48 protein-coding genes, 1 tRNA gene and 1 riboswitch (2 of these 50 cut by a window edge) are annotated in these 57,671 nt (G+C 72.5%); of the genes, 29 read left to right on the plus strand and 20 right to left on the minus strand.

Annotated features, from left to right (window positions below):
* From CK505_RS08785 to CK505_RS08795, 3 genes are all read left to right on the plus strand, one after another.
* A protein-coding gene (locus tag CK505_RS08785; protein ID WP_017832742.1) for a cold-shock protein crosses the window boundary here: on the plus strand, positions 1-230 show its 3' portion. The gene continues 154 nt to the left of window position 1, outside the view; only the last 230 of its 384 coding nucleotides appear in the window; its start codon lies off the left edge, out of view; it ends in the stop codon at positions 228-230.
* A gap of 81 nt (positions 231-311) precedes the next feature.
* Complete coding sequence (locus CK505_RS08790) at positions 312-869, plus strand: DUF3027 domain-containing protein (RefSeq protein ID WP_017832741.1); 558 nt, start codon at positions 312-314, stop codon at positions 867-869.
* Between the two features lie 53 nt (positions 870-922).
* Positions 923-2,143 (plus strand): MFS transporter, encoded by a 1,221-nt coding sequence (locus CK505_RS08795; protein ID WP_017832740.1) that lies wholly within the window; start codon positions 923-925, stop codon positions 2,141-2,143.
* Here CK505_RS08795 and serC read toward each other — a convergent pair.
* Entirely contained in the window at positions 2,140-3,279 is a 1,140-nt protein-coding gene (serC, locus tag CK505_RS08800) for a phosphoserine transaminase (protein ID WP_017832739.1), read from the minus strand. The genes CK505_RS08795 and serC overlap by 4 nt on opposite strands.
* Positions 3,280-3,513: 234 nt before the next feature.
* On the opposite strand from serC, the gene CK505_RS08805 reads away from it, so the two are divergent.
* From CK505_RS08805 to CK505_RS08820, 4 genes are all read left to right on the plus strand, one after another.
* A complete protein-coding gene (locus tag CK505_RS08805) occupies positions 3,514-4,200 on the plus strand; it encodes a metal-dependent transcriptional regulator (RefSeq protein WP_095650836.1) in 687 nt (228 codons plus the stop codon).
* Positions 4,201-4,518: 318 nt separating this feature from the next.
* A riboswitch (cyclic di-AMP (ydaO/yuaA leader) is annotated at positions 4,519-4,708 on the plus strand.
* A 5-nt stretch (positions 4,709-4,713) separates the two neighbouring features.
* Positions 4,714-5,379, plus strand: a complete 666-nt coding sequence (locus CK505_RS08810) for a C40 family peptidase (RefSeq protein ID WP_095650837.1) — start codon at positions 4,714-4,716, stop codon at positions 5,377-5,379.
* Between the two features lie 281 nt (positions 5,380-5,660).
* Positions 5,661-6,566, plus strand: coding sequence for a C40 family peptidase (locus tag CK505_RS08815; protein WP_095650838.1), 906 nt, complete (start codon positions 5,661-5,663; stop codon positions 6,564-6,566).
* A gap of 131 nt (positions 6,567-6,697) precedes the next feature.
* Complete coding sequence (locus CK505_RS08820; protein ID WP_095650839.1) at positions 6,698-6,964, plus strand: hypothetical protein; 267 nt, start codon at positions 6,698-6,700, stop codon at positions 6,962-6,964.
* Here CK505_RS08820 and CK505_RS19055 read toward each other — a convergent pair.
* Complete coding sequence (locus tag CK505_RS19055) at positions 6,882-8,273, minus strand: DUF4031 domain-containing protein (RefSeq protein ID WP_095650840.1); 1,392 nt, start codon at positions 8,271-8,273, stop codon at positions 6,882-6,884. The genes CK505_RS08820 and CK505_RS19055 overlap by 83 nt on opposite strands.
* A gap of 62 nt (positions 8,274-8,335) precedes the next feature.
* Between CK505_RS19055 and CK505_RS08830 the strand changes: the two genes are divergently transcribed.
* Positions 8,336-8,408: transfer RNA gene (locus tag CK505_RS08830), tRNA-Arg, on the plus strand.
* 95 nt (positions 8,409-8,503) lie between these two features.
* On the opposite strand, the gene CK505_RS08835 is transcribed toward CK505_RS08830, so the two are convergent.
* Positions 8,504-9,178 (minus strand): hypothetical protein, encoded by a 675-nt coding sequence (locus CK505_RS08835; protein ID WP_017832733.1) that lies wholly within the window; start codon positions 9,176-9,178, stop codon positions 8,504-8,506.
* A 151-nt stretch (positions 9,179-9,329) separates the two neighbouring features.
* Here CK505_RS08835 and CK505_RS08840 point away from each other — a divergent pair, with 151 nt between their 5' ends.
* Positions 9,330-10,058: an integrase gene (locus CK505_RS08840; RefSeq protein ID WP_109222567.1), complete on the plus strand. Its 729-nt coding sequence runs from the start codon at positions 9,330-9,332 to the stop codon at positions 10,056-10,058.
* 55 nt (positions 10,059-10,113) lie between these two features.
* The gene (gene pcrA, locus CK505_RS08845; RefSeq protein ID WP_095650841.1) at positions 10,114-12,582 is read left to right on the plus strand and encodes a DNA helicase PcrA; all 2,469 of its coding nucleotides are present in this window, start codon (positions 10,114-10,116) and stop codon (positions 12,580-12,582) included.
* Between the two features lie 180 nt (positions 12,583-12,762).
* Here pcrA and CK505_RS08850 read toward each other — a convergent pair whose 3' ends face one another.
* Positions 12,763-14,211, minus strand: coding sequence for a sugar porter family MFS transporter (locus CK505_RS08850; RefSeq protein WP_017832730.1), 1,449 nt, complete (start codon positions 14,209-14,211; stop codon positions 12,763-12,765).
* Positions 14,212-14,450: 239 nt separating this feature from the next.
* Positions 14,451-15,200: a hypothetical protein gene (locus tag CK505_RS08855; protein WP_095650842.1), complete on the minus strand. Its 750-nt coding sequence runs from the start codon at positions 15,198-15,200 to the stop codon at positions 14,451-14,453.
* A gap of 262 nt (positions 15,201-15,462) precedes the next feature.
* On the opposite strand from CK505_RS08855, the gene sucC reads away from it, so the two are divergent.
* Together sucC and sucD are read left to right on the plus strand one after the other, a co-directional pair.
* Complete coding sequence (sucC, locus tag CK505_RS08860; protein WP_017832728.1) at positions 15,463-16,632, plus strand: ADP-forming succinate--CoA ligase subunit beta; 1,170 nt, start codon at positions 15,463-15,465, stop codon at positions 16,630-16,632.
* Positions 16,633-16,671: 39 nt separating this feature from the next.
* Complete coding sequence (sucD, locus tag CK505_RS08865) at positions 16,672-17,589, plus strand: succinate--CoA ligase subunit alpha (RefSeq protein ID WP_095650843.1); 918 nt, start codon at positions 16,672-16,674, stop codon at positions 17,587-17,589.
* Between the two features lie 98 nt (positions 17,590-17,687).
* On the opposite strand, the gene CK505_RS08870 is transcribed toward sucD, so the two are convergent.
* On the minus strand, positions 17,688-18,080 hold the full coding sequence (locus CK505_RS08870) for a tautomerase family protein (RefSeq protein ID WP_017832726.1): 393 nt from the start codon (positions 18,078-18,080) through the stop codon (positions 17,688-17,690).
* A 277-nt stretch (positions 18,081-18,357) separates the two neighbouring features.
* On the opposite strand from CK505_RS08870, the gene CK505_RS08875 reads away from it, so the two are divergent.
* From CK505_RS08875 to CK505_RS08905, 7 genes are all read left to right on the plus strand, one after another.
* Entirely contained in the window at positions 18,358-19,317 is a 960-nt protein-coding gene (locus tag CK505_RS08875) for a sugar phosphate isomerase/epimerase (protein WP_052132931.1), read from the plus strand.
* A gap of 34 nt (positions 19,318-19,351) precedes the next feature.
* On the plus strand, positions 19,352-20,278 hold the full coding sequence (locus tag CK505_RS08880; protein WP_095650844.1) for a sugar phosphate isomerase/epimerase: 927 nt from the start codon (positions 19,352-19,354) through the stop codon (positions 20,276-20,278).
* Complete coding sequence (gene iolC, locus CK505_RS08885; RefSeq protein WP_035926933.1) at positions 20,275-21,261, plus strand: 5-dehydro-2-deoxygluconokinase; 987 nt, start codon at positions 20,275-20,277, stop codon at positions 21,259-21,261. The genes CK505_RS08880 and iolC overlap by 4 nt, the downstream gene beginning before the upstream one ends.
* Positions 21,258-22,196, plus strand: coding sequence for a deoxyribose-phosphate aldolase (locus CK505_RS08890; protein ID WP_095650845.1), 939 nt, complete (start codon positions 21,258-21,260; stop codon positions 22,194-22,196). The genes iolC and CK505_RS08890 overlap by 4 nt, the downstream gene beginning before the upstream one ends.
* Positions 22,193-24,148: a 3D-(3,5/4)-trihydroxycyclohexane-1,2-dione acylhydrolase (decyclizing) gene (iolD, locus tag CK505_RS08895; protein WP_095650846.1), complete on the plus strand. Its 1,956-nt coding sequence runs from the start codon at positions 22,193-22,195 to the stop codon at positions 24,146-24,148. Before CK505_RS08890 ends, iolD begins: the two co-directional genes overlap by 4 nt.
* 12 nt (positions 24,149-24,160) lie before the next feature.
* Positions 24,161-25,696, plus strand: a complete 1,536-nt coding sequence (locus tag CK505_RS08900) for a CoA-acylating methylmalonate-semialdehyde dehydrogenase (RefSeq protein WP_095650847.1) — start codon at positions 24,161-24,163, stop codon at positions 25,694-25,696.
* Between the two features lie 89 nt (positions 25,697-25,785).
* The gene (locus CK505_RS08905) at positions 25,786-26,823 is read left to right on the plus strand and encodes a Gfo/Idh/MocA family protein (RefSeq protein WP_017832130.1); all 1,038 of its coding nucleotides are present in this window, start codon (positions 25,786-25,788) and stop codon (positions 26,821-26,823) included.
* A gap of 102 nt (positions 26,824-26,925) precedes the next feature.
* On the opposite strand, the gene CK505_RS08910 is transcribed toward CK505_RS08905, so the two are convergent.
* Positions 26,926-27,930, minus strand: coding sequence for a LacI family DNA-binding transcriptional regulator (locus tag CK505_RS08910; RefSeq protein WP_109222568.1), 1,005 nt, complete (start codon positions 27,928-27,930; stop codon positions 26,926-26,928).
* A 195-nt stretch (positions 27,931-28,125) separates the two neighbouring features.
* Between CK505_RS08910 and CK505_RS08915 the strand changes: the two genes are divergently transcribed.
* A complete protein-coding gene (locus CK505_RS08915) occupies positions 28,126-29,304 on the plus strand; it encodes a Gfo/Idh/MocA family protein (protein ID WP_095650848.1) in 1,179 nt (392 codons plus the stop codon).
* Positions 29,301-30,308, plus strand: a complete 1,008-nt coding sequence (locus CK505_RS08920) for a sugar phosphate isomerase/epimerase (protein ID WP_095650849.1) — start codon at positions 29,301-29,303, stop codon at positions 30,306-30,308. The genes CK505_RS08915 and CK505_RS08920 overlap by 4 nt, the downstream gene beginning before the upstream one ends.
* Positions 30,309-30,386: 78 nt before the next feature.
* On the opposite strand, the gene CK505_RS08925 is transcribed toward CK505_RS08920, so the two are convergent.
* From CK505_RS08925 to CK505_RS08940, 5 genes are all read right to left on the minus strand, one after another.
* Complete coding sequence (locus CK505_RS08925; protein WP_217987542.1) at positions 30,387-30,752, minus strand: aldo/keto reductase; 366 nt, start codon at positions 30,750-30,752, stop codon at positions 30,387-30,389.
* Positions 30,753-30,764: 12 nt separating this feature from the next.
* Complete coding sequence (locus CK505_RS18675) at positions 30,765-30,917, minus strand: hypothetical protein (protein ID WP_217987543.1); 153 nt, start codon at positions 30,915-30,917, stop codon at positions 30,765-30,767.
* Positions 30,914-32,401, minus strand: coding sequence for an MFS transporter (locus CK505_RS08930; protein WP_095650850.1), 1,488 nt, complete (start codon positions 32,399-32,401; stop codon positions 30,914-30,916). The genes CK505_RS18675 and CK505_RS08930 overlap by 4 nt, the downstream gene beginning before the upstream one ends.
* An 8-nt stretch (positions 32,402-32,409) precedes the next feature.
* The gene (gene iolB / locus CK505_RS08935) at positions 32,410-33,327 is read right to left on the minus strand and encodes a 5-deoxy-glucuronate isomerase (protein ID WP_095650851.1); all 918 of its coding nucleotides are present in this window, start codon (positions 33,325-33,327) and stop codon (positions 32,410-32,412) included.
* Positions 33,328-33,392: 65 nt separating this feature from the next.
* Positions 33,393-34,133: a GntR family transcriptional regulator gene (locus CK505_RS08940; protein WP_017832138.1), complete on the minus strand. Its 741-nt coding sequence runs from the start codon at positions 34,131-34,133 to the stop codon at positions 33,393-33,395.
* 278 nt (positions 34,134-34,411) lie between these two features.
* On the opposite strand from CK505_RS08940, the gene CK505_RS08945 reads away from it, so the two are divergent.
* The 4 genes from CK505_RS08945 (at position 34,412) to CK505_RS08960 (ending at position 38,527) form a co-directional block, all read left to right on the plus strand.
* Entirely contained in the window at positions 34,412-35,353 is a 942-nt protein-coding gene (locus tag CK505_RS08945) for a substrate-binding domain-containing protein (protein WP_017832139.1), read from the plus strand.
* 29 nt (positions 35,354-35,382) lie between these two features.
* Positions 35,383-36,483, plus strand: a complete 1,101-nt coding sequence (locus tag CK505_RS08950) for an ABC transporter permease (protein ID WP_017832140.1) — start codon at positions 35,383-35,385, stop codon at positions 36,481-36,483.
* Between the two features lie 60 nt (positions 36,484-36,543).
* Positions 36,544-37,377: an ATP-binding cassette domain-containing protein gene (locus tag CK505_RS08955; protein ID WP_217905830.1), complete on the plus strand. Its 834-nt coding sequence runs from the start codon at positions 36,544-36,546 to the stop codon at positions 37,375-37,377.
* Between the two features lie 85 nt (positions 37,378-37,462).
* Complete coding sequence (locus CK505_RS08960; RefSeq protein ID WP_095650852.1) at positions 37,463-38,527, plus strand: Gfo/Idh/MocA family oxidoreductase; 1,065 nt, start codon at positions 37,463-37,465, stop codon at positions 38,525-38,527.
* 34 nt (positions 38,528-38,561) lie between these two features.
* On the opposite strand, the gene purU is transcribed toward CK505_RS08960, so the two are convergent.
* The 5 genes from purU to CK505_RS08985 form a co-directional block, all read right to left on the minus strand.
* Positions 38,562-39,428 carry a formyltetrahydrofolate deformylase gene (purU, locus tag CK505_RS08965; protein WP_095650853.1) on the minus strand — a complete coding sequence of 289 codons (867 nt, stop codon included), beginning with the start codon at positions 39,426-39,428 and terminating at the stop codon, positions 38,562-38,564.
* 619 nt (positions 39,429-40,047) lie between these two features.
* Positions 40,048-41,193, minus strand: a complete 1,146-nt coding sequence (locus CK505_RS08970; RefSeq protein ID WP_095650854.1) for a VIT1/CCC1 family protein — start codon at positions 41,191-41,193, stop codon at positions 40,048-40,050.
* 252 nt (positions 41,194-41,445) lie between these two features.
* The gene (locus CK505_RS08975) at positions 41,446-42,684 is read right to left on the minus strand and encodes a benzoate/H(+) symporter BenE family transporter (protein ID WP_095650855.1); all 1,239 of its coding nucleotides are present in this window, start codon (positions 42,682-42,684) and stop codon (positions 41,446-41,448) included.
* A gap of 188 nt (positions 42,685-42,872) precedes the next feature.
* Entirely contained in the window at positions 42,873-44,285 is a 1,413-nt protein-coding gene (locus CK505_RS08980) for a hypothetical protein (protein WP_095650856.1), read from the minus strand.
* A gap of 208 nt (positions 44,286-44,493) precedes the next feature.
* Positions 44,494-47,856: an SNF2-related protein gene (locus CK505_RS08985; protein WP_095650857.1), complete on the minus strand. Its 3,363-nt coding sequence runs from the start codon at positions 47,854-47,856 to the stop codon at positions 44,494-44,496.
* Between the two features lie 127 nt (positions 47,857-47,983).
* Between CK505_RS08985 and CK505_RS08990 the strand changes: the two genes are divergently transcribed.
* A complete protein-coding gene (locus CK505_RS08990) occupies positions 47,984-51,109 on the plus strand; it encodes a hypothetical protein (protein ID WP_035926970.1) in 3,126 nt (1,041 codons plus the stop codon).
* A 102-nt stretch (positions 51,110-51,211) separates the two neighbouring features.
* On the opposite strand, the gene CK505_RS08995 is transcribed toward CK505_RS08990, so the two are convergent.
* The 3 genes from CK505_RS08995 to betT form a co-directional block, all read right to left on the minus strand.
* On the minus strand, positions 51,212-52,798 hold the full coding sequence (locus CK505_RS08995) for a GMC family oxidoreductase (protein WP_095650858.1): 1,587 nt from the start codon (positions 52,796-52,798) through the stop codon (positions 51,212-51,214).
* A gap of 104 nt (positions 52,799-52,902) precedes the next feature.
* Entirely contained in the window at positions 52,903-54,396 is a 1,494-nt protein-coding gene (locus CK505_RS09000; RefSeq protein WP_095650859.1) for an aldehyde dehydrogenase family protein, read from the minus strand.
* Positions 54,393-56,534: a choline BCCT transporter BetT gene (gene betT / locus CK505_RS09005; protein ID WP_017832151.1), complete on the minus strand. Its 2,142-nt coding sequence runs from the start codon at positions 56,532-56,534 to the stop codon at positions 54,393-54,395. Before betT ends, CK505_RS09000 begins: the two co-directional genes overlap by 4 nt.
* 176 nt (positions 56,535-56,710) lie before the next feature.
* Here betT and CK505_RS09010 point away from each other — a divergent pair, with 176 nt between their 5' ends.
* The 3 genes in view from CK505_RS09010 to CK505_RS09020 are tightly spaced (at most 3 nt apart) and all read left to right on the plus strand, a layout consistent with a single transcriptional unit that may run on beyond the window.
* Positions 56,711-57,241: a TetR/AcrR family transcriptional regulator gene (locus CK505_RS09010; protein WP_035926976.1), complete on the plus strand. Its 531-nt coding sequence runs from the start codon at positions 56,711-56,713 to the stop codon at positions 57,239-57,241.
* A gap of 3 nt (positions 57,242-57,244) precedes the next feature.
* On the plus strand, positions 57,245-57,592 hold the full coding sequence (locus CK505_RS09015) for a multidrug efflux SMR transporter (protein ID WP_095650860.1): 348 nt from the start codon (positions 57,245-57,247) through the stop codon (positions 57,590-57,592).
* Positions 57,592-57,671, plus strand: partial view of a multidrug efflux SMR transporter gene (locus CK505_RS09020; RefSeq protein WP_017832154.1) — the start only. 244 nt of this gene lie beyond the right edge of the window; 80 of the gene's 324 nt are visible here — the first part of the coding sequence; it begins with the start codon at positions 57,592-57,594; its stop codon lies beyond the right edge, outside the window. The genes CK505_RS09015 and CK505_RS09020 overlap by 1 nt, the downstream gene beginning before the upstream one ends.

Here is a 57,671-nt window from a genome sequence, read left to right on the forward strand (position 1 = left end):
AGGGTCGGCGCGGCGCGCAGGCGCTCTCCGTCCGGATCCTCGACCGGACCCCGTCGGTCGCGAAGAACGTCCGCAAGCCCGCCGACGAGATGGCGGTCATCACCGAGGACCTCATCAAGCTCCTGGACGAGATGTCCAACGGGCTGCACCGGGGCCGCTACCCGGACTCCGCGCACGGGAAGAAGATCGCCGCCATCCTGCGCACGGTGGCCGACAACCTGGACGTCTGAGGCCGCCGCGCCGTTGCCGTCCACCGATCCCGAGCAACCACCCGCCGGCCCCCGCCGGCACCCACCCGAGGGAGACCAGCAGTGACCGAGGAGACCGTCCAGGACGCGCCCGCCGAGGCCGTGCCGCCGGCGCCCGAGCAGGCGGCACCGGTGGCGGCGGCGCCCCGCCGTCGCCGGGCCCCGAAGCAGGACCCCCTGCTCGTGGCCGACGTCGCCACGGCTCGCGCCGGGGTGGAGCAGATCGCGGAGCCCTCGCAGATCGGCGGCGGTCACCGGGTGACGGTGGAGGAGGACCGGCTGGTCGTCCACCACTTCGAGTGCACCCTGCCCGGGTACCGGGGCTGGAACTGGTTCGCGAGCCTGGCCCGCGCCCCGCGCAGCAAGGCGGTGACGGTCTGCGAGGTCGGCCTGCTGCCGGGGGAGGATGCCCTGCTGGCGCCCGAGTGGGTCCCGTGGTCCGCCCGCGTCAGCGCCGAGGAGAAGGCCCAGGAGGAGCAGGACCGGGCCGAGGACGAGGCCGGGGAGACCGCGGCGGCCGGCGGGCCCGAGGGCTCCGGCGGCGCCCCCGACGGCGAGCCGGCGTCCGGTGACCGGGCCGAGGACACGCCGGTCCCGCCGCAGGAGGGCGAGGAGCTCTGACCGTCCCGCCGGGGACCGCGAGGACGGACGAGGCCCCGGAGCCCGCGCGCGGGATGTTCCGGTCCTTCCGGTTCCGCAACTACCGGCTGTGGTTCCTGGGCGCGCTCGTGTCCAACATCGGCACGTGGATGCAGCGCACGGCCCAGTCGTGGCTGGTCTTCGACGAGCTCTCGGACCACGACGCCACCGCCATGGGCGTGGTGACGGCCCTGCAGTTCCTGCCCCAGCTCTTCCTCGCGCCCTGGGCCGGCGTGCTCGCGGACCGGCTCGACCGGCGGCGCCTGCTGCTGTGGACCCAGACGGCCATGGCGGTGCTGGCGGCCGGCCTGGGGGCGCTGGTCCTGGCCGACGCGGCCACCCTGTGGCACGTCTACGGCTTCGCCCTCGCCCTGGGCGTCGTCTCCACCCTCGACGCCCCCGTGCGCCAGACCTTCGTCTCGGAGATGGTCGACGACGCATACCTCTCCAACGCCGTGGCCCTGAACGCGACCTCGTTCAACGCCGCACGGATGATCGGGCCCGCCGTGGCCGGCGTGCTCGTGGCCGCCATCGGCTCGGGCTGGGTGTTCCTCCTCAACACGCTGACCTTCGGCGCGATGCTCGCCGCCGTCCTGGCGATCCGCGCCGACGAGCTGCGCGGGATGCCGCGCTCCGGCCGGGGGCGGGGCCAGATCCGGGAGGGGCTGGCCTATGTGGCCGGCCGCCCCGACATCGTGGCGGTGCTGGTCACCATCTTCCTCATCGGCACCTTCGGGCTGAACTTCGCGGTCTTCCTGGCCGCCATGGCCGGACCCGAGTTCGGCCGGGGCTCGGAGACCTTCGGGCTGCTCAACTCGGTGCTCGCGGTCGGCACGGTGGCCGGGGCCCTGCTCTCGGCCCGGCGCCGCAGCGCCCGGCTGCGCTACGTCTACGGGGGCAGCGCCGTCTTCGCCCTCAGTTGCCTGGGCGCGGCGACGGCGCCCACCCTGCCGCTGTTCGCGCTGTGGCTGGTCCCCTGCGGGCTGTCCTCCCTGACCATCATGACCACCGCCAACGCGTACGTGCAGTCCACCACCTCGCCGGTGATGCGCGGACGCGTCATGAGCCTCTACATGGCCATCTTCATGGGCGGCACCCCGATCGGGGCGCCGGTCGTCGGCTGGATCACCGACGCCCTCGGGGCGCGCTGGGGCATGGGGGTCGCCGTGGCGGCGGGACTCGGCGGGGCCCTGGTGGGCTTCGTCGTCTGGCTGCGGCTGCGCGCGGAGCGCTCCGCGCCCGAGAACTCCGGCTAGCGCCCGGCTCCTCCGCGGAGCTGCTCGACGACGTGGTCCACGCAGGCCAGCAGCCGGGCGACGTCGTCGGGCTCGATGGAGACGAACGTGGCGATCCGCAGCTGGTTGCGCCCCAGCTTGCGGTAGGGCTCGACGTCGACCACGCCGTGGGCGCGCAGGACCGCCGCGACGGCGGCCGCGTCCACGGCGGCGTCGAAGTCCACGGTGGTGATCACGGTGGAGCGGTCCTCGGGGCGGGCCACGAACGGGGACGCGAAGGACGAGGCCTCGGCCCACCCGTAGACCAGGTCCGAGGAGGCCTTCGTGCGGGCCGCGGCCCAGGTCATGCCGCCCTGGTCGTTGAGCCAGCGGACCTGCTCGTCGAGCATCACCAGCGTGGCCAGGGCCGGGGTGTTGTAGGTCTGGTTCTTCCGGGAGTTCTCCAGCGCCGTGGTCAGCTGCAGGAAGTCGGGGATCCACCGCCCGGAGGCGCCGATCCGCTCGATCCGCTCGATCGCCGCGGGGGAGAACGCGCCCAGCCACAGTCCGCCGTCCGAGCCGAAGTTCTTCTGCGGGGAGAAGTAGTAGACGTCCGCCGCGGCCACCTCCGCGGCCATCCCCCCGGCGGCCGAGGTCGCGTCCACCAGCACCAGCGCGTCGTCCGCGATCCCGGAGGGCCGGTGCACGGGCGCGGCGACACCGGTGGAGGTCTCGTTCTGGGGCCACGCGTAGACGTCCACGCCCTCCTCCGCCCGGGCGTCCGGGCGGGTGCCGGGGGCGGACTCCACGATCGAGGAGGGCTCCAGGAACGGTGCGCCGTCGGTGGCCTGGGCGAACTTCGCGCCGAACTCCCCGAACACCAGGTGCTGGGCCCTCCGCTCGACCAGCCCGAACGCGGCGGCGTCCCAGAACGCGGTGGCCCCGCCCAGGCCCAGGAGCACCTCGTGGCCGGAGGGCAGGCCGAGGAACTGCGCGAGGCCCTCCCGCACCGAGCCCACGAGCTCCTGCACCGGCGCCTGGCGGTGGGAAGTGCCGAGCAGGCCGGCCCCGGCGCGCGACACGGCCTCGACCTGTGCCGGACGGATCTTGGAGGGGCCGGCGCCGAAGCGGCCGTCGGCGGGCAGCAGGTGCTGGGGGATGGTGACGTGTGCGGGCAACGGGCGCTCCCTCGTGGGTGACGTGCGGCGGGTGGTGCGCGACGGGCACGGCCGCCGCGGAGGCCGCTCGCGCCGTTCGCGACTCGGCCCATTCTGCCCCACCCGCGGACGGCGGGCCCCGCGGGCGCCTCCTCCCTCCGGGCGGCCGGAGGGCTCGCGCACTAAGCTCGTGCGGGAAGACCGGACCGGGCGGGATCCCCGGGCCGGGACGGCCGGACGAAGGATGACTGAGGCATGAGCGACCTGATCGACACCACGGAGATGTACCTGCGGACCGTCCTCGAGCTCGAGGAGGAGGGGATCACGCCGATGCGGGCACGGATCGTCGAGCGCCTCGACCACTCCGGGCCCACGGTCTCGCAGACGGTGTCCAGGATGGAGCGGGACGGGCTGCTGACGGTGGGCCAGGACCGGTCGCTGCTGCTCACCCCTGCCGGCCGTGAGCGTGCGGTGCAGGTGATGCGCAAGCACCGGCTGGCGGAGCGGCTGCTCGCCGACGTCATCGGCCTGGACCTCGCCCAGGTGCACGACGAGGCGTGCCGGTGGGAGCACGTGATGAGCGAGCAGGTCGAGCGGCGGCTCGTGGACCTGCTGCACAGCCCCCGGTACTCGCCGTACGGCACGCCGATCCCCGGTCTGGCCGCCCTCGGGGTCGAGGAGAGCCCCGCAGCGGCGCACCCCTCCCTGCTCGACGCCGCCCGCCACGACCCGGACGGGGCGCACACCGTGGCGCTGCTGCCGGAGGTGGTCCAGGCGGACGCGGACCTCCTGGGCGTGCTGAGCGACGTGGGAGTGCTCACCGGGGCGGAGGTCACGGCCCGGGTGGACGGTCAGATCGTGCGCATCGAGGTGGCGGCCACGGGGCGGTCCGCGGAGATCGACCTGCGCACCGCCGCGGCCATCCGCGTCCTCGCTCCCTGAGGCGCCGCCGTCTCCCGGAGCGGGGCGGCGAACGGTTCTTCCCGGGTGTGGGGACGTTCACAAGCCACTTTCGGCCAGTCCGGCCCGAGCCGGACCCCGGAGGCGCGGCTTCCCTGGTGACAGGCGGATTCCCAGGGCGCTCGAAGACACTGCACAGCTCGTCACAGGTGCGAATTGATTCGACTTTTCCTCTCAATAGCTACTCATTGAGACCCGCAGCGTTGTCCGGCTGTTATCTGTCGTGATCAAAACGTGACACTTCCGTAATCTGTCATGTACTGTTCAACGCGTGCCGATCACTGGTCGGATCGGCGCCCTCGGAGCACATCGCCGAATTCTGCCGGTGCCCGTGGCCTCTACACAGAAACTGCTTGGCAGAAGCGGGGGAACCACTTTCGGTCCCGGTGATCCGGGTCCTTGGGGTTAAGTCGTCAGAGCGCGTGCGTTCTGCGGCCGGGTGTCTCCCACCCGAATCCGACAGCTCACCTCGTAGGCAAAGGGAGGAACTCAACCATGTCGCTTTTCACGCTGAACGCTGCCCGCCACCGTGCCGAGACCACCTCGCACGTCGTGCGCAACACCACCATCGCCGCCGCTGCCGGCGCCGCGATGATCGGCTCCGTCGCCCCGGCCCAGGCCTTCGCCCAGGCTCCCGTCGAGACCGGCGCGGCCTACTCGGCCCCGGCCTCCGCCTCGCTGGCCGAGTACTCCTCGTACACCTACCAGGCCCCGGTCGCCGCGCAGCCCGCCGCTCCCGCCTACGAGGCCCCGGCCCCGGCCCCGCAGCAGACCGCCGCCACCTCGAGCGTCACCCCGCAGTCCACCGCCACCACCGAGATCGCCCCGGCCGCCGGCGGCGTCGTGGGCACCGCGATGTCCGCGCAGGGTGCGGGCTACGTCTACGGCGGCACCGCCTACGGCGCCTGGGACTGCTCCGGCTTCACCCAGTGGGTCTTCGCCCAGAACGGCATCGACCTGCCCCGGACCACCTGGTCCCAGTTCGCGGCGGGCACCCCCACCGCCACCCCGCAGCCCGGTGACCTCGTCTCGCAGAACGGCGGCGCCCACGTGGGCATCTACATCGGCGGCGGCAAGATGATCTCCGCCCTCAACCCGACCCAGGGCACCCAGGTCCACTCCGTCAACGCCATGCAGCTGGACGGCTACTACACCTTCTGATCCGGTCCGCCGCCCGCGACGACCCCGCTCGTCGCGGGCGGCACCCGATCACCCCCCCCCCCCCCCACGCCGCACGCCGAGAACCGCTCTCCCGGTTCCCGGCGGTGCCTGCTGTCCGACCGGACGGCGCCCCCCTCCTCCGCTCGCCGGCCGTCGTTCCCGATCCCGGAACGCACCCCTGCCGGACACCGGCCCACCCCGCGCACTGCCCGGGGCGATCCGTGCTGTCACCCGCGCCCTCCGGCAGGCCCGGCTCCGAAAGAAAGTCGTCTGAACTCCTCATGACCCGTGATCTGACCTCCTCGAACGGCATCGGCTCGCTCTTCTCCGGCAAGGCCCGCACCGTGGCCGCCGTGGCCGCCTTCTCCGGGCTGGCCCTCGCCACCACCGTCTCCGTGCAGGCCGCTCCGGCCCAGGACGCCTCCGCCGACGCCCCGCTGTCCGCCGTGGCCGCGGCCACCCCCGCCGCGGCGCCCGCCGTGTCCCTCGAGCCCGTCGCCCACGTGCAGAAGGTCGAGTCCGACCGGAAGTCCGAGAAGAAGGTCGAGAAGAAGGCCGAGCGGCAGAAGGTCGAGACCCCGGTCGTCGCGGCTCCCGCCGTGGCCGCTCCGGCGCCGAAGGCCGCCGCCGCGCCCGCTCCGGTCGCCGCCCCGAAGCCGGCCGTGCAGGCGGCTCCGGCCCCGAAGGCCGCCGCCGCGCCCGCCCCGAAGCCGGCCCCGAAGCCCGCACCGGTCGCCGCCCCGAAGCCGGCCGTGCAGGCGGCTCCGGCTCCGAAGCCCGCCGCCGCGCCCGCCCCGAAGCCGGCCGTGCAGGCCGCTCCGGCCACCCAGCGCACCGTCACCCCGCAGAGCTCGGCCTCCGGCAAGGGCGCGACCATCTCCTCCGCCGCCATGGGCCAGCTCGGCGTGGGCCAGGACTGCACCGCGCTCGTCACCAACGCGCTGCGCGCCGCCGGCATCAACCACCACGGCTGGCCGGCCTCCTACCTGAGCCTCGGCACGCAGGTCTCCGCCGGCCAGGCGCAGCCGGGCGACCTCGTCTACTACGCCGACGGCGGCATGGGTGCGGCCCACATCGGCGTCTACATCGGTGGCGGCAAGGCCGTCCACGGCGGCTGGAACGGCGGCACGACCGTCATCGACAGCGTCAACGTGGGCTCCGGCCCCGTCTACGTCCGCGTGCGCTGACCGCACGCGAGAGCACCGCTTCGGGTGCGCGGTTCCTGGTCGGCCAGACGGGAACCGCGCACCCGCTGTCATCCCGGCGCCCACCGCGCCGGCCACCCCGGCGCCCCGGCGGCGGCCGATAGACTGGCCCCATGTCCACCGACTACAGCCGCAACGCCCGCACGAGCCTGGATCGCGAGTACGCCTACATGGCCTACGGCATGATCGGCGGCGCCGTGCCCGGCATCGTGGCCGGCTTCGTCGTCGCCGCGTTCGTGGGGCACGCCGCGATGTGGCTCTCGGTGTTCGGGGGCATCGGGATCGTGCTCGGCCTGATCACCGGGATCCTGCTCCACCGGAGGCGGCACTCTGCGGCCGTGACCGAGGACCGCCGGGAGCGCGGCGCAGCGCCGGAATGACGTGCTCCCGCAGCAGCGGGGCCAGGTCCGCGGGCAGCGCGCCGGGGGAGTCCTCGTCGACGGGCTGCCAGCGCAGCTCCTCGATCTCCGCGAGCGGCACCGGCCGCCCCGTGAGAGGTGCCGTGAACACGGTGCACCGCACCCACGTGCCCGCCTCGTTCGCGGCCGGCGCCACGAACACCCCGAGCGGGCGCAGCTGGGCGGCGTCCAGCCGCAGCCCGACCTCCTCCGCCGTCTCCCGCACGGCGGCGGCCGCCGGGGACTCGCCCGGGTCGAGCTTGCCGCCCACCAGCATGAAGCGCTCCGTGCCCCGCTTGCGCACCGTCAGCAGCGCCCCGTCGTCGTCCTGCAGGCACACGGCGGTGATGGTCAGCACCTCGGCGTCCGCCGGGGGAGCGGCCGGGGACTCCTCGGCGACCACGCGCAGCCGGCCGATCTCCTCGTCGAGGTTGCGGGCCGCCGCCGGACCCCACCGGCGCTGGGCCGTGTCGGTCCGGAACAGCGGCTGCCGGCCCCGGAGGTCCTCCAGCACCTCCAGCCGGGCCCGGGCGAACTCCGGTCCGGGCACGTGCGCGTACTCCTTCCGCACGCCCGTCGTGTAGGCGGCGTACCCGTCCGGGTCCGCGCCGAGCACGGAGAGGTCGGCGTCCAGGAGCACCCGTCCGGCGGCGTCCCCCTCGGGGACCCGGTGCCCGAGGGTGAGCAGGACGAGCCGCTCGACCTCCGCCACGAGCGGCGCGGCGAAGCCGGCGGCGCCCAGCCGGGTGCGGGCCAGCTCCGCCGACGCCCGCTCGTCCGCTCCGGGGCGGCCCCGGTAGACGGCGTCGTGGAACCACGCGGCGAGGACCAGGGCGGCGGACCGGTCGGGATCGAGGTCGACGCCGGGCCGCAGCAGGTCGACGGCCTCGAGCACCGCCAGCAGGTGGGCGGGACCGTGGTAGTGCCGGTGCGGCTCGCTCCACCGGTCCACGAGCTCCTCGCCCAGCGCCGGGTGCCCCGGGAAGCGGGCGGCCCACCGCCGCAGCAGGACCCGGGCGATCCGGTCCGGGCGCGCCCGCGCCGGGACGCGCAGCCCGCTGCGCACGAGCAGGCGCGTGAGCTGCCGCCCGTCGACCGGCACCGCGCCCGCGGCCACCGCCCGCCGGTACAGGCTCTCCGGCACGTCGTAGTGGTCCCGGTCGAAGGCGCGCCGGGCCACGCCCAGCCGGTCCGCGAAGTCGTGCAGCTCCTCGTAGGAGGTGTCGGAGACCAGGTGCGAGAAGTGCGTCCCGTGGGCGGGCCAGAGCGGCGGATCGATGTAGACGGGCATGCGACCGATCCTAACGGGGCCGGTTAGCGGGGGTCCGGGGGACCCCCTAGACTGTTCGCGTCGCCCTCGTAGCTCAGGGGATAGAGCACGGCTCTCCTAAAGCCGGTGTCGTTGGTTCGAATCCAATCGGGGGCACGCACGGACGCCCCGGACCGCACGGTCCGGGGCGTCCTTTTGTCCGGAACGGAACCGGCGGGGCCGGGCGGCCTCCGCGCGACCGGGAGCCGGGCTCACCCCCGCTGTCCGGAACGCGGGTCCTGCCGCGGGGCGCCGGCGGTCCTCGACCGGCGCCGCAGGGCCTCCACGGCCACGGCCCCGGTCACGGCGAGCAGCAGCACGAGCAGCACCCAGCGGGCGATCACCAGCACGGACGCCGTGGTCACGGCGGCGCCGTCCCCGGGGTCCGCGAGAGCGGCGTCGATGGCCGCGTTGCCGGCCAGGGACACGGACGCGAAGCCGAGCACCACCGCCGAGCGCAGCCACCGCCGGGCTCGGGACTGCGTGTTGACCGCCACGAACAGCAGCCACGCCAGCCCCACGAACAGCGGCGCCAGCAGCCCGGAGGAGCCGTGCACCGCCTCGTACTGGGCGAGTCCCTCCTCGCCCAGCGCCGCGGCGAGCCGCTGGGCGTGCGCCTGGTCGAAACCGCCCGGCATCCACTCGGGCAGGGTCAGCCCGCCGGCCGCGGCGGCGCCGAACCGGGGGAGGACCCCGGCGTGCACCCAGAGCCACAGGAGCGCCGAGACGGACATGGCCACGCCCACCACGAGGCCCGAGCTCGACCTCGTGGGCTCGGGGCGGAGCTCACCGGGAGCCGCCTCGTGCAGGCGGGTGCCCCGGGCCGGTCCCGGGGGTGCCGCGGTGCCGCCGTGCTTGCGTGCCTTCTGTGCGCGTGTCAGTCCCATGCCCCCATTATCCGGCGCGCGCGCCCGCCGCCCAACGCCGGGACCGCGGGGTAGGCTGGGGCCACCCGCACCGGCCCTGACGGGCCGCACGGGGGGCGGACCGGCCGACGACGACCGGGCGCTCGACGAGGACGACACGGAGGTGCCGGTCATGGAACTGTCCATCGGACTCCCGGACGGCCTGCTCATGCGGCTGACCGAGGGCAACGTGCTGACGCTGTTCGAGAAGGACCACGAGACGGTGCGCCGCACGGTGGACTGCTCCGTCCTCGGAGGCGCCCCCATCGCCGACATGGTGTGGTCGCACAAGCTCTCGGCCGTGATCGTGGCGGTGCCCTCCCTGCACCGGCTCTTCCGCTGGGACCCGTACACCGACGTGCTGTACGAGTTCGCCGGCACGGGCGAGTCCGGGCGGCGGGACGGGAAGGCGGCGCAGGCGAAGTTCGCCGCGACCGTCTCCATCACCGAGGACGGCAACGGCACGCTGTGGCTCATCGACCGGGACTCCTCGTCCCTGCGCTGCATCGAGATCGACACCGACAAGCCCGACGGCTCCCCGCAGGTCTGCACCGTGGTCGGCCGGGCGGGCGCGGGGTTCGCGGACGGGCCCGCGGACGTGGCCCAGCTGGACCACCCCGAGGACCTGCAGATCCTCTACGACGGCTCCATCGTGATCGCCGACACCGGCAACGACGCCATCCGGCACCTCGACCCGGCCAGCCGGGAGCTCGACACCGTCTACGGCGGAGGGACCGAGGGCTCCGTCGAGTTCGACGACGACATCGAGCTGAAGCGGCCCGTCCGGGTCACGGTCGCCGACTCGGAGCTGTGGGTCGAGGACGACAACGGCCGGCACCGGCTCGAACTGCACTTCGTCTGAGGGCCGTTCCCCGGCCGGCCCGGCTGTCACCGGGCCTCGGTAGACTGGGTCCACGATGGACTACCTCTTCGACAACCCGCTCCTGCCCTCCGCCTCCGTGGCCCGCCCCGGCACCGACGCCCGTCCGAGGCGGGGCACCGTCTCCGCCGAGGCCCTGGTGGAGGGGCTCAACGACCCGCAGCGGGCAGCCGTGGAGCACTCCGGCTCACCGCTGCTGATCGTCGCCGGCGCCGGCTCCGGAAAGACCCGGGTGCTGACCCACCGGATCGCGCACCTGCTGGCCACCGGGCGCGCCCACCAGGGCGAGATCCTGGCGATCACGTTCACGAACAAGGCCGCCGCCGAGATGCGCGAGCGCGTGGTGGAGCTGGTGGGGGACTCCGCGAGGTCGATGTCGATCTCCACCTTCCACTCCTTCTGCGTGCGCGTGCTGCGGCGGGAGGCCGCCAGCGTGGGCCTCAAGTCGACCTTCTCCATCTACGACTCCGCCGACTCCCTGCGGCTGCTCACCCTCGTGGCCAAGCAGCACGACCTCGACCCCAAGCGCTTCGCGCCCAAGAGCATCCAGCACCGGATCTCCGCGCTGAAGAACGAGCTCGTCGACGACGAGACGTACCTGTCCCGGGTCTCCGAGACCGACCCCTTCGAGAGCGCCGTGGCCCAGGTCTACCGCGGCTACACGGAGCGGCTGCGCGCGGCCAACGCCATGGACTTCGACGACCTCATCGCCCAGACCGTGCACATGCTCCGGGCGTTCCCGCAGGTCGCCGAGTACTACCGGAGGCGGTACCGGCACGTGCTCATCGACGAGTACCAGGACACCAACCACGCCCAGTACGCGCTGGTCCGGGAGCTCGTCGGGACGGGGGCGGACGCCGGGACCGGGCCGGGGGCGAGCCCCGTGCCGCCCGCCGAGCTGACCGTCGTGGGGGACTCGGACCAGTCGATCTACGCGTTCCGCGGGGCCGACATCCGCAACATCGTCGACTTCGAGCAGGACTACCCCCAGGCCCGCACCATCCTGCTGGAGCAGAACTACCGGTCCACCCAGAACATCCTCACCGCGGCCAACGCGGTGATCGCCAAGAACAAGGGCCGCCGGGACAAGCGGCTGTGGACGGCCTCCGGCAGCGGCGAGAAGATCACCGGCTACGCCGCCGAGAACGAGCATGAGGAGGCCCGCTTCATCGCCGAGGAGATCGACCGTCTCCAGGACGAGGACGGGTACCGCCCCGGCGACGTCGCCGTGTTCTACCGCACCAACGCGCAGTCCCGCTCCCTCGAGGAGATCCTCATGCGCGTGGGCCTGCCCTACAAGGTGGTGGGCGGCACCCGCTTCTACGAGCGCAAGGAGATCAAGGACGCCCTGTCCTACCTGCGCGCGATCGTGAACCCGGACGACGACATCAACGTCCGCCGGATCGTCAACGAGCCCAAGCGCGGCATCGGCGACCGCGCGGAGGGCGCCGCCGCGGCCCTCGCCGAGCGCGAGCGGGTCTCCTTCATGGCCGCGCTACGCCGCGCCGACGAGGCGCCCGGCATGGCCACCCGCTCCCTGAACGCGGTCAAGGCCTTCGTCCAGCTCATGGACGACCTCGCCTCGGTCGCCGAGGGCTCGGGGGCCGCCACGGTCCTCGAGGCCGTCCTGGAGCAGTCCGGATACCTCGCCGCGCTGCGCCAGTCGCAGGACCCCCAGGACGAGTCCCGGGTCGAGAACCTCGCGGAGCTCGTGGCCGTGGTCCGCGAGTTCGAGCGGGACCACCCCGAGGCCGGGCTGCCCGAGTTCCTCGAGCACGTCTCCCTCGTGGCCGACGCCGACCAGATCCCGAACCGGCCCGCCGCGGGCACCGAGGGCGGACCGAGCGCCGAGCAGATCGCGGCGGAGGTCGCCGAGGCCCGCGCCCAGGGCGTGGTCACGCTCATGACCCTGCACACCGCCAAGGGCCTCGAGTTCCCCGTGGTCTTCCTGACCGGCATGGAGCACGGGCTGTTCCCGCACCAGCGCTCCCTCACGGACGAGAAGGAGATGGAGGAGGAGCGGCGGCTCGCCTACGTGGGGCTCACCCGGGCCCGCGAGCGCCTCTACCTCACCCGTTCTGAGTTCCGCTCCATGTGGGGGCAGTCCCAGTACAACCCGGCCAGCCCGTTCCTCGACGAGATCCCGGCGGAGCTCCTCGACTGGAAGCGCGAGGGGTCCTCGGCCCCGGCGTCCTGGGGTTCCTCCCTGCACGGCGGCTCCGGGCAGCGGGACCCGATGCGGGGCTCCTACTGGGGCGCCGCCGCGGCGTCGAACGCGGCCTTCGAGCGGATGGCGCCGTCCCGGGCCACCACGGCCGGACGGGTCCAGCCCAACAAGGAGATTCCCAGCCTCTCGGTCGGCGACACCGTGGACCACACGGCGTTCGGGAAGGGCACCGTGGTGTCCCTCGAGGGCGCCGGCGACAAGACCGTGGCGAAGGTGCGCTTCGGGGCGGACGAGAAGCGGCTGCTGCTGCGCTACGCGCCGCTGACGAAGGTCGGCTGAGCCGACCCGGTTCCGCCCGCCCGCGGTGGTGGTACCGGTGGCTCTCGCCTCCGGTCCCGTGCCGGAGCGGGGGCGGGACGTGCGAAGAGCCTCCGGCCGGAGCGTGGTCAGGGACCACGTCCGGCCGGAGGCTCTCCTCGGGTCAGGGCGTCCCCGCCGCTGACCTCTTGGGCTTGTTCCCTAGGAGGACTTCGCCTTCACCGTGTAGATCGCGCCGGTCGAGACGTCCTCCTCGAGCGCCTCGAGGGTGCGTCCCCGCGTCTCCGGGACCTGGGTGTAGACGAAGATCAGGGACAGCACGCCGAACCCGGCGAAGAGGAAGAACGTCCCGGTGATCCCGACCGCGTCGACCAGGGAGGGGAAGTAGAGCGCGAGGACGCCGTTGGCCACCCAGAGCATGAAGACGGACACGCCGATCCCGAAGCCGCGCATGTGCAGGGGGAACACCTCGGAGAGGTACACCCAGACCGCGACGTTGAGGAAGGTCTGCATGGAGCCGACGAAGGCCACCACGAGGGCCAGGATCACCCAGGGCCGCAGCGGGTTGTCCACCGTCATCGTCATCGCGGCGATCCCGATCAGCAGGTGGCACGTGGTGGTGAGGCTCAGACCGATCATGAAGGTCTTGCGCCGGTCGAGCCGGTCCATCATGTACAGCGCGATGAAGCCGCCGACCACGGCGATCACCCCGGGGGCGATGTTGGCGATGAGGGCCGCGCCGGCCTCGAAGCCCGATTCGATCAGCACGATCTGCCCGTAGTACATGATCGAGTTGATGCCGGTGAACTGCTGGACGATGCCGAGGCCGATGCCGACGAGCAGGATGCGGAGCAGGTGCTTGTTGGTCAGGATCGCGCCCAGCCCGATCCGGTTCTCGGCGCGCTCCTCCTCGGTGATGTGCTCGACCTCGCCGAGCTCGGCGATCGCACGGTCCTCGGAGCGCACCGTCTTGAGCACCTCGAGGGCCTCCGCGTGCCGGCCCTTCTCGACGAGCCAGCGCGGGGACTCCGGCATCCGGAGCATGCCGATGAACAGCGCCACGGCCGGCAGCGCGCAGATCGCGAACATGATCCGCCAGACGCCGGTGACGTCGCTGAAGACGTTGCCGATGATCGCGTTGATCACGAACGCGGAGAGCTGGCCGATCACGATGGCCACCTCGTTGCGTCCCGCGATCGAGCCGCGGATCTCGTACGGGGCCATCTCCGCGAGGAAGACGGGCACCACCGCCGAGGCGCCGCCCACGGCCAGGCCGAGCAGGACGCGCCCGAGCACGAGGATCTCGTAGTTGGGGGTGAGCACGACGACCAGGGTCCCGACGAAGAACAGGACGGCCAGCAGGAGGATGGTCTTCCGGCGTCCCCAGGCGTCCGAGAGGCGTCCGCCGGACAGTGCGCCGACGGCGGCGGCGAAGACGAGCGAGCTCGTGACCACGCCCTCGGTGAACGGGGTGAGGCCGAGCTCCTCCGACATCGGGCGGAGCGCGCCGTTGATCACGCCGGTGTCGTAGCCGAAGAGCAGGCCGCCGAAGCAGGCGACGACGGAGATGAGACCGAGGCGCTTGCGATGCGGCCCGGACGTGAGGGGAGGCAGCGTGGCTGCTGCTTCCCGGGGTGAGGAGGTGGCCATCGGGAGTTCCTTTGCTCGGACGCAACCGGTGCGCTCTGCACGGTGCTGACGGGTCGGACGGGTCACTCCGTGCGTGACGCACGTCTCAGTGGTCCTGATGTCATTATGTTAGGACATATGGCCGGGGTGGGGAACCCCGGCGGGCAGATTCTTGTGATCGCCGCAACATTTCTCCGCCACGGTCCTGCCCGGGTCGGAGCCGGAGGGGCGCACGGCGACAGGGGCCCCGGCCGACGCCGCTAGACGAACAGCAGCACCGCCACGGCCGCGGGGGCCGTCCAGCGCAGCGACCTGCCGGTGAGGTTGTGCACCACGCCCAGCAGCGTGCAGCAGACCACGGCCGTGGCGACCGAGGCCCAGCCGCCCAGGACCAGCCCGGGCAGGGCGAGCAGGAGCCCGAGGACGAGCCCGCCCACCGGGGCGACCCGTGCCCAGGGGGCCGGCCGGCGCAGCTCCGCGGCCCGCTGCATGCACGTCAGGACCAGTGCGAGGAGCAGTGCCCGCCCCACGTGGTAGGCGGCGAAGCCCACCATGCCGAGCCACGCGCCCGCGCCGTACTCCGCGTAGAGGTCCAGGTAGAGCTGGATCGGCTGCACGCGCCACTCGCCCACGAGGAAGACGGGCAGGATCACCCCGAGCAGGACGGCCAGCACGAAGACGACGAGGGCCGTGGTGGTCCGCCGGTGGTCGACCGCGGAGGAGGGGGCGGGGTCCGAGGGCGCAGGGACCGCGGGGTCCGCCGCCCGGTGGCGCAGCCACGCCACGAGGCCCCGCTGGATCGCGAGCCACGCCGCGCCGAGGGTCAGCCAGGTGACGACCTGCCAGCCCAGCGGGTAGACGTCGGGGATCCCGCCGGTGAAGGTGAGCACCGTGCCGTCGACCACGGCCTCCAGTCCGAGGGCCACGAACGCGAAGGTCGCGATCGAGACGAGGAAGCCGGCATCGGCAGGGGCGAACGCCCGGTTCTCGGGGGAGTCGACAGAGCTCATGGGGCCAGTCAATCAAGAATCGCCGGGCCGCACGCGCGCGCCCCCGGTTGTGGCCGCAGTTTCAGCATGCACTACAGTCTCGTACAGGGAGTGCACCGGTACGTCCCGCGCCCGGAACGGCTCCGCGGAACGGCCCGGACGCACCCTGCCGGCCCCGGCCGGGAGGATGCGCAGTGCTCCGTTCACCACCAGGTCGGAGGACGACCCGCACACTGCCCGGGTCGCCGCCGCCCACGACTTCGACGAAGAAGGGCATTCACCCGTGGACCTGTTCGAATACCAGGCACGCGACCTGTTCGAGAAGCACGGCGTCCCCGTGCTCCAGGGCATCGTCGCGACCACCCCCGAAGAAGCAAGGGCCGCCGCCGAGAAGATCGGCGGGGTCACCGTCGTGAAGGCGCAGGTCAAGGTCGGAGGCCGCGGCAAGGCCGGCGGCGTCAAGGTCGCCAAGACCGCCGACGAGGCCTACGAGTACGCCCAGCAGATCCTCGGCATGGACATCAAGGGCCACACCGTCCACCGCGTCATGATCGCCCAGGGCGCGGACATCGCGGAGGAGTACTACTTCTCGATCCTGCTGGACCGTGCCAACCGCTCCTACCTGGCCATGTGCTCCGTCGAGGGCGGCGTGGAGATCGAGCAGCTCGCCGTCGAGCGGCCCGAGGCCCTCGCCCGCGTCGAGGTCGTCCCGACCGAGGGCATCACCGAGGCCAAGGCCCAGGAGATCGTCCGCGAGGCGAAGTTCGACGACGAGACCGCCGCGAAGGTGGTCCCCGTGCTCGTGAAGCTGTGGGACGTCTTCAAGAAGGAGGACGCCACGCTCGTCGAGGTCAACCCGCTGGTGAAGACCGGCGACGGGCAGGTCATCGCTCTCGACGGCAAGGTCACCCTCGACGAGAACGCGGAGTTCCGCCAGCCGGAGCACGCCTCCCTCGCCGACAAGTCCAGCGCCGACCCCCTCGAGGAGAAGGCCAAGGAGCACGACCTCAACTACGTCAAGCTCGACGGCGAGGTCGGCATCATCGGCAACGGCGCGGGCCTGGTGATGTCCACCCTGGACGTCGTCGCCTACGCCGGCGAGAAGCACGGCAACGTCAAGCCGGCCAACTTCCTGGACATCGGCGGCGGGGCCTCGGCCGAGGTCATGGCCGCGGGCCTGGACGTGATCCTCAACGACCCGCAGGTGAAGTCCGTGTTCGTCAACGTCTTCGGCGGCATCACCGCGTGCGACGCCGTGGCCAACGGCATCGTGAAGGCCCTCGAGATCCTCGGGGACGAGGAGGACAAGCCGCTCGTGGTCCGCCTGGACGGCAACAACGTCGAGGAGGGCCGGCGCATCCTGGCCGGCGCCAACCACCCGCTCGTCACCCTCGCCGAGACCATGGACGAGGGCGCGGACAAGGCCGCCGAGCTCGCCCACGCCGCCAACTGATCCGCCGACCGGACGAACACTTCTAAGGAACGAACAGCAATGTCAATCTTTTTGAACAAGGACTCCAAGGTCATCGTTCAGGGCATCACCGGCGGCGAGGGCACCAAGCACACCGGCCGCATGCTCGCGGCGGGGACGCAGGTCATGGGCGGCGTCAACGCCCGCAAGGCCGGCACCACCGTGGCCCACCAGGACAAGGACGGCAACAGCGTCGAGCTGCCGGTCTTCGGCACCGTCGCCGAGGCCGTCGAGAAGACCGGCGCGGACGTGTCGATCGTCTTCGTGCCGCCGGCCTTTACGAAGGACGCCGTGATCGAGGCCATCGACGCCTCGGTCCCGCTGGTGGTCGTCATCACCGAGGGCATCCCGGTGCAGGACTCCGCCGAGTTCTGGGCCTACGCGAAGTCGAGGACCGGTGCGGACGGCAAGCAGACCACCCGCATCATCGGCCCGAACTGCCCCGGCATCATCACCCCGGGCGAGTCGCTCGTCGGCATCACCCCGGCGAACATCACCGGCAAGGGCAAGATCGGCCTGGTCTCCAAGTCCGGCACCCTGACCTACCAGATGATGTACGAGCTGCGCGACATCGGCTTCACCACCGCCATCGGCATCGGCGGCGACCCGGTCATCGGCACCACCCACATCGACGCCCTCGAGGCGTTCGAGGCGGACCCCGAGACCGAGGCCATCGTGATGATCGGCGAGATCGGCGGCGACGCCGAGGAGCGCGCCGCGGACTTCATCAAGACGAACGTGTCCAAGCCGGTCGTCGGCTACGTCGCCGGCTTCACCGCTCCCGAGGGCAAGACCATGGGCCACGCCGGCGCCATCGTCTCCGGCTCCTCGGGCACGGCGCAGGCCAAGAAGGAGGCCCTCGAGGCCGCGGGCGTGAAGGTCGGCAAGACCCCGTCCGAGACCGCCCAGCTGATGCGGGAGATCTTCGAGACGAAGTGATCCGGCGGGCTCCGGCCCGTCGACCCAGCACCCGGGGAAGGCCCCGTCCGCGAACACCGTGGACGGGGCCTTTCCCGTGCGCCGAGCCGGCCGAGGAGTCAGAGCCGGCCTTCGAGGAACTGCGCGACGCCCTCGCCGAAGGACCAGTCCTCGCGGGTGTTCTCGGTGACGGAGACGATGAGGTCCTGCGGGTCCAGCCCGGTGCGGGCGCGGAGGCGGTCGGCCAGGGCCCGGTACATGGCCTGCTTCTGGGCCTCGCTGCGGCCCTGCTGGACCACCTGGACGATGACGAGGTCGTCGGTGCGGGTGAAGCCGAGGCCGGTGTCCTCGGCGATGATCTGGCCGGGCCGGTGCTCGGTGATGATCTGGTAGCGGTCGCGGGGCGGGGCCGCGAAGGTGTCGAGCATGACGTCCTGGACGGTGTCGGCGAGCTCGCGGAGCTGTTCGGGGGTTCGACGGTCTTCGATGACGTCGATGCGCACGAGGGGCACGGGTGGGTCCTTCCGGTGGATGGCACGTGGTGGACGACTGTTCCACCGTTCTCGAAACCATGTCAAGACATTACGACAAAGAGAAGACATGCTCGGCGTCCTTTCGGCCCCTCGACGGCCCCGAACCGGGTTCCAGGGATCGCCGGGCGCGCAGTTAGACGGTATGTCTTTACAAACTGACCTGATGTCGTATTCTGGTTGTGATCCGGACCACTGATCGGCCGGGCGCACGGGATCCGCACCGTGACGCCGGTCCAGCACCAGAAAGCAGGGCACCATGGCGCAGCAGAGCGCGACCTCCACGACCGCCGGCGCGGCGGCACAGCAGCAGAACCCCGTCCTCATCGGCACCGCCCCCGACTCCTGGGGCGTGTGGTTCGCCGACGACCCGAAGCAGACCCCCTGGGAGCGCTTCCTCGACGAGGTCGCCGAGGCGGGCTACTCCTGGATCGAGCTGGGTCCCTACGGCTACCTGCCCACGGACCCCGCCCGGCTCGCCGACGAGCTCGCCCAGCGCAGCCTGAAGGTCTCGGCGGGCACCGTCTTCACGGCGTTCCATCGCGGCGCCGGCCAGTGGCAGGAGGCGTGGGAGCCCGCGCGGAAGGTCGCTGAGCTGACCGCCGCCATGGGTGGCGAGCACATCGTGGTGATCCCGGCCATGTGGCGGGACGACGTGACGGGCCAGGCGCTCGAGAACGAGCACCTGAGCACCGAGCAGTGGAACGCGCTGTGCGAGGGCCACGACCGGCTGGGGAAGGTGCTGCGCGAGGACTTCGGTCTGCAGCAGCAGTTCCACTCCCACGCCGACTCCCACGTGTGCGGCCAGCCCGACATCGAGACCTTCCTGCAGCGCACTGACCCCGAGCTGGTCACCCTCTGCCTGGACACCGGCCACGCCGAGTACGGGGGAGCGTCCTCCGTGGACCTCATCCGCCGCTACCCCGAGCGGATCGGCTACCTGCACCTGAAGCAGATCGACCCCGTGGTCCTCGAACGCGTGCGCCGGGAGAACCTGACCTGGGCCGCGGCCAACCTCGCCGGTGTCATGGTCGAGCCGCCCGCCGGCCTGCCGGACCTCGCGGAGGTCATCGCGGAGGTGGAGAAGCTGGAGCGGCCGGTCTTCGGCATCGTCGAGCAGGACATGTACCCCGTCTCCTCCTTCGACGTCCCGCTGCCCATCGCCACCCGCACGCGCTCCTACCTGCTGGGCTGCGGCTCCCGCACCCGCGTCCGCTGACCCGTCCGCGCACCACAGACCTGGAGATCCGCCCATGAAGATCGCCCTCGATCCCACCCCGTTCCATTCCACCCACTCCCTGCTCGAGTTCCCGCAGCTCGCCGCGGACCTGGGCTACGACCACCTGCAGCTCACGCCGCACGCCGACTTCCTGCCCTTCTTCGGCCACCCCAAGGCCGACGACCGGCTCGTCGCGGACCTGCGGGCGGTCTGCCGTGCCGCCGGGGTGCAGATCGCCTCCGTGCTGCCCGTGCTGCGCTGGTCCTCCCCGGACCCCGACGCCCGTGAGGCGGCCGTGCGGTACTGGAAGCGCGCCGTCCGGATGACCGTGGACCTCGGGGTGCAGCAGATGAACACCGAGTTCTCCGGCCGGCCCGAGCTCGCCGAGGAGTCCGAGCGCGCGTTCTACCGCTCCATGGAGGAGCTGCTGCCGCTCGTCGAGGCGGAGGGCGTGCACATCGCGATCGACCCGCACCCCGACGACTTCGTGGAGCAGGGCCTGGCGGCGTGGCGGGTGATCCGGGGCGTGAACTCCCCGAACCTCGGCTTCGCCTACGTGGCCCCGCACACCTTCCACATGGAGGACGCGCCCCTGGAGATCATGGCCGCGGTGGGCGACCGCCTGCGCGTGGTGCACGTGGCGGACACGATGGACCACCACCGCTCGCACGGGCTGCGCTACATCACCAACCCCCCGGGCAACGCGGCCCGGGTGCACCAGCACCTGAAGATCGGCGACGGTGACGTCGACTGGGACGAGTTCTTCGGCGGCCTCGCCACCAACGGCTTCCTCGACCGGGCGGACTCCGTGATGGTCTCCTCGGTCTTCGCCGAGGACGAGAGCGCGATGGAGGTCTCCCGCTACCAGCTGGAGCAGATGACCGAGCGCGCCGAGGCGGCCCGGAAGGCCGCCGCCGGCACCCCGCAGCACACCGAGCAGAGGACGGAGGCCCACGCGTGAGCTACGACGTCGTGACCCTGGGACGCATCAGCGTCGACATCTACCCCGACGACATCGGCGTCGGACTCGAGGACGTGACCACGTTCCGCAAGTACCTCGGCGGATCGCCGTCGAACGTGGCGGTCGCCGCGGCCCGCCACGGCGAGTCCACCGCGGTGATCACCCGCACCGGCGACGACCCGTTCGCCACCTTCCTGCACCGCGAGCTCACCCGCTACGGCGTGGACGACCGGTTCGTGAGCGCCGTGCCGGGGCTGCAGACCCCCGCCACGTTCTGCGCGATCCGCCCGCCCGAGGACTTCCCGCTGTACTTCTACGGACGCTTCCCCACGGCCCCGGACCTGCAGATCCGGCCCGAGGAGATCGACACCGAGGTCGTGGCCGACACGCGGATCCTGTGGTCCACCGTCACGGGCCTGTGCCAGGAGCCGTCCCGGGCGGCCCACTTCGCCGCCCACGAGGCCCGTCCCCGCGAGCAGCTGCGGGCCGACCAGCACACGATCCTGGACCTCGACTACCGGCCCATGTTCTGGGAGTCCGAGGAGGACGCCCGCGCGCAGGTCCACGAGCTGCTCGGCCACGTGACCATCGCCATCGGCAACGACAAGGAGTGCGCGGTGGCCGTGGGGGAGGGCACCCCCGACGAGCAGGCCGACCGGCTGCTGGAGGCCGGCGTGCGGATCGCCGTCGTCAAGCTCGGCCCCGAGGGGGTCATGGCCAAGACCCGCGACGAGCGCGTGGTCTCGGCCCCCGTCCCGGTGGAGACCGTCAACGGCCTCGGCGCCGGCGACTCCTTCGGCGGGGCCTTCTGCCACGGCATCAACCAGGGCTGGAGCCTCGAGCAGGTCCTCGACTACGCCAACGCCTCAGGCGCGATCGTGGCCTCGAAGATCTCCTGCTCCGACGCCATGCCCACCCCCGCCGAGGTCTTCCAGCTGCTGCGCGAGCGCGGCCGCGCCGTACCCGAAGGAGCCACCCGATGACCACGACCACCCCCCTCGAGCTCGACACGGCGGACCCCCGCCGCTACGAGCACCTGACCCGGGTCCGGCTGGAGGACCCGCGCGCCGTCCAGCGCGCCGCGGACTCCCGCCGTCGTCACCCCGGACCCGTGCACGGGCGGCAGAACTTCGTCGTCGCCGCCGACCACGCGGCCCGCGGCGCCCTGCGGGTGCGCGGCGAGGCCGACGCCATGGCCGACCGGCGCAGCCTGCTCGACCGGCTGCAGATCGCCCTGGCGGACCCCCAGGTGGACGGCGTGCTCGCCTCCCCGGACGTGCTGGACGACCTGCTGCTGCTCGGGGCGCTCGAGGGCAAGCTCGTCTTCGGCTCCATGAACCGCGGCGGACTGCCGGGCCTCGTCAACGAGATCGACGACCGCTTCACGGGGCACACCGCCGAGGCCCTGGACCGGATCGGCGCCGACGGCGGCAAGATGCTCACCCGCATCTGCTTCGAGGACCCGCACACCACCTCCGTCCTGGAGAACACCGCCAGGGTGGTGGACTCCCTCGCCGCCCTCGGCCTCATCGCGATGGTGGAGCCGTTCATCTCCCGGATCACCGGCACCGGCATCGTCAACGACCTCTCCGCCGACGCCGTGATCCAGTCCGTGGCGATCGCCCAGGGGCTCGGGGGAACCTCCGCGCACACGTGGATGAAGCTTCCCGTGGTCGAGGACATGGAGCGCGTCATGGCGGCCACCACCCTGCCCACGGTCCTGCTGGGCGGTGACCCGAGCGGCCGGCCCGACGAGGTCTTCGCGACCTGGGAGGCCGCCCTCGCGCTGCCCGGCGTGCAGGGCCTGACCGTCGGCCGCACCCTCCTCTACCCCGAGGACGGCGACGTCGCCGGCGCCGTGGCCACCGCCGCGTCCCTGCTCAAGGGGCACACCGTCGAGGAAGGAGCCGCCCGATGAGCACCCGCACCCTCTCCGTCTCCCAGGCGCTCGTGGAGTTCCTGGCCAACCAGTGGACCGTCGACCGGATCGGTGCCGAGGAGTACCGGCAGCGCACGATCCCGGGCATGTTCGGCATCTTCGGCCACGGCAACGTGGCCGGGGTGGGGCAGGCCCTGAAGCAGTACCAGGCCCAGGACCCCGCCCTGATGCCCTACTACCAGGGCCGCAACGAGCAGGCCCAGGTGCACCAGGCCGTCGGCTACGCCCGGCACACCCGGCGCCGGGCCACCTTCGCGGTGTCCACCTCGATCGGCCCCGGCGCCACCAACATGGTGACCGGCGCCGCCCTGGCCACCACGAACCGGCTGCCCGCGCTGCTGTTCCCCTCGGACCAGTTCGCCTCCCGGCGCCCGGACCCGGTGCTCCAGCAGCTCGAGCGCCCCGACGCCAACGACATCACCGTCAACGACGTCTTCCGGCCGGTGTCCCGCTACTTCGACCGCGTCTGGCGGCCGGAGCAGCTCTTCTCGGCGCTGCTCAACGGCATGCGGGTGCTCACGGACCCGGCCGAGACCGGCGCCGTGACGATCGCGCTCCCGCAGGACGTGCAGGCCGAGCCGCTGGAGGTGCCCGAGGAGTTCCTCGCCCCCCGGGAGTGGCGGATCCGCCGGCCGGCGCCCGAGGAGGAGGACGTCCGCGCGGCCGTCGCGGCGATCCGTGCGGCCGAGCGGCCCGTGGTCATCGCCGGCGGCGGGGTGCACTACTCCTTCGCCACCGAGGCGCTGGCCGAGTTCGCCGAGACCACCGGGATCCCCGTGACCTACACCCAGGCGGGCGTGGGGGTCATGGACTGGGACCACCCGCTGTGCCTCGGGGCCGTCGGCTCCACCGGCTCCACGGCCTCCAACGCCGTGGTCGCCGACGCCGACCTGGTGATCGGCATCGGCACCCGGTACGAGGACTTCACCACCGCGTCCCGCACCGCGTTCCAGCACCCGGACGTGCGCTTCGTCAACATCAACGTCGCGGCGTTCGACGCCTACAAGCAGGGCACCGCCGTGCCGGTCGTCGCCGACGCCCGCAAGACGCTCGTCGAACTGACGCAGGCGCTGGGCGGGTACCGGGTCGGTGCGGACCTCGCGGCGACCGTCGAAGCCGAGAAGCAGCGCTGGGACGCGACCGTGGACGCGGCGTTCTCCGAGCGGCACCTGCCGCTGCCCAGCCAGAACGAGATCATCGGGGCCGTCAACGAGGCCATGGACGACCGCGACGTCGTCGTGTGCGCGGCGGGCTCGCTGCCCGGTGACCTGCACAAGATGTGGCGGGTCAAGGACGCCTTCGGCTACCACGTCGAGTACGCGTTCTCCTGCATGGGCTACGAGATCGCCGGCGGGCTCGGGGTCAGGCGGGCCGCCGTGGCCGAGGCCCAGCGGGCCGGGACGCCGCAGGACGCGCGCGACGTCGTCGTCATGGTCGGGGACGGCTCCTACCTGATGATGCACACCGAGCTCGTCACGGCCGTGGCCGAGGGGCTCAAGCTCGTGGTGGTGCTGATCCAGAACCACGGCTACGCCTCGATCGGCGCGCTCTCGGAGCAGCTGGGGTCCCAGCGCTTCGGCACGAAGTACCGCTACCTCGACGGGCAGCGGCACAGCTTCGACGACGGCTCGACGTTGCCGATCGACCTCGCCACGAACGCCGAGTCCCTCGGCGTGCGCGTGCTGCGGGTCGAGCCCGGCGAGGGCGTGATCGACCGGCTGCAGCGGTGCGTGGCCGAGGCCAAGGCCGTGCCCGAGGGCTCCGGTCCCGTGCTCGTGCACGTGGAGTCGGACCCGCTGATCGACGCGCCCAGCTCCGAGTCCTGGTGGGACGTGCCCGTCACGGGCACCGCCACCCTCGAGTCCACGAACGAGGCCTACGAGGTCTACCAGCAGCACAAGGCCCGGCAGCGTCCGCTGCTGGGGAACTGAAGGAGGAGTCCCATGACCCAGCAGATCGACAGGACCGACCAGCAGATCCAGCACGTCGAGCACTTCATCGCCGGGGCCCGCACGCCCGGCACCGGTGACCGCACCCAGGAGATCTACAACCCCGCCACCGGGCAGGTGTCCGGCATCCTGCACCTGGCCACCGACGAGGACCTGCAGACCACGGTGGCCGCGGCGCGGAAGGCCGCCGACTCGTGGGGCGACGTGTCCCTGGCCAAGCGCACCGCCGTGCTGTTCAAGTTCCGCGAGCTCGTGGCCGCCCACACCGACGACCTCGCCGCCCTGATCACCGCCGAGCACGGCAAGGTGCTCTCCGACGCCAAGGGCGAGGTGGGCCGCGGCCTCGAGGTCGTCGAGTTCGCCTGCGGGATCGCCGAGCAGCTCAAGGGGGAGTACTCCGACCAGTTCTCCACCGGCATCGACGTCTACTCCTTCCGCCAGCCCCTCGGCGTGGTCGCGGGCATCACCCCGTTCAACTTCCCCGTCATGGTGCCGCTGTGGATGGCCCCGGTGGCGATCGCCACCGGCAACGCCTTCATCCTCAAGCCTTCCGAGCGGGACCCCTCCCCGGCCCTGCTGATCGCCGAGCTGTGGCAGCGGGCCGGACTGCCGGACGGGGTGTTCCAGGTGCTGCACGGCGGCAAGGAGGCCGTGGACGGGCTGCTGACCCACCCGGACGTGGACGGCATCTCGTTCGTGGGCTCCACCCCGATCGCGCAGTACGTGCACGAGACCGCGACCAAGCACGGCAAGCGCGTCCAGGCCCTCGGCGGGGCGAAGAACCACGCGATCGTGCTGCCGGACGCCGACATGGACTCCGCGGCCGACAACCTCACCGCGGCCGCCTTCGGCTCCGCCGGGGAGCGCTGCATGGCCGTGTCCGTGGCCGTGGCCGTCGGCGAGGCCGCGGACCTGCTCGTGGACAAGCTGGCCGAGCGGGCCAAGGACATCACCGTGGGCAACGGCATGGACGCCTCCTCCGACATGGGCCCCGTCATCACCCCCGCGTCCCGGGACCGGGTGCGCCGGATCGTCACCGCCGCCGAGCAGGACGGCGCCGCCGTCGTCGTGGACGGCCGCGACCTGATCGTGAAGGACCACGAGGACGGCTTCTTCGTGGGCCCCACCGTCCTGGACAGGGTCCGGAAGGACATGCAGGCCTACGAGGAGGAGATCTTCGGGCCCGTCCTCGTGGTGCTGCGCGTGGACACCCTGGAGGAGGGCATCGAGGTCATCAACGCCAACCCGTACGGCAACGGCACCGCGATCTTCACCTCCTCCGGCGCCTACGCCCGCCAGTTCAAGCGGCAGGTGACCGTGGGCATGATCGGCGTCAACGTCCCGATCCCCGTGCCCGTCGCCTGGCACTCCTTCGGCGGCTGGAAGGCCTCGCTGTTCGGCGACCACCACATCTACGGGCCCGACGGCGTGCGCTTCTACACCCGCGGCAAGGCCGTCACCGAGCGGTGGCCCGAGCCGCACCACGCCTCGGGGGCGTCCTTCGCCTTCCCGTCCTCGTCCGACCACTGACCCGCACGCCACCCCGCTCCCGCCGGTCCCCGGACCGGCGGGAGCGCCCCGCACATCCCGCCCCGCAGGGGCGGCGGAAGGAGAACACCATGAACACCCCGCTGCGCGTAGCCGTCGTCGGAGCCGGCCGCATGGGCGCCGACCACATCGAGCGCATCCACCGCCGGATCAACGGCGCCGAGATCGCCGCCGTCGTCGACATCGACCGGGCCCGGGCCGAGGCCGCCATCGCCCACATCCCCGGCGCGGTGGCCCACACCGACTTCCAGGAGGTGCTCGACCGGGACGACATCGACGCCGCCCTCATCGCCACCCCCGGGTTCCTGCACGAGCAGGTGCTGCTGTCCGCGATCGAGCACGGGCTGCCCACGCTGTGCGAGAAGCCGCTGACCCCGGACGCGGAGTCCTCCTGGCGCGTGGTCGAGGCCGAGGTCGCCGCCGGCCGGCAGCTGATCCAGGTCGGCTTCATGCGCCGCTTCGACGCGGGCTATCTCGCCCTGCGCCGGATGATCGAGGAGCAGACCTACGGGGAGCTGCTGACCCTGCACCACCAGCACCGCAACCCGACCACCCCGCCCGGGTTCACCAACGAGATGATCATCAACGACTCCGTGGTGCACGAGTTCGACGCCGTGCGCTTCTTCACCGGGGAGGAGATCACCTCGGTCCAGGTCCGGATCGGGCGCTCCACCCGCAACGCCCCGGAGGGCCAGAAGGACCCGCAGCTGGTGCTCATGGAGACCGAGTCCGGGATCCTCGCCCAGGTCGAGGCCTACGTCAACGCGCAGTTCGGCTACCAGGTCGCCACGCAGGCGTCCTTCGAGACCGGCGTGGTGGGCATCGGCGGCGACACCGAACCCTACGTCCGCACGGCCGGCACCTGGGGCGGCAGCGTCACCCCGGGCTTCGAGGAGCGCTTCGTCGAGGCCTACGACCGCGAGATCCAGGCGTGGGTCGACGCCGCCGCGCGCGGGCAGATCGGCGGGCCCTCCGCATGGGACGGCTACGCCACGGCCGCGTGCTGCGAGGCCGGCGTCCGGGCGCAGGCCAGCGGGGAGATCGTGCCCGTGCGGATGCAGCCGAAGCCGGAGCTCTACAGCACGGCACCGGTGGCCGCCCGCGCCTGAGTGGCAGCGGGGGCCGGCGTCAGGGCGCGGCGGGGCGAGGGCCCCGCCGCGCCCTGACCCGTTTCCCCGGCGCGGCGGCGGGGCGCTCGCGGGGCCCCGCCGTCACCCGGTCGCGCGGGGTGCCGCCGTGGAGCCGCGGACGACCAGCTCCGGCTCGAGCAGGACCGCCGCCCCCGTGTCCGGGCCCCCGCCGATCCGGGCCACCAGCCGCTCGGCGGCCACCGCGCCGATCTCCGCGTTGCGGCTGTCGACGGTGGTCAGCCGCAGGAGATGGGTGGAGGCGATGGGGGAGTCGTCGTAGCCGACCACCGAGAGCTCCTGAGGCACGCGCAGCCCGCGCTCACCGGCCGCCGCGAGCGCCCCCATGGCCATGGTGTCGTTGGCGGCGAAGACCGCCGTGGTCTCCGGGACGGCGTCGAGCAGGCGCACCGCGGCGGCGTAGCCGTCCTCCTCCGTGGTGGCACCGTGCCCGGCGACGGTGCGGGGCTCGAGGCCGGCCGCGGCCATCGCCGCCGCGAAGCCCTCCGCCCGCAGCCGGGCCGCTCCGCCGCCGCCCGTGAGGTGGCCGATGCCGCGGTGGCCGAGGCCGATCAGGTGCTCCGTCGCCAGGCGCGCGCCGAGCCGGTCGTCGTTGGCGACGACCTCGGCACCCGGCACCACGCCCTCCCGGTGGCCGGCCACCACGACGGGCAGTCCCTCGGGCACGCGCATGGCCCCGGTCGGCTCGGTGGCGATCACCAGCCCGTCGACGCGCATCGACAGGAAGCCGTCCAGCGGGTGCGCCTCCACGTGCGCGTTGAGCGTGTGGTCGGCGACCGCGATCCGCAGCCCGTGCGGCGCCAGGCCCTCCTGCAGACCGCGCAGCAGCTCCACGAACCACAGGTTCCGCCAGTCGTCGATGACCACCCCGATGGTGCGCGTCGTCGCCCCGGCCAGCGCCGCGGCGGCCTGGCTGGGGCGGTAGCCCAGCCGCTCCACCGCCTCCAGGACGGCTGTCCGCCGGGCCTCGGAGACGCTGGGGGAGCCGCGCAGGACGAGGGACACCAAGGACTTGGAGACGCCCGCGCTCCGGGCGACGTCGTAGATGGTGGGCGGTCGAGTGTTCACCACAGCATTGTCCCCGATCGCTCTCCCGAATTTGTCCTGACAAACCTCTTGACCCGGTCCGCAGAAGATCCTACGCTCGTTGGAGCGCTCCAATCATGACCGGTGCCACAGGGCCCGGAGCAACGGCCGCTCTTCGTGCGTGTTCGTCCCCTTTCCCGAACCGTCCCCGTCCCGTCCCCAGTCCAGGAGAGAAACATGACCGACAGCATCGGCATCGCCGTCATCGGCGCCGGCATGGCAGGCCAGGCCCACGCGGCCGCCTACCGTGTGGCCCCCACGCTCTACGATCCCGTCCTGCCCCCGCTGCGCTACGTCGCCGTCGGCGACGTCAACGAGACCCTGGGGGCTCACGTGGCCCGCCGCTCCGGCTACCAGAAGGCCGTCGGGTCCTGGGAGGCGGTCGCGGAGGACCCGGAGATCGACGTGGTCAGCGTCGTCATCGCCAACCGCTTCCACCGCCGGGCGGTCGAGGGCCTGCTGGAGGCGGGCAAGCACGTGCTGTGCGAGAAGCCGCTCAGCGACACCCTCGAGGACGCCCGCGCCATGGCCGCCGCCGCCGAGCAGGCGCAGTCCGTCGCCCGGATCGGCTTCACCTTCCGGCGCACCCCCGGCATCGCCGCGATCCGCGACCTGATCCAGGACGGCACCCTGGGCAAGGTCCTGCACTTCAGCGGCCGGTACTGGACCGACTACGGGTTCAACCCCAAGGCCCCGATGAGCTGGCGCTACAAGGGCGGCCCCGGCTCCGGGGCGCTGGCCGATGTCGGCAGCCACCTGGCCTACGTCGCGGAGTTCCTCTGCGGCGACATCGCCTCCGTGTCCGGCGGACGCCTGGCCACCACCATCACCGAACGCCCCCTGCCCCTGGGCGCGGTGACCGGCCACCACCTGGTGGAGGTCAGCGACGTCCACGAGCCGGTCGAGAACGACGACTACGCCGCCTACTCCGCGGAGTTCGCCTCCGGCGCCGGCAGCCTCGAGGTCTCCCGGGTGGCCGCCGGGCACCCCAACACGCTGACCTTCGAGGTGTTCTGCGAGAAGGGTGCCGCGCGGTTCAACCAGCTGCGCCCGGCCGAGATCGAGCTGTTCCTCACCGACGGACCCGAGGCCACCAACGGCTACCGCACCGTCAACCTCGGCCCCGGCCACCCCTACCTGTCGCAGGGACTGGCCATGGACGCCCCCGGTGTGGGCTTCGGCCAGAACGACGCCTTCGGCTACCAGGCCCGCGCCTTCCTCGAGGAGGTCGCAGGTCTGGACGAGTCCGCCTCGCTGCCGCGCAACGCCTCCTTCGCGGACGGCGTGCACAACATGGAGATCCTGGGGGCGGCCGTGGAGTCCGCCACCCACCACGGAAAGAAGGTCGTCCTGTGAAGCTCGGCGTCTACAACGCGATCCTGCACGACCGCCCGCTCCCGGAGGCCCTGAAGGTCATCGCCGACCTCGGCCTGACCGGCATCGAGATCAACACCGGTGGATTCCTGCCGGCCGTCCACGTCCCGGACATGGACCAGATCCTCGAGAGCGACGCCGCCCGCGACGACTATCTCGCGATCTTCGAGGGCACCGGCGTGTCGATCGCCGGGCTGAACTGCAACGGCAACCCGCTGCACCCCAAGCGTGCCATCGGGGAGAAGCACGCCGAGGACATCCGCCGCTCCATCCGGCTGGCCGAGCGGCTGGGCCAGACCCGGGTGGTCACCATGTCCGGGCTGCCCGGCGGGGAGCCCGGGGCCACCGTGCCTAACTGGATCGTCAACGCCTGGAACTCCGCCTCCCTGGACGTGCTGGACTACCAGTGGGGTCTCGTCGCCGATTTCTGGCGGGAGACCGACCGGATGGCCGCCGACCACGGCGTGAAGGTGGCCCTGGAGCTGCACCCGCAGAACGTCGTCTTCAACACCGTCGACGTCCGCAAGCTCATCGAGCTGACCGGGGCCACCCACGTGGGGGTGGAGCTCGACGCCTCGCACCTGTTCTGGCAGCAGATGGACCCGGTCGCCGTGGTCCGCGAGCTCGGCCCGCTGATCCTCCACGCGGCCGCGAAGGACGTGCGGATCAACAAGGACAACGCCGCGCTCTACGGTGTGCTGGACAACAGCTTCCGCCGCCTCTCCCCCGAGGAGGACCGCACCAACCTCGGCGGCGACGAGTGGGCCAACGAGTGGCCGAAGGACTCCGCGTGGGACTTCGTGGCACTGGGCCGCGGCCACGACACCGCCTACTGGGCCGAGTTCCTCACCGCGCTGCACGAGGTCGACCCGGACATGGCCGTCAACATCGAGCACGAGGACACCTCCCTGGGCCGGATCGAGGGCCTCGAGATCGCCGCCGGCGTCCTGAAGGGCGCCGCCGCGTCCGTCGGCGCCCTGCGCTGACACCGTCCACGGACGACGACAGGGCCCCCTCCGGGTGGAGGGGGCCCTGTCGCGCACCTGGGCCGGTGGAGCGGGGGCTCAGAACTCCTCGTACTCCTCGGGGTCCTGGCCCCAGATGCGACCCTGCTCCAACCTGTCGACGGCGGCCATCTGCTCGGGACTGAGCTCGAAATCCAGTTCCCGGTTGACGCGGCGTCGCTCCGGGTTCGCGGAGGTGGGGATCGGGACGACCCCCTGCTGGACGTGCCAGCGCAGCACGACCTGACCGGTCCCGACGCCGTGGGCGCGGGCGATCTCCTCCAGTGCCGGTTCGGCCAGCAGGGCCCCGCCCCGCCCGAGCGGGCTCCAGCTCTGTGTGAGGATGCCGTGCTCGGCGTGGAACTGTCGCTGCGGGCGCTGTCCGAAATAGGGGTGCATCTCGATCTGGTTCACCGCCGGAGTCACCCCGGTGGCCTCCTAGCTCAGGGCGGTGTCCAGCAGCCGGTAGCCCACGTCCAGGGCGTGCTCGGTGACTGCGGCGGAGTCCGCCTCTTCGTGCGGGAAGGTGCCGAAGCCGAGGGCCGGCAGGGTCGTGGCGTCGCTGAGCGGGCGTTCGGGAAGAGCGGTCATGGTGTCCTCTTTCCTGAAGGGGTGCGGGGTGGCGCCGGGACGGTGGTGGCGTGCCCGCTGACGTGCTCGGCCACCGAGGGTGGGAGCCGCAGCGCACTGACCAGGGGCAGCAGGAGCAGGGTTGCCATGACGGCGAAGGCCGCCCGGTACGGGAGCAGGTCTCCGGCCTCGGGGAGAATTCCGGCAGCGGCCGAGGCCAGCTGCAGGACGAGGGCTCCCACGGCGATCCCCAGCCCGGTGGCCAGTTGCGCGCTGGTGGCGGACAGGGTGTTCGCCGAAGAGATCTGCGCCGGTTCCACGTCGGCGAACTGCAGGGAGTTGTAGGCGGTGAATCCGATCGAGCGCAGCGCCCCGCTGGCCAGCAGCAGCAGGGTGACGAGCCACAGGGGCGTGCCCGGAGCCAGGAGCAGGAACGTCGCGATGCAGACCGCACCGCCGGACACGGAGGCGATGAGGACGGTGCGGAACCCGAACCGGCGCAGCAGCGGGGTGGTGGCCGGCTTGACGCCCACGTTGCCGAGGAACACCGCGGTGACGAGCAGACCGGACTCCACGGGCGACCGGCCGAATCCGTCCTGGAGCAGCAGCGGCAGCAGGAACGGGACCGAGCTGACGACCGCCCGGTAGACGAAGCCGCCCGAGTTCGCCGCCCGGTAGCCGGCGATCCGGTAGACCCGCAGGTCCAGCAGGGGGTTCGCGGCGCGCAGCAGCCAGCGCACGGCGACGTCTCCGCTGAGGGCCGCGACGCACAGCAGCCCGACCACGGCGCCGGCCCATCCGGCGTGCGGGACGAGCTGCAGACCGGCGACCAGGCCGAACACGGCGACCGTGCACCACAGCAGCCCCGGCACGTCGAGGGACCGGCGTTCGGTCTCCGTGTCCCGGACGAGCCGCAGCGCCGCGACGAGGGCCGCCGCGCCCACCGGGACGTTGATCAGGAAGATCCAGTGCCAGCTCGCCCAGGAGGTCAGCAGCCCGCCCACGAGCGGGGCCAGCACGGGCGCGAGCAGCGCCGGCCACGTGATCCATGCGATGGCCCGCAGCAGATCGCGCCGGTCCGTTGCGCGCAGGACGATGAGCTGCCCGACCGGGACCATCATGGCCCCGCCGAGGCCCTGAAGGACCCGCGCCGCCACCAGTGCCGGGAGGCTGCTGCCGGCAGCGCACAGGAGGGAGGCGAGCGTGAAGACGACAATGGATGCGCAGAACACCCGCCGGGGCCCGAATCGGCCGGCGAGCCAGCCGCCCACGGGGATGAACGTGGCCACCGTGACGAGGTAGACGGTCATCGCGAGGCCGATCTCGGCGCTGCCGACGCCGAGATCGGCCGCGATGCTCGGCGCCGCGGTGACGAGGATCGTGCCGTCGAGGTGCTCCATGAACAGCACGGTGGACACGAGCAGCGCGAGCCGGCGGCTCCATGTGCGGGCGGTCCCGTCGTCCGGGGGACGACTCCGGGTGCGGTCGCCCGGACGGATCGGCACGGAACCGGTCAGTGGCCGAAGGGCAGCCGGGGGTCGACGGCCGACTCGTCCCAGGTCCGGCGGATCCAGCCGTGGTGGGGGTCGTCGCTGATCAGCCACTCCCGCACCCGGCCCGGCCCGGCCATGACGTTGAGGTAGTACAGGTCGTAGCCGGGGGTCGCCATGGCGGGCCCGTGCCAGCCGTAGGGCACCAGGACGACGTCGCCGGAGCGCACCTCGGCGCTGACGTCGATGGGGCGGTCGTCCGAGGCGTAGACCCGCTGGTAGCCCATGGGGTCGGTGCCGCCGGACTCCGGGGCGGGCATGCCCTCGGCGAGCTGCGTCTCGAAGTAGTAGATCTCCTCCAGGGCGGTCTCCCCGTCCTTCTCCTCGTCGTGCTTGTGGGGCGGGTAGGAGGACCAGTTGCCGGCCGGGGTGAGCACCTCGCACACGATGAACCGGTCGGCCTCCAGTGCGGCGGGCGTGCCGAAGTTGTGCACCTGGCGCGAGCAGTTCCCCGCCCCGCGCAGCTCCACCGGGATCTCTTCGCGGGTCACGAGCCGCGTCGGGTGCTCCGCGCGGGCGGGCGCCGAGGCCACGGCCACCCGGCCGCCGGTGGCGGTGGACACGGTCAGGTCCCGGCGGATCCCGGTGTAGAGGACGTCGGTGGGGCCGGCGAAGACCGACGACCGGCCGGCGAGGTCGTAGCGCTCGCCGCCCGTCTCGGCGGTGAAGCTCCCCGCCAGGGGCACCACGATGCGCTCCTCCTCGGCGGCGTCCAGGTGGATCCGTCCGCCCGGGCCGAGGTCGGCCACGCGCAGGCCCGTGTGGGCCCAGCCGGGGACTTCGGCGGCGGAGTCGTGGCCGCCCAGGGAGACGAACCAGCCGTCCTGGGCGGCGGAGTCCTTGGGGTGGACCCATTCGGGGCGGGGGCTGTCGGTGTGCATGGGTCGGTGTGCCTTCCGGTGTCGTCGTCGTGCGGTGGTCTCGGGCCGAGGCGGTGGTCCGGCGCTCAGCGCTGGACGAGGGTCAGCTCGAAGGTGTACTTGTCGGCCCGGTACACGTGCCGGCCGGTCTCCACTTGCCGGCCGAGGTCGTCCATGGCGGTGCGGTGCATGCTGACCAGCGCGGCGCCGGGCTCGACGCCCAGCTGCTCCGCCTGGAACGCGTCGGCCGAGACGGCGCCCACCCGCTGGTGGGCCAGCTGGAAGTTGACGCCCTGGCCGCGCATGAGGGAGTACAGCCCTTCCTGCTCGAGCTGCTCGCGGGTGAGCTCGCACAGCGCGCAGGGGATCCAGTTCTCCATGAGGGCCAGCGGCTCGCCGTCCGTGCCGCGCAGGCGCACGAGGTGGTAGACCTCGTCGCCCGGCGCGATGCCCAGCAGCAGCGCCACCTCGTCGTCGGCAGGGATCCGCGCGAAGTCCAGCACGTCCGTGCTGGGACTGCCCCCGCTGCGCTGGAGGTCCTCGTGCAGACTGGTCAGCTCGAGCGAGCGGCGGACCTGGCTGCCCACCACCTGGGTGCCCACACCGCGCTTGCGCACCAGCAGCCCGGCGCGCACGAGCTGGTCCATGGCCTTGCGCATGGTGGGCCGGGACAGGTTGAGCCGGTTGGCGAGGTCGATCTCGTTGTCCAGCTTGGTTCCCGGGGGCAGCTCACCGCTGCGGATCGCGTCCTCCAGCCCCTGCGCCACCTGGTGGTAGAGGGGCACGGGGGAGGTCTTGTCGACCGTGAGACGGAGTGGGCCGGACATGGTGGACCTCCAAGGAGTGGAACCGAGCGGGCGGGACCGCCGACTTCCTCCATTGTGAAGGGGGAGATGTGAATATGTCCATACATTCTATTGACATCTGTGATCCGGGTCACCCAGGATGATCCCCAAGCGGACGGCCGAGGCGGCGCCCCGAGGCGCGAGGCCCCGCAACGACACGAGGAGAAATTCCCATGAGTGCACGACGTCCTTCCCCCGAGAGCCTGCGGCCCAGGGCACCCCGGCGTCTCCTGGCCGCCGCCGCCCTGCTGGTCCCGGCCATGGCGCTCGCCGGCTGCTCGTCCGAGGGTGGCCGGGAGACCACGGCCGCGGGCGAGGGCGGCGGTGGCCAGGCGGCCCAGACCGAGCAGATCAAGATCGCCATGATCACGCATGCCGCCCCGGGCGACACGTTCTGGGACCGGATCCGCGCGGGCGCCGAGGAGGCCTCGGCGAAGGACAACGTGGAGTTCCTCTACGCCTCCGATCCCGAGGGCGGGCGCCAGGCCCAGCTCGTGCAGCAGTACATCGACCAGGGCGTCGACGGGATCGCCGTGACCCTGGCCAAGCCCGACGCCCTGCGGGACGTGCTGGCCCAGGCCGAGGAGGCCGGCATCCCGGTGGTGACCCTCAACGCCGGCGAGAACGAGTTCGAGGACCTCGGCGCGTTCGCGCACTTCGGGTCCGACGAGCAGCTGGCCGGGCAGACGGCGGGGGAGCGGCTCAAGGAGGAGGGCCTGCAGCACCCGATCTGCGTGATCCAGGAGCAGGGCCACGTGGGCCTCGAGGCCCGGTGCGCCGGCGTCAAGGAGGCGCTGCCCGAGACGGAGATCCTCTACGTGCAGGGCACGGACATGACCCAGGTGTCCTCGACCGCCACGGCCAAGCTGCAGGCCTCGACGGAGGCCGACTCGATCATCGGGCTCGGCGCGCCCTACACGATGACCCTGCTCGAGGCGAAGGAGTCGGCCGGCAGCGACGCGACCGTCGCGTCCTTCGACATGAACGGCGACCTCGCCCAGGCCGTCGTCGACGGCGACGTGCTGTTCACCATCGACCAGCAGCCGTGGCTGCAGGGCTACCTGTCCGTGGACTCCCTGTGGCAGAACCACCGGGGCGCCTTCAAGATCGGCGGCGGCCAGGCGACGCTCACGGGTCCCGCCGTCGTGGACTCGTCGAACGCCGAGGACGTCCTCGAGTACGCGAACGAGGGCATCCGCTGAGCGGGCCCGGGACCCAGGAGCAGAAGACCATGACCTCCACCCGTACACCGGCCGCCGCACCGGCGCCGGACCGCGGCTCCTCCGGAGCCCCCTCCACGCCCACCGCCGCGGCCCCGGCCGACGAGCGCATCCAGACCAAGGGCCTGCTGGGCACCTTCCTGGCCCGCCCCGAGATCGGGGCGCTGGTCGGGGCGATCGTGGTGGCGCTGTTCTTCGCCGTCGCCGCCCCCTCGATCACCCAGGCCCAGTCCATCTCCACCGTGCTCTACGGGGCCTCGACCATCGGGATCATGGTGGTGGGGGTGTCCCTGCTGATGATCGGCGGGGAGTTCGACCTCTCCACCGGGGTGGCCGTGATCACCTCCGCGCTGGCCGCCTCGATGTTCAGCTGGTTCTTCGCCGTCAACGTCTGGGTCGGGGTGGGCATCGCCCTGCTGACCTCGCTGGCGATCGGGCTGATCAACGGCTGGCTGCTGATGCGCACCAAGCTGCCCTCCTTCATCGTGACCCTGTCGACGTTCCTCATGCTCACGGGGCTCAACCTGGCCCTGACCCGGCTGATCGGCGGCTCGGTCTCCTCGCCCTCGATCAGCACCATGGACGGCTTCGACTCCGCCAAGGCGATCTTCGCCTCCTCGGTGACCATCGCCGGGGTGAACGTGCGGATCACCGTCTTCTACTGGATCGCCCTGGTGGCGGTCGCCACGTTCATCCTGCTCAAGACGAGGATCGGCAACTGGATCTTCGCCGTGGGCGGGGACGAGAACGCCGCCCGCGCCGTGGGCGTGCCGGTGGCGAAGACCAAGATCGGGCTGTTCATGGGCGTGGGCCTGTGCGGCTGGCTGCTGGGCATGCACAACCTCTTCGCCTTCGACTCCGTTCAGTCCGGGGAGGGCGTGGGCAACGAGTTCCTCTACATCATCGGCGCCGTGATCGGCGGGTGCCTGCTCACCGGCGGCTTCGGCTCCGCGATCGGCGGCGCCCTGGGCGCGCTGATCTTCGGCATCGCGTCGCGGGGCATCGTCTACGCCGAGTGGAACCCGGACTGGTTCAAGTTCTTCCTGGGCCTGATGCTGCTGCTGGCCACCATCGTGAACATGTACGTGCGCAAGCGCGTCGAGAGGAAGTAGGTGACCACCGTGTCGACGCAGAACACGCCCACGGGCACCACCACCGACACCGCCGCGCCCCTGGTGGAGCTCGCGGACGTCGGCAAGCGCTACGGCAACATCATCGCCCTGCGCGAGGTCACCATGACCGTCGACGCCGGGAAGGTCACCTGCGTGCTCGGCGACAACGGGGCCGGCAAGTCCACCCTGATCAAGATCATCGCCGGGCTCCACCAGCACACCGACGGGACCCTGCGGGTCGGCGGGGAGGAGACCACCTTCACCTCGCCCCGGCAGGCCCTCGATGCCGGGATCGCCACCGTGTACCAGGACCTCGCCGTGGTCCCGCTGATGCCGGTGTGGCGCAACTTCTTCCTGGGCTCCGAGCTCACCACCGGGTTCGGGCCGTTCAAGCGCCTGGACGTGGCGAGGATGAAGGAGACCACCAAGCAGGAGCTCGCCGACATGGGCATCGACCTGCGCGACGTGGACCAGCCCATCGGCACCCTCTCGGGTGGGGAGCGCCAGTGCGTGGCCATCGCCCGCGCGGTGCACTTCGGGGCGAAGGTGCTGATCCTGGACGAGCCCACCGCAGCCCTGGGCGTGAAGCAGTCCGGGGTGGTGCTGCGCTACATCCTCCAGGCCAAGGAACGCGGCCTGGGCGTGGTGTTCATCACCCACAACCCGCACCACGCCTACCCCGTGGGGGACCGGTTCCTGCTGCTCAAGCGCGGGCGGTCCATCGGCTACTACGAGAAGAAGGACATCCTGCTCGGGGACCTCACCGCCCAGATGGCCGGCGGCGCCGAGCTGGAGGAGCTCACCCACGAGCTCGAGCAGCTCGGCGGGCACACCTCGCAGATGCAGCAGGTCCAGGCCGACATGGCCGAGTCTCAGGCCCGCCCCCGCGCCTGACCGGACCCCGGCCCCGCGCCCCCGGAGAACTCCGGGCGCGGGGTCGGTCCCACCGCACCCCTCCCCGTCGAAAGGACTCCCCGCCATGACCGTCCGGATCGGACTGATCGGCGCCGGCCGCATCGGCGCCATGCACGCCGCCCACCTCGCCGCCCTGCGCGGTCCCGGGGGTGAGCCGGCGGTGCGGCTGAGCATCGTGGACGCCGTGCCCGAGCAGGCGGCCGCCGTGGCCGGCCGGACGGGGGCGGTGCCGCAGCCCACGGTCGAGTCGCTGCTCGAGGACGGGGTGGACGGCCTCGTCGTGGCGACCGGCACGGCCACGCACCCGGAGCTGATCCGGACGGGCCTGGCCGCGGGGCTGCCGGTCTTCTGCGAGAAGCCGGTGGCGCTGTCCGTGGCGGAGGCGCTGCCCCTGCTCGACGAGATCGAGCGCGTGCAGGGCGTGGTCCAGATCGGTCACCAGCGCCGCTTCGACCCCGGCTACGTCCGGGCCCGGGAGCTGTACGCCGCGGGCGAGCTGGGCTGGCTGCACACCGTGCGCGCGATGACCGGTGACATGACCCCGCCGCCGGTCGAGTTCCTCGCGACCTCGGGCGGGCTGTTCCGGGACTGCTCCGTGCACGACGTCGACGTCCTCCGCTGGATCACCGGCCGCGAGGTCGTCGAGGTGTACGCCCGCGGGTCCAACCGCGGGGACCCCCGGATCGGCGAGGTGGGCGACGTCGACACCGCGCTGGCCGTGCTCACCCTCGACGACGGCACGGTGGCCACCGTGGCCGCGACCCGCTACAACGGCGCGGGCCACGACGTGCGGCTCGAGCTGCAGGGCTCGAAGGGCTCGGTGGCCGTGGGGATGGACGAGCACATGGCGATGCGCTCGGCCGAGCCCGGGGTCGGATTCCCGGCCGGGCCCCCGCACACCACGTTCCACGAGCGCTTCGCCGAGGCCTACCGCCGCGAGATGGCGGCCTTCGTGCGCGTGGTGCACGGGGAGATCCCCAGCCCCTGCACGGCCCGCGACGCCGTGGCGGCCTCCCGGGTGGCCGACGCCGCGCAGCGCTCGCTCGAGACTGGCGCCCCGGTCCGGGTGGAGCCTCTCGGGACGTCCGACGGCTCGGCGCCGCCGGTCCGCCGGCCCGCCCGCGCATGAGCGCGCCCGGCCGCCCCGGGGCGCGGGGGCCGGGTCAGACCAGGACGATGGTGCGGTTGCCGGAGAGCACCACGCGGCCCTCGGCGTGCCACTTCACGGCGCGGGACAGCGCCTGCATCTCGGCGTCGCGGCCCACCGCCACGAGGTCCGCCGGGGTGTGGGCGTGGTCCACGGGCATGACGCGCTGGGCGATGATCGGGCCCTCGTCGAGGTCCGCCGTCACGTAGTGGGCGGTGGCCCCCACCATCTTCACGCCCCGGGCGTAGGCCTGGTGGTAGGGCTTGGCGCCCTTGAACGAGGGCAGGAAGGAGTGGTGGATGTTGATGCACTTCCCCGACAGCTCCCGCGTCAGCTCGTCGGAGAGCACCTGCATGTAGCGGGCCAGCACGACCAGCTCGACGTCGTAGCGGTCCACGAGCTCGAGCAGCCGGCCCTCGGCCTGCGGCTTGGTCGCTGCCGTGACGGGGACGTGGTGGAAGGGGACCTCGTGCCACTCCACGAGGCTCTTGTGGTCGAGGTGGTTGGAGACCACGGCCACGATCTCGATGGGCAGCTCGCCGATCCTGGTGCGGTGCAGCAGGTCCGTGAGGCAGTGGGAGAAGCGGGACACCATGACGAGCACCCGGGTCCGGCGCTGCACGGAGACCAGCCGGAACCGCATGTCGTGCTGCTCCGCGACCGGGGCGAAGCCCTCGGTCAGGGACTCCACGGTGGCGGTGCCGGCCTCGCTGACGGTGTGGCAGCGGATGAAGAACTCGTCGGTGAAACGGTCCGAGAAGTGCTTCACGTCGAAGATGTCGCAGCCCTGCTGCGTCAGGTTGGACGTGATGGCGCTCACGAGCCCGTGGGCCTCGGGGCAGTGGACGGTCAGGACGTGTTCGACGGTCCCCTGGGCGGGCATGGGCGGGCTCCTCGGCGCTGATGACGGGTGCGCCGCGCGGTCCGGTCTCGACGACGGCGGGCGCGGCCCTACGATCCTAGCCCCAGCGGGCAGGGCGCCGGGACGGCGTGCGGAGCGGGACGACCGGGGCGGAGGTGGTGCGGTGTAGACCGATGGCCGCGGGAACGGGCGGTAGGAGTCCGCCCGGCGCGGGGAGAGATGCGCCTCCCATGGAGGACCCGCGGCCATCGGCAGGCGTTGAACGCCTCAACAGAGGAGAGCCGTGGGCTGAGCGGCTTTCAGAACACGGATGCCGCAGACGGTGCACCCCCCAGTGCGTCCGAATCGGTCCGATCCGTGCAATTTCCCCCATTGCTGTGGTTCTCACCACGATCGCCACCTTATCCGACGCGGTGCCGCGTCCGCACCCGGTTTCCCCGGGGAATTCGCGGGGCGGGCCCTGAGCCTCCGGCCGCCCCCGGAACGTGGGCCGGTCGGCGGGGCGCGGGGGCGGCGGAATCGGCAGGGAATCCGCTCCGACCAGGGGTTTCGCGGACGGTTGCGGAGCCGGGGGCTCCGCCGGCCGCCCGGGATGTCCCCTCAAGTGAGGACAGCCTCGGTTTGCCTTCGTGACGACCGGTCAGGCGACGCTCGTGTTGAAGAGCAGGCCGAGGAGATACGTGGCCAGGGCGGCGCCGTAGCCGATGGCCAGCTGGCGCAGCCCGCGCTTCCAGGGTGAGGCCCCGGAGAGCAGCCCGACCAGGCCGCCCGTCACCAGCAGGGCGAGCCCCACGAGGACGAGGGCCACGAGCATCGCGGGGACCCCGGTGAGGCCCGCCAGGTACGGCAGGATCGGGATGATCGCGCCGGAGGCGAAGAAGCAGAAGCTCGACGCCGCGGCCCCCAGGTCGGTGCCGAGGGCCACGGTGGAGTGCGGCGCCGGCTCGTCCTCGACGGTGTCGCGGAACGACCGGGAGGGATCGCAGTCGCACTCGAAGAAGCCCAGCCGCTCCGCCGCACGGTGCTCGGCGGCCTCCTCGCTCATGCCCCTCGCCCGGTAGATCAGCACGAGCTCGTTGGCGTCCAGGTCCAGGTTCGGCGCCACGTGCAGCGTCACCTGGGTCGGCTGGGAGGCGTCGAGCAGCTCGCGCTGCGAGCGCACGGACACGAACTCCCCGGCCCCCATGGACAGCGCCCCCGCGAGCAGGCCGGCGATGCCCGCGAAGAGCACCATCCCGGGGGAGGTGCCGGTGGCACCCACGCCCATGACCAGCGCGAGGTTGGACACGAGGCCGTCGTTGGCGCCGAAGACCGCTGCCCGGAAGTTGCCGGAGAGCTTGTGCCGGCCCTCGGTGGCGAGGGCGCGGATGATCTCCTCGTGCACCGCCTCGTCGGCCGCCATGGCGTCGGACGCGTCCTCCTCCCGGTCGTAGGGGGAGCGGCTCTCGGCGCGCTGGATCAGGGCCAGGACGAAGACGGAGCCGAAGTGCGTGGCGAGGAAGATCAGCAGCCGGGAGTACAGGGACGGCCGGGCCTCGGCCTCCGCGTGGGGGCCGAGCAGCCGGACCCAGTGCTCGGCGTGGCGCTGCTCGGCCTCGGCGACCTGGTGCAGGATCTCCTGCTCCCGGCCGGTGCTGCGGGCGGCGAGGAGGCTGTAGATCCGCGCCTCGGCGCGCTCCTCCGCGAGGTACTTGCGCCAGCGGCGGATCTGTCCGCGCTCGGGCCGGGCCGGGCGGGCGGGGTCTCCCCAGGGCGTGGGGGCGTGGGCGTCGGGTGCGGGTGTCATGCGGCCTTCCTCGGGCCCGGCGCGGCCCGGGGCGGCACGGGGCGCGCGGGGTCCGACCGGGGTGCGGTGTCGTCCGGAAGGTCTCGTTCGCCCGCGGGCACGGGTGGGCTGCCGGGACTCCTCGTCGAGACCGGGATGGCGACAGACCGACGGGTGCACGGCACCCGGGAACTACTCCCCTTCGCTTCCCGACGAGTGTAGACCCGGGGCGCCGGCCCCGGGATTCGGTGCGCCGAAGCCGCGCGGGAGTGCTCAGCGGGTGGCGGCCGCCGCGGGGCGGCGCAGGATCGCGTACGACCCGATGCCCGCGAGCATGCCCCAGAACGGGGAGACGATGCCGTAGGGGGCGATGCCGGAGACCGTGACCACCAGGGTGATGAGCGCCGCCTCGATGACCGCCGGCTGGTGCCGGCCGGGGTGCATGCTGTCGAAGAAGGACCCCTGCAGGGCGCCCAGCAGGGCCACCCCCGCGAGGGCCGTGATCATCCCCGGGGGGATCGCGGCGAACGCGGCGACGAGGGTGTCCGCGAACAGGCCGAAGAGGACGTAGAAGACCCCGCACGAGATGCCGGCCACGTAGCGGCGGCCGAGGTCCGGGTGGGACTCGGGGCTGGTCGCGATGCCCGCGGTGACGGCCGCGAGGTTCAGGGCGTGGCTGCCGAAGGGCGCGAAGGCGACCGACGCAACGCCCGAGGCGCCGAGCAGCAGGCGGTCGCGGGCGGCGTAGCCCGCCGTGTGCATCATGGCCAGGCCCGGGGCGTTCTGCCCGGCCGCGGTCACGATCAGCAGCGGGATGCTGATCCCGGCGATCGCCTCCCACGAGAACGTGGGCACGGTCAGCACCGGCTGGGTGAGGGACAGGTCCAGGGCCACGGGCTCGATCCGGCCTCGGACGAGAGCCGCCAGCACGCCCAGGCCCAGCGCGGCGAAGACGGCGTAGCGGGGGAAGAACCGCCGGCCCAGGAGGTAGCCGAGGACGAGGGCGCCGGCCACCCACGGGTTCTCGACGACGGCCGCCGCCACCTTGATGGCGAAGGGGAAGAGCACGCCGGCCAGGACGGCGGCGGTGATGGGCTTCGGCACGGCGGCCAGGATCCGGCCGATCAGCCCCGTCACGCCCAGGACCAGGCCCAGGACGCCCGTGACCACGTAGGCGCCCACGGCGTCGGAGAAGGAGTAGCTGCCGAGCGAGGTGATGAGCAGCGCAGCCCCCGGGATGGACCACGCCACCATGACGGGCTGGCGCGTCCACAGGCTCATGAGGGCGCACGTGACGCCGGAGCCGACCGAGACGGCCCACAGCCAGGAGGAGGTGAGCTCCGGGCTGAGCCCGCCCGCCCGCGCCGCCTCGAGGACCACGAGCACGGGGCCCGAATAGGAGACGACGACGGCCACGAAGCCCGCCAGGGCCGCCGACGCCGACCAGTCCCGCCGGAGGCCGCGGGCAGGCTGCCCGTCCTGCCGGGTGGTGCTCGGCACGTGGCGGCTCATGGGGTGCTCCTGGGGGCGGGGTCGGGTGACGGCGTCCGACCGCAGGACCGGACGGCGGCGTCAGGACCGGACGGCGCCACCCGGTGGCGGAACAGCGGACCGTGCCAGCCTAGGACGCCGCTCACCCGGGGATAAATATCGATCCTGCATGATTCTTCGCCCCCGGCATATGAGTGGGCGGGCGGGGCTCAGGAGTCGACGGTGTCCGGGGCCGCCGGGGTGCGCCACTGCCGGCGCTCGGGGGCGATGACCGAGGCCTCGTCGCGGGTCTCCGCGGGGAAGGAGCCCACGCCCCAGTGGAAGCGGTACGGGTCGGCGCAGCCCCAGCCGAAGCGCAGGCCTTCGACGAGCTTCTGCGCCGCCTCCGGGAAGCCCAGCGGGGCCGTGGTCCACGGCTGGTCCCAGCCCGTGGGCTCGTTCCACTCGTCCTCGTGGAAGAAGGTGGCGTCCACGGGCCAGGCCGCGTGCGCGAGCTGGCCGCCCGAGAGCACGGCGCACTCCACGCCGTGCGGGCCGACCCCGGCCCACGCGACGGGCGCCTCCGACCGGTCGTCGTCGCGCTCGTACTCCACGACGAGGAAGTCGTTCCAGGGCAGCCGGGCGAGCACCGTGGCGATGAGCCGGCGCAGGTCCTCCCACACGTCCTCGCCGGCCACCGGGGCCGCCGCGTCCGGCAGGACCACGCCGATGCCGGCGCGGCCCAGCATCTCCTGGGCCTCCGGGGTGGCCAGGTCGGACCAGGTCCTCGTGTCGGCGAAGCCGTCCCCGACGGGCTCCCCGGCCGGCTGGCGGGCGGAGGCGAAGCGCATGGCCTCCTCCCAGGAGCCGAAGAACCGGCGGACGCCGTCGAAGTAGGGGCGGCGGGTGCTGCCCGCCTCCTGCTCGACGACCCACCGGCCGTAGCGGGCGGTGGTCGGGTGGTGGCCGGTGCTGCGGCAGTGGGAGAGGAACGTCGTCACGGCGGTCGCGTACTCCTCCTCCGTGAAGACGTGCTCGAGGGCGGGCTCCGCGCCGGCCTGCAGCCCGATCCGCTCGAGCGCCACGTCCCACCGCCCGCCGCCCAGGCGCTGGGAGACGGTGCGCTCGGGCGCGGGCCAGTGGTGGGCGAGCACGCACAGGAAGTCGGACTCCGTGCACAGGCCCAGCCGTGCGATCTCGTAGCTGTGCGCACTGAGCGGGCGGCAGGAGGCCTTCTCAGCGCAGTGCTGCTGGGCCGCCCCGATCAGCCCCAGGGTCCGCCGGGTGAGCGAGCCGTCGGCGTCGGACGCCGCGAGCAGCCCCGTGACGTCGCGGACCAGGGCCGTGCTCAGGTTCAGCGCCGCGTAGTCCGGGGCCGGGACCAGGCCGAGGTGCTGGGCCATGACCAGCCACACGCCGGCGCCGACCGCACCGTCGTTGAGGTCCGGGGCCGAGGCGTCCTGCGGGAAGCGCTCGCCCAGGTGGGCGATCGCCGCGTCCAGCAGGGCGGTCGACTCCTCGGGGAACAGCAGCTGGAAGCGCATCCGCACCTGGCCGCGGGTCATCCCGCGGTCGGCCATCGCGTGGATCAGGGAGCCATAGCGCTGCACGAAGGCTGCGAGACCCGCCACGGCATGGGGCATGGAGGATCCTCCGGTCGGATGGTCGGATGGTCGGATCGGCTCGGGGAAGGCGCCCGGGCCGAGGGGGCCGCGCCGCCGTACGACACCACGCCGCCGTACGACACCACGCACTTCAGATGCTAGTGCCTGCTCCCCGGTCGCCGCGCGTGCGGGGGAATGTGACCCCCTGATGACGCGTCCAGCAACGGCCGGTGGACGAACCCGCAGGTCACGGCGTGAGCAGGCCCCGGATGTCCTCGGCGGTGAGGGCGCTGGAGAACATCCTGTCGTCGTCCAGCACGGCGGTGAACAGCCTGGCCTTGCGCTCCTTGAGCTCCATGACCTTCTCCTCGATCGTGTCCCGGGCCACGAGCCGGTAGACCATGACCTTCTTCTGCTGGCCGATCCGGTGGGTCCGGTCCACGGCCTGCTCCTCGGTGGCGGGGTTCCACCACGGGTCCAGGAGGAAGCAGTAGTCCGCCTGGGTGAGGTTGAGCCCGAAGCCGCCGGCCTTGAGGCTCACCAGGAACACGGGGACCTGCCCGGACGTGAAGCGCTCGAGCACCCGGGCCCGGTCCGTCGTGGAGCCGTCGAGGTAGGCGTAGGGGATCCGCAGCTCGTCCAGGCGGGCCGCAGCCTTCTTGAGGAAGCTCGTGAACTGGCTGAACACCAGGGGCCGGTGGCCCTCCGCCACGATCTCGGGCAGGTGCTCGAAGAGCAGGTCGAGCTTGCTCGAGGAGACGTCCGCCGTGGGGTCCACGAGGGACGCGTCGAGGCTGAGCAGGCGCAGGGTGGTCAGGGACTGGAAGATCGTGAACCGGTTGCGGTCGAGGTCGCGCAGCAGGCCCAGGACCTTCTGCCGCTCGCGCTGCAGGCGCGTGTCGTAGATGCGGCGGTGCGCGGGGGAGAGCTCCACCTCGATGGTCTGCTCGAGCTTGGGGGGCAGCTCCAGGTCCACGGACTCCTTGGTGCGGCGGAGCATGAGGGGCTTGACGCGGCGGCGCAGCCGGGCGAGGGCGGCGGCGTCCTCCCCGCGCTCGATGGGGCGCTGGTAGGTCTCCGTGAACTTCCGCCGGGACGGGAACAGGCCGGGCGCCGTCAGGGACAGCAGCGCCCACAGCTCCACGAGGCTGTTCTCGAGGGGGGTGCCCGTGATCGCCAGCTTGAACGGGGCGTCCAGGTCCTTCGCGGCCCGGTGCGCCTTGGTCCGGGGGTTCTTCACGAACTGCGCCTCGTCGAGGAGCACCCCCGCCCAGGGCATCCCCCGGTAGGCGGCCTCGTCCAGGCGCAGCAGCGTGTAGGAGGTCACCACCACACGGGCGCCGGCGGCGGCGTCCACGAGATCGGTGCCGGCCTTGGCCTGGGTGTCGGTCACGCCCACGACCGGCAGGGACGGGGCGAAGCGGCGGATCTCCGCCGTCCAGTTGGGCACCACGGAGGTCGGGGCGACCACCAGGAACGGGGGGAGGTCCGGGTCGCGCTCGACGGCGCGGCAGATCAGGGCGATGGCCTGCACGGTCTTGCCCAGACCCATGTCGTCGGCGAGGATCCCGCCCAGGCCGTGGTCCCACAGCACGCTCAGCCACGAGTAGCCGTCGCGCTGGTACGGCCGCAGCTCGGCGTGCAGGGTCGCGGGCACGGGGGGCGCCTCGAGGGCCTCGAGCTCGAGCAGGGAGCGCACCCCCGCCCGCCAGGCCTCGGCCTGGTCGGTGTCCGTCGCGACGTCCTCGAAGTCCTGCCACAGCCCGGCCTGGTGGCGGTGGATGCGCAGCGGTCCCTCGGGGGTCTCCTGCAGCGAGCGGGCCTCGGCGATCAGCTCGCGCAGCCGGTCGAACTCGGGGCGGTCCAGGGAGAACCAGGACCCGTCCGGGGCCAGCATCACGTCCTGGCCGAGGTCGAGGGCGCGGAAGACGTCGGCGAAGGAGATGTAGAACTCGCCCACCTTGACCGTGACCCCGAGGTCGAACCAGTCGCGGCGCTCGGTGGCGGCGGTGCTGACGGTGATGGTGGGCGGGTCGGCGATCTGCTGGTAGGCCATGCGCCCGCCGGTGTGCTCGATCCGCAGGTCCGGGACCTTCTCGAGGGCGGGCAGCCACTCCCGCACGAGCACCAGCGCGTCCTGCGCCACGTAGCTCGAGCGGCGGAAGTCCACCCCCGGCGCCCGGTGCCGGACGGCGGCGGCGACCGCCGTCTCCCAGGACGACTCGCGGTGGACGGGCTCGTCGGCGAGCGGGTCCTCGGGGCGGAAGGGCAGCAGGATCCGGTCGCGGCCCTTCTGGTACTCCCACTCCCAGCGGGCGCGGATCGTGAGCTCCTGGTGCTCCAGGGTGAGCACCAGCTCGGGGTCCGCGACCTGCGGCAGCTCGATCGACCCGTCCCCGGTGTCCACGTCCATGCTGCGGTGCAGGCGCGGGAAGTAGCGGTCGAAGAACTCCTCGACCTCGTCCTCGGGGATCCGCAGACCGCCCGCCGTGTCCAGGAACCGCCGCTGCTCGCGGGTGAGCCGGGTGGCCAGGGGCACGAGGCGCAGCGGGAAGACGTTGAGGTCCTCGGTGTCGGCGACGTCCTGCGGGTCCCCGTCCGGGGCGAACAGCCCGTGCCCGGGGTCCCCGATGATCCGGGCGGTGCCCAGGGCGATCCGGCGGCCGCCGCTGTCCACCGTGGGCCGCAGCTCGAGGTCCTTCCCGGGCCCGCGCAGCACGTCCACGTGGAAGCGTCCGGGCTCCTCGACCGTCACGGGCAGCCCGTGCTCCCGGCCGACCAGGGTGATCCCGGCGGTCTCCGCCCGGGCGAGGATGCCCCACAGGAGGGGGGAGGCGTAGGAGTCGAGCCGGATCCAGTGCCGGTCGTGCACCGCGTAGGGGGAGCGGGTGGCGCTCAGCGCCCGGAGCTCGTCGAACCAGTCGACCTGCGCGGGGCTCAGCGACCACCGGCCGGCGTCGGCGGTGACGCTCTCCCAGTCCAGCCCGCCCTTGATCCACCCGCCCCGCCGGCCCCGGCGCACGGGGCGGACGTAGAGGTGCCACGGCGAGCCCGCCCGCCCCGTGCCGTGCACGTAGCGGTACGGCTCCCGGCGCAGGTCGAACTCCAGGGCCACCCCCTCGGGCTCCTCCGCGGGCGGTTCCGCGGGGTCCGGCCCGCCCAGGATCTCGGTCAGGGCGTCCTTCCAGTCGGGCGCCCCGCCGCGTCGCCCGGGCGCGGTGCCCGCCCGGGGGGCGGCACCCTCGGGGGCCGCGGCGCCGGCCGGGGACGACGGCGCCGCGGTCCCGCCCTGCTGGTGGGCCCGGACCGCGGTCTCGAAGTTGTGGCGCAGCACGGTGGCCACGGCGTGCTTGCAGAACCCGCCGGCCGGGCAGCTGCACCAGGCCGGTCCCGGTGCGCCGCCGGCCCCGACCCGCACGGAGACCGAGTACACCGACCCGGAGCCCTCGACCTCGGCGGAGAGGCTGCCGGACCCCTCGGCGCCCGGGGACCAGCGCACGGCGCGCACGCGTCCGGTGCGGAAGTACTCCTGGCCGCGGCGGAAGACGGCGGGCCCGGAGGCGGCGACGAGCCGCCGGGAGTCCACGAGGGGACCGGGAGGGGAGTGCATCGTCCCACCGTATCGGGCCGGGGCGCCGGGCGCCGCGCGTGCGGAGCGGCCCCGCAGGCTCTCTATAATCGAGGCGACCCCTCGAACGACGACAGCGGCCCCACGTGCGGCCGCGGACGGAGGACTCGTGCCCGACACTGCTGGGCTCCGCCTCGGAGACCATGCCATTGCCGACAGTGCCGAGGAGCTCGCCTACCTCCGCTGGAACGACGCGGTCTGCGCGGCGTTCTTCGGCCCGGAGCGGGCGGGAGAGCTGATCTACCTCGACCTCGACGACAAGACGCTCGCCGCGATCGGCGAGGAGCGCGGCCTCGACGGGCCCTCGACCCTGCGGGCGCTCGCCGACTCGGTGACGCCCCTGCTGGTGACCGAGGACGGGCGGCGCTCGGTGTTCGACGTGTTCAACCGGCTCAACGGCCAGTGGTACCGCGCCACCCGCCGCAGCCTGGACTCCATCGCGGAGATCCCGCCGCCGCCCGTCGTCGCCCTGCTCGCCCTGTTCGCGCTCGCCGGGCGGCACATGTCGACCCTGGCCGCGCGCACGGGCAACAAGTCCGTCTCCACGTTCTTCCTGCCCCTGACCGTGCTCCTGCAGGCCGGCCCGGAGAACGCGAAGGCCCTCGAGTCCTCCTTCAAGAAGGACACCGAGGCGTACTGGGACGCGCTGCGCTACTGGCTCGAGCTGCGCAACGGCGAGATCGGGCTGCCCACGGCGTACGCGGTGAACCAGCGGCCGGTCGGGCTCGCGCTGTCCCAGACGATGTTCGGCGAGGCCGAGCGGCGCCAGCTGCACCGCATGTTCGAGGACCTGGGGATGACCACCGCGCAGGGGCTCTCCGCCGCCGAGCTCGGGGTCTACCTCGACTTCTGGCTCGACATGGCCGAGACGAAGGCGTCCAAGGCCATGAAGCAGGTCTGGGCGAACCCCCTCACCCGCGAGCCCGGTCTCGAGATCGCGCTCGCGGAGCTCGCGGTCTGGGAGCAGTCCCGCGAGCAGGCCCGCGCCGAGGTCCGCGCGAACGGCCGGGGGCCCGGCCGCAGCGCCGTGAAGTCCTGCTCGCTGTCCCTCACGGACAGCACCGACTACGTGGGCAACCCCGTGTTCGAGCTCGGCTTCGTGGTGCCCAAGCGCTTCCTCTCCGGCCGGGAGGTGGAGCTCGAGACCACGGCGGGGCCCCGCACCGTGTTCCTGTCCTTCATCGGGGACGCCTTCCTGGGGGTCTCCGCCTACACCGCGCGGATGGACCCGGGGACGCTGCTGGGCGGGACCCTGCAGCTCAGCGCCGGGGACGTGCGCTTCGAGCGCCACCCGCGTCCCGTCGTCATCTTCGCGAAGGACGGGTTCTCGGACACCTTCATCTCCGTGGACCACATCCCCGCGGCCTGGCCGTGCCGGATCATGGTCCGGGACGAGCCGGAGTGGATCGCCCAGATCAAGCGGATCCTCGACGACTCCGCCTCCCCGGACTACCGCTTCGTGGAGGCCGGCAGCCACGGCCTCGCCGAGGGGTGGGTGATGTTCGACGACGTGCAGGTGCTGCGCGCGGGCAACCCGGAGCTGACCGCGAACGACAACTTCTCCGGCCTGGTGCCCCGTCTCGTGCCCGCCGTGACCCTCTCCGGCGGGCTGCGGATCCCCGGCGACGTGGTGCGCTGGTCCGCGCTGCGCCCGCCGCAGGTGACCATCACCTCGGACACGGACGCGCCCCTCACCGTGGAGTGCGAGTGGCGCAACCCGCACTCCTTCAAGCTGGAGAAGGCCAAGCTCGTGGAGGGGCGTGTGCCCCCGTTCCAGATCTCGCTGCACGGCACGCCGATGGCGCGGGCGGACCGGACCCTCAAGCCCAACGACTACACCCTCGTCCTCAAGGCGGGGCGCACGGTCCGGCAGCGCCGCGAGTTCAAGCTCCGCGACTCGTCCTTCCACCTGACCCAGCGCTCCCTCGGCTACGAGGGCGAGATGGTGCACGTCGAGGAGGAGCCCCTGTGGCCCGTCACCGCGGGCATCGTGGCGGAGCTGCCCGAGCGGTACGTGCAGGGCGCGTTCGACAACCTGCCCGCACGGGAGGCCGCCGGGGACCACGAGGTCCCCGGCGCCCCGGGCTGGCACTCCTCGGAGGGGCAGCTGCTGCTCGAGCGCACCAACGCGCTGCCCGAGCCGGAGGGGCGCTCCTGCCTGGCCACCGGCCGGCACCGCATCGTGCTGCCGGCCATGGAGCCCAAGGCGAAGGCGCCGTGGATCTTCGGGCAGTGCGCCCAGTGCGGGCTGCAGAAGCGCTATCCGGGCCGGCTCACGAAGCCCTCCGCGCTCACCTCCACCGGCTCCGTGGAGGCGCTGCGCTTCATCGGCCCGGACGAGGGGGAGTACCCGACGTCCTGGGCGCCGTTCCGGGACGCCCTCACGTTCCTGGGCGGCGGGAAGCGCTCGAGCCTGTCCATCGTGGCCCGCCAGCTCGAGGACTCCGAGCGGTTCGAGGAGTGGTTCGTGGGCCACCTGCAGGCCCTCGGCTTCCTCGAGGTGGTCCGCGACGAGCACTGGACCGTGCGGCGCTGGCAGGTCTGCGGGCCCTCGCTCACCCAGCTCGTGGACGGCTCCGTGCTGCTCACGGGCGGCTGGACCCCGGAGAAGGAGGCCGTGGTCGCGGAGGCGGCCGCGGCCCAGGAGGCGTCCGTGGTGGTGCTCTCCCCGGAGGACCACGGGACCACCCTGCTGCAGGACGTGGACCTCGGGACGCTGCAGGAGGCGCTGCCGGTGGGGCTGTGCGACGTCGTCTTCGACGCCGGGCCCGCGATGCTGGAGACCCTGCCCCCGCTGTCCGAGGTCGAGGAGCAGCTGCGGCGCGCGGAGATGCAGTACAACGGGGTGGCCGAGCGCTTCGTCCCCGAGGACGCCACGTGGGAGCTCACCGAGGACCGGAACCGCCCGGGGCTGTACCGGATCAACCACCACCACCGGACCCGGTACGCGTTCCGCACCCCGGCCGACGTCGAGTCCGGCCACGCCCGGTTCGTGGCCTCGGGCATCGGCAAGCACTTCGCGGCCCGGCAGGCGGGGGTGCCGATCGTCTCCTACGACCCCGAGCTGGAGCTGCTGTCCGTGCCCATCGGCGCGGAGCTGGCCGGGCTCTACGCCCGCGCCGCCGTCCTGTGCTCCGGGCTGCTGCCCGCCAAGGTGGACGAGGACTTCTCGCTCAACTACGGGGACGTCACGCCCGAGTTCGCCCAGGCCCTGGTGGACAAGCTCATGAGCTGAGCTGAGCTGAGTGGGCGGCCGGGACGGACGGGCCCGGGTCGGTGTGCGACCCGGGGCCCGTCCGCGCCCGGTCCGGCGGCGGGGGTGCTGCGCGGGACGCGCTCAGGCGTCCGCGGCGATCAGCTCCGCCGCGCGCTCCCCGATCATGTAGACGGTGATGTTGGGGTTCACCGTGGTCAGCTCCGGCATCACCGAGGCGTCGGCCACGCGCAGGCCCGCCACTCCCTTGACCCGCAGCTGCGGGTCGAGCGGGGACATCGGGTCGTCGGCCGGTCCCATCCGGCAGGACCCGGCCGGGTGGTAGACGGTGTTGTGGGTGCGCCGGACGTAGTCGGCGATCTCCTCGTCGGTCTGCACGTCCGGGCCCGGGAACAGTTCCGCACCGGCCCACTCGGCCAGCGCCGACTGGGCGACGATCTCCCGGGCCCTGCGGATCCCGGCGGTCATGATGCGCAGGTCGTAGCCCTCGGGGTCGGTGAAGTAGCGGGGGTCGACCCGGGGCTTGTCCCGGAAGTCCCGCGAGCGCAGTCGCACCGTGCCACGGGAGCGCGCATGGGTGACGTTCGGGGTGAGGCAGAAGGCGTTGTCCGAGGTGGGGTAGCCCTGCCGGTAGGTGTGCAGGTCGAAGTTGACCGAGCCGTAGTGCATCATCAGGTCCGGCCGGTCGGTGTCCGGGTCCACCTGGGTGAAGATCCCGGCCTCCCACCACTGGGTGGACTCGGTGACCATGGGCCGGCGGGCCTCCCACTGGAGCACGCCCTCGGGGTGGTCCTGCAGGTGCTCGCCGACGCCGGGGGCGTCCACGAGCACGTCCACGCCGACCTCGCGCAGGTGCTCGGCGGGTCCGATCCCGGAGAGCATCAGCAGCTTGGGGGTGTCGATGGCGCCGGCGGAGACGACCACCTCGCGGCGGGCGCGCACGGTCCGGGACGTGCCGAAGGCGTTGTCGACCACCTCGACGCCGGTCGCCCGGCCGTCCTCGACGACCACGCGCTTGGCCTGGGTCGAGTGCAGGACCGTGAGGTTGTCCCGGTCGGCGGCCGGGTGCAGGTAGGACACGGACGAGGACGCCCGGGTGCCGTCGGCGCGGCGGTTGACCTGGAAGAAGTTCGCGCCGTTGACCACGGTCTTGCCGGTGTTGAAGGTGGTGCGCGGGATCCCCGCCTGCTCGCAGGCCTCGAGCAGGGCGACGCCGCACGGGTCGTCGTCCGGGATCTGCATCAGGTGCACGGGCCCGTCGTGGCCGTGGTGGGCGCCCTCGTCGTCGTTGGTCTCGAGCTTCTGGTAGAGCCGGAAGGCGGTCTCGGCGTTCCAGCCCTCGGCGCCGTGGACCTCCTCCCACTCGTCCAGGTCCTCGGCCGGGGCCCAGAACGCGATGCACGAGTTGTGCGACGAGCAGCCGCCCAGCACCTTGGCGCGGGCCATGCGCATGTGCGAGTTGCCGTTCTCCTGCTCCTCGACGGGGTAGTCCCAGTCGTAGCCGGACTCCAGCAGCTCCATCCACCGGCTGAGGGTCAGCACCTCGTCGATGCCCCGGTCGTGCGGTCCGGCCTCGATCAGCCCGACGCTCACGGACGGGTCCTCGGACAGGCGGGCGGCGACGACGGCGCCGGCGGAGCCGCCGCCGACCACCAGGTAGTCGAACTCCTGCGGGGTCTCGGGCGCTGGGGTGGTGCTGGGCGTGGTCATGTCTCTCCTTGGGAAGGTCTCGGGAAGTTTTCGGGGCGTGGCAGTTCTAGGGGCGCGCCGGCGTCGTCGTCGTGCGGGCGACGACGACGCCGGGCGGGCACGGGTCAGGGTGCGGCGAACCAGCCGGTCACGGCGGGGGCCGTGTTCTGGTAGACGTGCTTGAGCTCCTGGTACTCGCCCAGGCCGGTGGGGCCGAGCTCGCGCCCGACGCCCGACTGCTTCATCCCGCCCCACTCCGCCTGCGGCAGGTAGGGGTGGAAGTCGTTGATCCAGATCGTGCCGTGGCGCAGCCGGCCCGCCACGCGGTGGGCGCGGCCGGCGTCCGCGGTCCACACGGCCCCGGCGAGGCCGTAGATCGTGTCGTTGCCGATCTCGACGGCCTCGTCCTCGGTGCGGAAGGTCTCGACCGTGACGGTGGGGCCGAAGGCCTCGTCGTGCACGCAGTCCATCTCGCGGGTGCAGCGGTCGATCACGGTGGGCGGGTAGAAGAAGCCCTGTCCGAGGTCCAGCGACCCGTCGGCGGACGTCCCGGTGGAGTGCTCGCCGCCGGTGCGGACGCGCGCCCCCTGCTCGCGGGCGCGCTCCACGTACGCGTGCACCTTCTCGCGCTGGGCCGCCGAGATGAGGGGGCCGGTCTCGGCCTGCTCGTCGAAGGGGCCGCCGAGGCGGATCCGCTCGGCCCGGCGGACGAGCTCGTCGACGAAGCGCTCGGCGATCGGCTCCTCGACCACCAGGCGCGCCCCGGCCGAGCAGACCTGCCCGGAGTGCACGAACGCGGCGTTGAGGGCGTTGTCCACGGCGGCGTCGAAGTCGGCGTCCGCGAAGACCACGTTGGGGTTCTTGCCGCCGAGCTCCAGGGCGACCTTCTTCACGGTGGGCGCGGCGGCGGCCGCGATCCGCCGGCCGGTCAGCACGCCGCCGGTGAAGGAGACGAGGTCCACGTCGGGGGAGGAGGACAGCGGCGCGCCCGCCTCGGCGCCGGCGCCCAGCACGAGGTTGGCCACGCCGTCGGGCAGGCCGACCTCCTGGAGGACCTGCATCATCAGGATCGCCGTGTGCGGGGTGAGCTCGGCGGGCTTGAGCACGAAGGTGCACCCGGCGGCGATCGCCGGGGCGATCTTCCACGCGGCCTGGAGCAGCGGGTAGTTCCAGGGCGTGATCATCCCGCACACGCCCACGGGCTCGGTGACGACCTTCGAGACCACGGTGGGGTCCTCGGCGTCGACGACGCGCCCGGCCTGCTCCGCGGCGGCCTTGCCGAAGTACGTGAAGCACGCGGCGATGTCGTCCATGTCGATCTCGGACTCGACCAGCCGCTTGCCGGTGTCGAGGGACTCGGCGCGGGCGAACTCGTCCTTGCGCTCGCGCAGCCGGGCCGCGACCCGCAGCAGCAGGTCCCCGCGCTCCGGGGCAGGCACGGACGACCAGCGGCCGTCGTCGAAGGCGCGGCGGGCCGCGGCGATCGCGCGCTCGGTGTCCTGCGCGGTCGCCTCGGCGACGGTGCCGACCTCGGCGCCGTCGGCGGGGCAGACGATGGTGCGGGTGCCGCCCTCGGCGGCGGCCTGCCACTGGCCGTCGATGAACAAGGTGCTGCTCACGGGTGTGCCTCCTTCGCCGCGGGGATCTGCCCCGTCGGCACGTCGTGGATGTCGGTGGACCAGTCGGGGTGGCCCTGCTCGCCGTCCTGGATGACGGACGGCCCGTCGTGGATGCTCAGGAAGGCCAGGTGCGCCTCCCAGCTGTCGAGGACGTCGTTGATGACCTGCTCGTGGCTCCAGTCCATGACGTCCGTGCCCTGGGAGCCGGTCTCGTTGAAGACCTCCAGGCGGTAGTACAGGTCGGAGTCCGGGTTGGTGCGGAACCCGCCGAAGGCCGGCACGGGTGTGGCCACCGGATAGATCTGGTAGCAGAAGTCCCGGTCCTCGCCCATCCGCACGGTCAGCGTGTGCTCGGACAGGTCCTGGTAGCCGACCACCGAGCTGGTGAGCTCGGCGTCGAGGCCCTGGGCCCGGAACTCCTCGACGACCTCCGCGAGGGCGGGGACGAGCGCCTCGTCCTCGTAGCGGCGCACGGCCTTCGGGCCCGGGAACGAGCCGGTCCGGGAGAGCCGCCGGCGCCAGTGGCTGTCCGGGCCGGGGATGCGGGACGCGGCCGCGGAGCGGCGGGTGGAGCTGCGCCCCTCGCGCTGGGAGCGCTCGGCGCGCAGGGCCTTCCAGAACCCGATCATGACCAGGTACATCACGATCGAGAAGGGCAGGCCGATGATCAGCGTGGCGGCCTGCAGGGTCGGCACCCCGCCCACCAGCAGCATCGCCAGGGTCAGCAGCCCGGTGGCGGCGGCCCAGAAGATGCGCAGCCACTTGGGCCCGTCCTGGGTGGGGTCCTGGATCGTCGAGGTGAACGTCGACATCACGAGCGCGCCCGAGTCGGCGCTCGTGACGTAGAACAGCAGCCCGGCCAGCGAGGCGAGCGCGATGAGCACCGGCGCGCCCGGGTACTGCTCGAGCAGCGAGTAGAACGCCCGCTCGGGGGTGTTCATGGCGGCCTGGCCGAAGGCGTCGTCGCCGCCCGTGACGATCGCCAGGGCGCTGTTGCCGAAGACCGAGACCAGGATGAGGATGAACAGGAACGGCACGGTCAGGGTCGCGATCACGAACTCGCGCAGGGTGCGGCCCCGGGAGATCCGCGCCAGGAACAGGCCGACGAACGGCGCCCAGGCGATCCACCAGGCCCAGAAGAAGAGGGTCCACCCCGCCATCCACTCCGCCGCACCGGTGTAGGCGAACGTCTCCATGGTCATCCCCGGCAGCGAGGAGACGTAGTCGCCGAGGTTCTGCACCGTGGCGTCGAGCAGGAACGAGGTCCGGCCGGCCACGAGCACCCAGACGATCAGCGCCACGGCCATGAGCACGTTGAGCTCGGAGAGCCTGCGGATGCCCTTGTCCACGCCCGAGACGCACGAGGCGGTGGCCATCACCACGGCCACAACGATCAGCCCGATCTGCGCCGCGGTCCCCTCCTCGATCCCGAAGAGCAGGTAGAGGCCGTAGTTGAGCTGCACCACGCCGATGCCCAGCGAGGTGGCCACGCCGAAGATCGTGCCGAGCAGCGCCGCGATGTCCACGACGTCCCCCGTGCGCCCCTGCACCCGCTTGCCGATCAGCGGGTAGAGGGCCGAACGGATGCTCAGGGGCATGTTCCACCGGTAGGCGAAGTAGCCGAAGGCCATGCCCATCAGCGCGTACATCGCCCAGCCCGTGACGCCGTAGTGGAACAGCGTCCACACCACGGCCATGCGGGTGGCCTCGGCCGTCCCGCCCTCCCCGGCGGGCGGGCCGTAGTACTGGGTGACGGGCTCGGCCACGGAGAAGAACAGCAGGTCGATGCCGATGCCGGCGGCGAAGAGCATCGCGGTCCAGGTGAACAGGTTGTACTGCGGCTTCGAGTGGTCGGGGCCCATCTTGATGGTCCCCTCGCGGGAGAACGCCACGACCAGGACGAAGACCGTCACCACCGTGGCGGTGAGGACGTAGAACCAGCCCATGTTGGTCGCGATCCAGCCGACCACGGCGCTGATCACCGCGGAGGCCTGGTCGGGGGCGAGGATCGCCCACAGGGAGAACAGGACGATGGTGATGCCCGAGCCGGCGAAGACCGTCCGGTTCACGGCCGGCCGGGAGCGCCCGGCGGGTGGGGTGCCGCTCTCGGGCGGTGACTGGTGCAGGGCGGAAGTCATGGGACGAGTCCTCCTGGAAGTGGTGATCCGGGTCGGGGAGCACCTGCCGGGTCCAGCGCGGACCGGGCAGGGGCGGGACGTCGTCGTGCCCGCGGACCGGTGCGGCGGCCGAAACCCGCGCCCCGGGGATGCTCAACATCGTGTCACCACCCTTCCGGTTGGTAAAGTTCTTTCTCATGAGCACCTCCTCCCGCGAGCGCATCCTCGACGGCGCCCTCGAGCTGATCCGGGGCGGCGGCACGGTCTCCCTGGCGTCGGCCGCGCGGCAGGCGGGTCTGACCAAGCCCGGGGTGATGTACCACTTCCCCACCAAGGAGGCGCTGATGCTCGCCCTGGTGGACCGGGTGATGGACGGCTGGGACGCGCAGATGGCCCGCCGCCTGCCCGGCCCCCCGGAGCAGGTGCCCGCGGCGGAACGGCTGCGCGCCTACCTCGACTGGTGCCTGTCCGGGGAGGTCGACGAGACCGACCTCGTGATGCTCACCGACCAGCGGCTGCGCGCCACGCTCAAGGAGCGCTGGGTCGCGCGGGTGGAGCCGTGGGTGCACCTGCCCGCGGACCTGCCCGCCGAGCGCCGGAGCCGGCTGCTGGCCGTGCGGCTGCTCGCCGACGGCGTGTGGTTCGCCGACGCCGCGGGCGTCTTCGCCCCCGACCCGCAGGAACGGGCCCGGGTCAGGGCGGTCGCCGACGAGCTCCTGGAGGGCTGAGCCGTGCTGCGCCGGCTGCTGCTGCTCGCCGCCGTGCTCGCCGAGGTGGCGGCCACACTGTCGCTGAAGGCGGCTCTGGACGAGCCCGCCTGGTACGCGCTCGTCGTCGCCGGCTACCTCGCCGCGTTCACCCTCCTGGCGGCCGTGCTGCGCCGCGGCATGCCGGTGGGGGTCGCCTACGGCGTGTGGGCCGCCCTCGGGGTGATGCTCACCGCTCTGTCGGCGGCCGTGGTCTACGGTGAGCGGCTGAGCCCGGCCGTGCTGGCCGGGATCGTGCTGGTCGTGGCCGGCGTGCTCTGCGTGGAGCTCGGCTCCCGCCGCCCCGCCCCCGAGACCGAGGAGGCGGCCTGATGGCCTGGCTCTTCCTCAGTGTCTCGATCCTCACCGAGGTCGCCGGAACCCTGTCCCTGCGGATGGCAGCCCGGGGCCG

The sequence above is a fragment of the Kocuria sp. WN036 genome, assembly GCF_002287015.1.
GTDB classification, from domain to species: Bacteria; Actinomycetota; Actinomycetes; order Actinomycetales; family Micrococcaceae; genus Kocuria; species Kocuria rosea.

Coding starts and splice junctions, on each gene's coding strand:
- CK505_RS08960 (WP_095650852.1), top strand. CDS start 37,463: ATGACCGTCCGGATCGGACTGATCGGCGCCGGCCGCATCGGCGCCATG.
- CK505_RS19055 (WP_095650840.1), bottom strand. CDS start 8,273: ATGCCCGTCTACATCGATCCGCCGCTCTGGCCCGCCCACGGGACGCAC.
- CK505_RS08880 (WP_095650844.1), top strand. CDS start 19,352: ATGAAGATCGCCCTCGATCCCACCCCGTTCCATTCCACCCACTCCCTG.
- betT (WP_017832151.1), bottom strand. CDS start 56,534: ATGACTTCCGCCCTGCACCAGTCACCGCCCGAGAGCGGCACCCCACCC.
- CK505_RS08975 (WP_095650855.1), bottom strand. CDS start 42,684: ATGAGCCGCCACGTGCCGAGCACCACCCGGCAGGACGGGCAGCCTGCC.
- CK505_RS08970 (WP_095650854.1), bottom strand. CDS start 41,193: ATGACACCCGCACCCGACGCCCACGCCCCCACGCCCTGGGGAGACCCC.
- CK505_RS08995 (WP_095650858.1), bottom strand. CDS start 52,798: ATGACCACGCCCAGCACCACCCCAGCGCCCGAGACCCCGCAGGAGTTC.
- sucD (WP_095650843.1), top strand. CDS start 16,672: ATGTCAATCTTTTTGAACAAGGACTCCAAGGTCATCGTTCAGGGCATC.
- CK505_RS18675 (WP_217987543.1), bottom strand. CDS start 30,917: ATGACCGCTCTTCCCGAACGCCCGCTCAGCGACGCCACGACCCTGCCG.
- CK505_RS08855 (WP_095650842.1), bottom strand. CDS start 15,200: ATGAGCTCTGTCGACTCCCCCGAGAACCGGGCGTTCGCCCCTGCCGAT.
- CK505_RS08890 (WP_095650845.1), top strand. CDS start 21,258: ATGACCACGACCACCCCCCTCGAGCTCGACACGGCGGACCCCCGCCGC.
- CK505_RS08835 (WP_017832733.1), bottom strand. CDS start 9,178: ATGGGACTGACACGCGCACAGAAGGCACGCAAGCACGGCGGCACCGCG.
- CK505_RS08810 (WP_095650837.1), top strand. CDS start 4,714: ATGTCGCTTTTCACGCTGAACGCTGCCCGCCACCGTGCCGAGACCACC.
- CK505_RS08900 (WP_095650847.1), top strand. CDS start 24,161: ATGACCCAGCAGATCGACAGGACCGACCAGCAGATCCAGCACGTCGAG.
- CK505_RS08850 (WP_017832730.1), bottom strand. CDS start 14,211: ATGGCCACCTCCTCACCCCGGGAAGCAGCAGCCACGCTGCCTCCCCTC.
- pcrA (WP_095650841.1), top strand. CDS start 10,114: ATGGACTACCTCTTCGACAACCCGCTCCTGCCCTCCGCCTCCGTGGCC.
- CK505_RS08940 (WP_017832138.1), bottom strand. CDS start 34,133: ATGTCCGGCCCACTCCGTCTCACGGTCGACAAGACCTCCCCCGTGCCC.
- CK505_RS08875 (WP_052132931.1), top strand. CDS start 18,358: ATGGCGCAGCAGAGCGCGACCTCCACGACCGCCGGCGCGGCGGCACAG.
- CK505_RS08980 (WP_095650856.1), bottom strand. CDS start 44,285: ATGCCCCATGCCGTGGCGGGTCTCGCAGCCTTCGTGCAGCGCTATGGC.
- iolB (WP_095650851.1), bottom strand. CDS start 33,327: ATGCACACCGACAGCCCCCGCCCCGAATGGGTCCACCCCAAGGACTCC.
- CK505_RS08840 (WP_109222567.1), top strand. CDS start 9,330: ATGGAACTGTCCATCGGACTCCCGGACGGCCTGCTCATGCGGCTGACC.
- CK505_RS09010 (WP_035926976.1), top strand. CDS start 56,711: ATGAGCACCTCCTCCCGCGAGCGCATCCTCGACGGCGCCCTCGAGCTG.
- CK505_RS08820 (WP_095650839.1), top strand. CDS start 6,698: ATGTCCACCGACTACAGCCGCAACGCCCGCACGAGCCTGGATCGCGAG.
- CK505_RS08945 (WP_017832139.1), top strand. CDS start 34,412: ATGGCGCTCGCCGGCTGCTCGTCCGAGGGTGGCCGGGAGACCACGGCC.
- CK505_RS08950 (WP_017832140.1), top strand. CDS start 35,383: ATGACCTCCACCCGTACACCGGCCGCCGCACCGGCGCCGGACCGCGGC.
- CK505_RS08815 (WP_095650838.1), top strand. CDS start 5,661: ATGACCCGTGATCTGACCTCCTCGAACGGCATCGGCTCGCTCTTCTCC.
- CK505_RS08795 (WP_017832740.1), top strand. CDS start 923: ATGTTCCGGTCCTTCCGGTTCCGCAACTACCGGCTGTGGTTCCTGGGC.
- CK505_RS08905 (WP_017832130.1), top strand. CDS start 25,786: ATGAACACCCCGCTGCGCGTAGCCGTCGTCGGAGCCGGCCGCATGGGC.
- CK505_RS08805 (WP_095650836.1), top strand. CDS start 3,514: ATGAGCGACCTGATCGACACCACGGAGATGTACCTGCGGACCGTCCTC.
- iolD (WP_095650846.1), top strand. CDS start 22,193: ATGAGCACCCGCACCCTCTCCGTCTCCCAGGCGCTCGTGGAGTTCCTG.
- purU (WP_095650853.1), bottom strand. CDS start 39,428: ATGCCCGCCCAGGGGACCGTCGAACACGTCCTGACCGTCCACTGCCCC.
- CK505_RS08915 (WP_095650848.1), top strand. CDS start 28,126: ATGACCGACAGCATCGGCATCGCCGTCATCGGCGCCGGCATGGCAGGC.
- CK505_RS08985 (WP_095650857.1), bottom strand. CDS start 47,856: ATGCACTCCCCTCCCGGTCCCCTCGTGGACTCCCGGCGGCTCGTCGCC.